The 57671-nt window shown below is 58.1% G+C and carries 50 protein-coding genes and 3 tRNA genes; 24 read left to right on the forward strand and 29 right to left on the reverse strand.

Features of this window, described 5'->3' with window-relative positions:
- Positions 1 to 541 precede the first annotated feature (541 nt).
- Positions 542 to 937, reverse strand: a complete 396-nt coding sequence (locus tag ACESMK_RS16560) for a hypothetical protein (RefSeq protein WP_213512529.1) — start codon at positions 935 to 937, stop codon at positions 542 to 544.
- Between the two features lie 361 nt (positions 938 to 1298).
- On the opposite strand from ACESMK_RS16560, the gene ACESMK_RS16565 reads away from it, so the two are divergent.
- Positions 1299 to 2291, forward strand: coding sequence for an integron integrase (locus tag ACESMK_RS16565; protein ID WP_373001152.1), 993 nt, complete (start codon positions 1299 to 1301; stop codon positions 2289 to 2291).
- A 47-nt stretch (positions 2292 to 2338) separates the two neighbouring features.
- On the opposite strand, the gene ACESMK_RS16570 is transcribed toward ACESMK_RS16565, so the two are convergent.
- A complete protein-coding gene (locus ACESMK_RS16570; protein WP_373001154.1) occupies positions 2339 to 2686 on the reverse strand; it encodes a 4a-hydroxytetrahydrobiopterin dehydratase in 348 nt (115 codons plus the stop codon).
- 128 nt (positions 2687 to 2814) lie between these two features.
- Between ACESMK_RS16570 and imuA the strand changes: the two genes are divergently transcribed.
- From imuA to ACESMK_RS16585, 3 genes are read left to right on the forward strand one after another with little or no spacing between them, the layout of a single operon-like run.
- A complete protein-coding gene (gene imuA, locus ACESMK_RS16575; RefSeq protein WP_373001156.1) occupies positions 2815 to 3504 on the forward strand; it encodes a translesion DNA synthesis-associated protein ImuA in 690 nt (229 codons plus the stop codon).
- A 9-nt stretch (positions 3505 to 3513) separates the two neighbouring features.
- Positions 3514 to 4932, forward strand: coding sequence for a Y-family DNA polymerase (locus ACESMK_RS16580; RefSeq protein WP_373001158.1), 1419 nt, complete (start codon positions 3514 to 3516; stop codon positions 4930 to 4932).
- On the forward strand, positions 4932 to 8051 hold the full coding sequence (locus ACESMK_RS16585; protein WP_373001160.1) for an error-prone DNA polymerase: 3120 nt from the start codon (positions 4932 to 4934) through the stop codon (positions 8049 to 8051). The genes ACESMK_RS16580 and ACESMK_RS16585 overlap by 1 nt, the downstream gene beginning before the upstream one ends.
- Before the next feature lie 282 nt (positions 8052 to 8333).
- Here the strand turns inward: ACESMK_RS16585 and ACESMK_RS16590 are convergent, their stop codons facing one another.
- The 4 genes from ACESMK_RS16590 to dbpA all read right to left on the reverse strand — a co-directional run bounded on the left by ACESMK_RS16590 (position 8334) and on the right by dbpA (position 13358).
- Positions 8334 to 9668, reverse strand: a complete 1335-nt coding sequence (locus ACESMK_RS16590; RefSeq protein ID WP_373001162.1) for a sodium ion-translocating decarboxylase subunit beta — start codon at positions 9666 to 9668, stop codon at positions 8334 to 8336.
- A gap of 13 nt (positions 9669 to 9681) precedes the next feature.
- On the reverse strand, positions 9682 to 11469 hold the full coding sequence (oadA, locus tag ACESMK_RS16595) for a sodium-extruding oxaloacetate decarboxylase subunit alpha (protein ID WP_373001164.1): 1788 nt from the start codon (positions 11467 to 11469) through the stop codon (positions 9682 to 9684).
- 40 nt (positions 11470 to 11509) lie between these two features.
- Positions 11510 to 11761 (reverse strand): OadG family protein, encoded by a 252-nt coding sequence (locus ACESMK_RS16600; RefSeq protein ID WP_008172126.1) that lies wholly within the window; start codon positions 11759 to 11761, stop codon positions 11510 to 11512.
- Positions 11762 to 11984: 223 nt separating this feature from the next.
- A complete protein-coding gene (gene dbpA / locus ACESMK_RS16605) occupies positions 11985 to 13358 on the reverse strand; it encodes an ATP-dependent RNA helicase DbpA (protein ID WP_373001166.1) in 1374 nt (457 codons plus the stop codon).
- A gap of 106 nt (positions 13359 to 13464) precedes the next feature.
- On the opposite strand from dbpA, the gene ACESMK_RS16610 reads away from it, so the two are divergent.
- Both ACESMK_RS16610 and ACESMK_RS16615 read left to right on the forward strand, forming a co-directional pair.
- The gene (locus ACESMK_RS16610; protein WP_373001168.1) at positions 13465 to 14001 is read left to right on the forward strand and encodes a DUF2058 domain-containing protein; all 537 of its coding nucleotides are present in this window, start codon (positions 13465 to 13467) and stop codon (positions 13999 to 14001) included.
- 251 nt (positions 14002 to 14252) lie between these two features.
- Positions 14253 to 16109 carry a methyl-accepting chemotaxis protein gene (locus ACESMK_RS16615; RefSeq protein ID WP_373001170.1) on the forward strand — a complete coding sequence of 619 codons (1857 nt, stop codon included), beginning with the start codon at positions 14253 to 14255 and terminating at the stop codon, positions 16107 to 16109.
- Positions 16110 to 16174: 65 nt separating this feature from the next.
- Here ACESMK_RS16615 and ACESMK_RS16620 read toward each other — a convergent pair whose 3' ends face one another.
- The 7 genes from ACESMK_RS16620 to alaS all read right to left on the reverse strand — a co-directional run bounded on the left by ACESMK_RS16620 (position 16175) and on the right by alaS (position 21344).
- A complete protein-coding gene (locus ACESMK_RS16620; RefSeq protein ID WP_373001172.1) occupies positions 16175 to 16366 on the reverse strand; it encodes a hypothetical protein in 192 nt (63 codons plus the stop codon).
- A 158-nt stretch (positions 16367 to 16524) separates the two neighbouring features.
- A tRNA-Arg gene (locus ACESMK_RS16625) sits at positions 16525 to 16601 on the reverse strand.
- A gap of 25 nt (positions 16602 to 16626) precedes the next feature.
- A tRNA-Arg gene (locus ACESMK_RS16630) sits at positions 16627 to 16703 on the reverse strand.
- Positions 16704 to 16766: 63 nt separating this feature from the next.
- A tRNA-Ser gene (locus ACESMK_RS16635) sits at positions 16767 to 16856 on the reverse strand.
- Positions 16857 to 16982: 126 nt separating this feature from the next.
- On the reverse strand, positions 16983 to 17180 hold the full coding sequence (gene csrA / locus ACESMK_RS16640; protein WP_008172808.1) for a carbon storage regulator CsrA: 198 nt from the start codon (positions 17178 to 17180) through the stop codon (positions 16983 to 16985).
- A gap of 189 nt (positions 17181 to 17369) precedes the next feature.
- Positions 17370 to 18608: an aspartate kinase gene (locus ACESMK_RS16645; protein WP_373001174.1), complete on the reverse strand. Its 1239-nt coding sequence runs from the start codon at positions 18606 to 18608 to the stop codon at positions 17370 to 17372.
- Positions 18609 to 18713: 105 nt separating this feature from the next.
- Positions 18714 to 21344 carry an alanine--tRNA ligase gene (alaS, locus tag ACESMK_RS16650; protein WP_373001176.1) on the reverse strand — a complete coding sequence of 877 codons (2631 nt, stop codon included), beginning with the start codon at positions 21342 to 21344 and terminating at the stop codon, positions 18714 to 18716.
- A 141-nt stretch (positions 21345 to 21485) separates the two neighbouring features.
- On the opposite strand from alaS, the gene ACESMK_RS16655 reads away from it, so the two are divergent.
- On the forward strand, positions 21486 to 22040 hold the full coding sequence (locus ACESMK_RS16655) for an RDD family protein (protein ID WP_373001178.1): 555 nt from the start codon (positions 21486 to 21488) through the stop codon (positions 22038 to 22040).
- Between the two features lie 24 nt (positions 22041 to 22064).
- Here ACESMK_RS16655 and lptG read toward each other — a convergent pair whose 3' ends face one another.
- Complete coding sequence (lptG, locus tag ACESMK_RS16660) at positions 22065 to 23126, reverse strand: LPS export ABC transporter permease LptG (protein WP_373001180.1); 1062 nt, start codon at positions 23124 to 23126, stop codon at positions 22065 to 22067.
- A complete protein-coding gene (gene lptF, locus ACESMK_RS16665) occupies positions 23113 to 24222 on the reverse strand; it encodes an LPS export ABC transporter permease LptF (RefSeq protein WP_373001182.1) in 1110 nt (369 codons plus the stop codon). Before lptF ends, lptG begins: the two co-directional genes overlap by 14 nt.
- A gap of 242 nt (positions 24223 to 24464) precedes the next feature.
- Between lptF and ACESMK_RS16670 the strand changes: the two genes are divergently transcribed.
- From ACESMK_RS16670 to ACESMK_RS16690, 5 genes are all read left to right on the forward strand, one after another.
- On the forward strand, positions 24465 to 25958 hold the full coding sequence (locus tag ACESMK_RS16670; RefSeq protein ID WP_373001184.1) for a leucyl aminopeptidase: 1494 nt from the start codon (positions 24465 to 24467) through the stop codon (positions 25956 to 25958).
- Positions 25945 to 26460: a DNA polymerase III subunit chi gene (locus ACESMK_RS16675; RefSeq protein WP_373001186.1), complete on the forward strand. Its 516-nt coding sequence runs from the start codon at positions 25945 to 25947 to the stop codon at positions 26458 to 26460. The genes ACESMK_RS16670 and ACESMK_RS16675 overlap by 14 nt, the downstream gene beginning before the upstream one ends.
- A gap of 283 nt (positions 26461 to 26743) precedes the next feature.
- Positions 26744 to 29596: a valine--tRNA ligase gene (locus ACESMK_RS16680; protein ID WP_373001188.1), complete on the forward strand. Its 2853-nt coding sequence runs from the start codon at positions 26744 to 26746 to the stop codon at positions 29594 to 29596.
- A gap of 5 nt (positions 29597 to 29601) precedes the next feature.
- On the forward strand, positions 29602 to 30495 hold the full coding sequence (locus ACESMK_RS16685; RefSeq protein WP_373001190.1) for a ketopantoate reductase family protein: 894 nt from the start codon (positions 29602 to 29604) through the stop codon (positions 30493 to 30495).
- Positions 30496 to 30508: 13 nt separating this feature from the next.
- The gene (locus tag ACESMK_RS16690) at positions 30509 to 31066 is read left to right on the forward strand and encodes a cob(I)yrinic acid a,c-diamide adenosyltransferase (RefSeq protein WP_014576743.1); all 558 of its coding nucleotides are present in this window, start codon (positions 30509 to 30511) and stop codon (positions 31064 to 31066) included.
- Between the two features lie 36 nt (positions 31067 to 31102).
- On the opposite strand, the gene ACESMK_RS16695 is transcribed toward ACESMK_RS16690, so the two are convergent.
- From ACESMK_RS16695 to ACESMK_RS16710, 4 genes are all read right to left on the reverse strand, one after another.
- Complete coding sequence (locus ACESMK_RS16695; RefSeq protein WP_373001192.1) at positions 31103 to 33133, reverse strand: methyl-accepting chemotaxis protein; 2031 nt, start codon at positions 33131 to 33133, stop codon at positions 31103 to 31105.
- A gap of 119 nt (positions 33134 to 33252) precedes the next feature.
- Entirely contained in the window at positions 33253 to 34140 is an 888-nt protein-coding gene (locus ACESMK_RS16700; protein ID WP_373001194.1) for a histidine kinase, read from the reverse strand.
- The gene (gene ampD, locus ACESMK_RS16705; protein WP_373001196.1) at positions 34141 to 34767 is read right to left on the reverse strand and encodes a 1,6-anhydro-N-acetylmuramyl-L-alanine amidase AmpD; all 627 of its coding nucleotides are present in this window, start codon (positions 34765 to 34767) and stop codon (positions 34141 to 34143) included.
- A 69-nt stretch (positions 34768 to 34836) separates the two neighbouring features.
- Positions 34837 to 37155: a DUF1631 domain-containing protein gene (locus tag ACESMK_RS16710; protein WP_373001197.1), complete on the reverse strand. Its 2319-nt coding sequence runs from the start codon at positions 37153 to 37155 to the stop codon at positions 34837 to 34839.
- A 231-nt stretch (positions 37156 to 37386) separates the two neighbouring features.
- On the opposite strand from ACESMK_RS16710, the gene nadC reads away from it, so the two are divergent.
- The gene (nadC, locus tag ACESMK_RS16715; RefSeq protein ID WP_373001199.1) at positions 37387 to 38226 is read left to right on the forward strand and encodes a carboxylating nicotinate-nucleotide diphosphorylase; all 840 of its coding nucleotides are present in this window, start codon (positions 37387 to 37389) and stop codon (positions 38224 to 38226) included.
- On the opposite strand, the gene ACESMK_RS16720 is transcribed toward nadC, so the two are convergent.
- From ACESMK_RS16720 to ACESMK_RS16740, 5 genes are all read right to left on the reverse strand, one after another.
- Positions 38227 to 38562 carry a YqcC family protein gene (locus ACESMK_RS16720; protein WP_373001201.1) on the reverse strand — a complete coding sequence of 112 codons (336 nt, stop codon included), beginning with the start codon at positions 38560 to 38562 and terminating at the stop codon, positions 38227 to 38229.
- Positions 38563 to 38574: 12 nt separating this feature from the next.
- On the reverse strand, positions 38575 to 39372 hold the full coding sequence (locus tag ACESMK_RS16725; protein WP_373001203.1) for a ParA family protein: 798 nt from the start codon (positions 39370 to 39372) through the stop codon (positions 38575 to 38577).
- A gap of 61 nt (positions 39373 to 39433) precedes the next feature.
- On the reverse strand, positions 39434 to 40132 hold the full coding sequence (hda, locus tag ACESMK_RS16730) for a DnaA regulatory inactivator Hda (RefSeq protein WP_373001205.1): 699 nt from the start codon (positions 40130 to 40132) through the stop codon (positions 39434 to 39436).
- Positions 40129 to 40689: a CDP-alcohol phosphatidyltransferase family protein gene (locus ACESMK_RS16735; RefSeq protein ID WP_373001207.1), complete on the reverse strand. Its 561-nt coding sequence runs from the start codon at positions 40687 to 40689 to the stop codon at positions 40129 to 40131. Before ACESMK_RS16735 ends, hda begins: the two co-directional genes overlap by 4 nt.
- Positions 40690 to 40710: 21 nt before the next feature.
- Positions 40711 to 42060, reverse strand: coding sequence for a DUF2066 domain-containing protein (locus tag ACESMK_RS16740; protein ID WP_373001209.1), 1350 nt, complete (start codon positions 42058 to 42060; stop codon positions 40711 to 40713).
- A gap of 159 nt (positions 42061 to 42219) precedes the next feature.
- On the opposite strand from ACESMK_RS16740, the gene purM reads away from it, so the two are divergent.
- The 3 genes from purM to ACESMK_RS16755 all read left to right on the forward strand — a co-directional run bounded on the left by purM (position 42220) and on the right by ACESMK_RS16755 (position 44768).
- On the forward strand, positions 42220 to 43284 hold the full coding sequence (gene purM / locus ACESMK_RS16745) for a phosphoribosylformylglycinamidine cyclo-ligase (protein ID WP_373001211.1): 1065 nt from the start codon (positions 42220 to 42222) through the stop codon (positions 43282 to 43284).
- Entirely contained in the window at positions 43281 to 43943 is a 663-nt protein-coding gene (gene purN, locus ACESMK_RS16750) for a phosphoribosylglycinamide formyltransferase (RefSeq protein WP_373001213.1), read from the forward strand. The genes purM and purN overlap by 4 nt, the downstream gene beginning before the upstream one ends.
- Before the next feature lie 90 nt (positions 43944 to 44033).
- Positions 44034 to 44768 (forward strand): DUF3108 domain-containing protein, encoded by a 735-nt coding sequence (locus ACESMK_RS16755; RefSeq protein WP_373001215.1) that lies wholly within the window; start codon positions 44034 to 44036, stop codon positions 44766 to 44768.
- Here the strand turns inward: ACESMK_RS16755 and ACESMK_RS16760 are convergent.
- From ACESMK_RS16760 to apbC, 4 genes are all read right to left on the reverse strand, one after another.
- On the reverse strand, positions 44765 to 46042 hold the full coding sequence (locus ACESMK_RS16760; RefSeq protein WP_373001217.1) for a valine--pyruvate transaminase: 1278 nt from the start codon (positions 46040 to 46042) through the stop codon (positions 44765 to 44767). The two genes, ACESMK_RS16755 and ACESMK_RS16760, sit on opposite strands and share 4 nt — an antisense overlap.
- Positions 46043 to 46116: 74 nt before the next feature.
- Entirely contained in the window at positions 46117 to 46716 is a 600-nt protein-coding gene (locus tag ACESMK_RS16765; RefSeq protein ID WP_373001219.1) for a YjaG family protein, read from the reverse strand.
- Positions 46713 to 47279 (reverse strand): dCTP deaminase, encoded by a 567-nt coding sequence (gene dcd / locus ACESMK_RS16770; protein ID WP_064230566.1) that lies wholly within the window; start codon positions 47277 to 47279, stop codon positions 46713 to 46715. Before dcd ends, ACESMK_RS16765 begins: the two co-directional genes overlap by 4 nt.
- A 62-nt stretch (positions 47280 to 47341) precedes the next feature.
- Positions 47342 to 48442, reverse strand: coding sequence for an iron-sulfur cluster carrier protein ApbC (apbC, locus tag ACESMK_RS16775; RefSeq protein WP_373001221.1), 1101 nt, complete (start codon positions 48440 to 48442; stop codon positions 47342 to 47344).
- A 197-nt stretch (positions 48443 to 48639) separates the two neighbouring features.
- Here apbC and metG point away from each other — a divergent pair, with 197 nt between their 5' ends.
- The 8 genes from metG to nth are packed head-to-tail and all read left to right on the forward strand — an operon-like array spanning position 48640 to position 56894.
- Positions 48640 to 50670 carry a methionine--tRNA ligase gene (metG, locus tag ACESMK_RS16780; protein ID WP_373001223.1) on the forward strand — a complete coding sequence of 677 codons (2031 nt, stop codon included), beginning with the start codon at positions 48640 to 48642 and terminating at the stop codon, positions 50668 to 50670.
- Positions 50671 to 50714: 44 nt separating this feature from the next.
- Positions 50715 to 51296, forward strand: coding sequence for an electron transport complex subunit RsxA (gene rsxA, locus ACESMK_RS16785; RefSeq protein ID WP_008172856.1), 582 nt, complete (start codon positions 50715 to 50717; stop codon positions 51294 to 51296).
- A gap of 29 nt (positions 51297 to 51325) precedes the next feature.
- Positions 51326 to 51904 carry an electron transport complex subunit RsxB gene (rsxB, locus tag ACESMK_RS16790; RefSeq protein ID WP_373001225.1) on the forward strand — a complete coding sequence of 193 codons (579 nt, stop codon included), beginning with the start codon at positions 51326 to 51328 and terminating at the stop codon, positions 51902 to 51904.
- Positions 51904 to 53733: an electron transport complex subunit RsxC gene (rsxC, locus tag ACESMK_RS16795; protein WP_373001227.1), complete on the forward strand. Its 1830-nt coding sequence runs from the start codon at positions 51904 to 51906 to the stop codon at positions 53731 to 53733. The genes rsxB and rsxC overlap by 1 nt, the downstream gene beginning before the upstream one ends.
- Positions 53734 to 53754: 21 nt before the next feature.
- Complete coding sequence (gene rsxD, locus ACESMK_RS16800) at positions 53755 to 54804, forward strand: electron transport complex subunit RsxD (RefSeq protein ID WP_373001229.1); 1050 nt, start codon at positions 53755 to 53757, stop codon at positions 54802 to 54804.
- A 2-nt stretch (positions 54805 to 54806) separates the two neighbouring features.
- Entirely contained in the window at positions 54807 to 55508 is a 702-nt protein-coding gene (gene rsxG, locus ACESMK_RS16805; protein ID WP_373001231.1) for an electron transport complex subunit RsxG, read from the forward strand.
- A gap of 2 nt (positions 55509 to 55510) precedes the next feature.
- A complete protein-coding gene (locus tag ACESMK_RS16810; RefSeq protein WP_373001233.1) occupies positions 55511 to 56227 on the forward strand; it encodes an electron transport complex subunit E in 717 nt (238 codons plus the stop codon).
- Between the two features lie 28 nt (positions 56228 to 56255).
- Positions 56256 to 56894, forward strand: a complete 639-nt coding sequence (nth, locus tag ACESMK_RS16815) for an endonuclease III (RefSeq protein WP_373001235.1) — start codon at positions 56256 to 56258, stop codon at positions 56892 to 56894.
- A gap of 59 nt (positions 56895 to 56953) precedes the next feature.
- On the opposite strand, the gene ACESMK_RS16820 is transcribed toward nth, so the two are convergent.
- Positions 56954 to 57529 (reverse strand): chalcone isomerase family protein, encoded by a 576-nt coding sequence (locus tag ACESMK_RS16820; RefSeq protein WP_373001237.1) that lies wholly within the window; start codon positions 57527 to 57529, stop codon positions 56954 to 56956.
- Positions 57530 to 57671: the final 142 nt, after the last annotated feature.

The following is a 57671-nucleotide window of genomic DNA, read 5'->3' on the forward strand; positions in this document are numbered from 1 at the left end:
GCGATGACGCCCTTGCCCTTCTCCTAGCCTTCGGCTCTGCGAACACCTGGCAGGAGGACTTTCACCTCCCTAGTTCTGTGCCATGCCCGGCACACACGCCAGCCATAAGGGGCGCCCTGACAAGGGCGTCCCGTGGAGGGCCATCGGCCCGGAACAGACTTAATGGCTTTGTTAATTTGCAGCTCCACGCCGACTACGTCCATGTATTATTTCCTGCGGCGTGTACGCCATAAACCCCACCCGCCAACAATGAGAAGAAAAAGGTTTGCCAGCAGTGACGCTCCCCAAAACTGAATGCTAGCGGATTGCTGCTCCAACATTTCTGGCGTTGCATCCTGATAAGGAAGGGAGGCTCCAGAAAATTCCAAGAAGCTGAAAAAAGCTCCTAAAAGCCCAACCACAACGAAAATGAAGCTCCCTACTCGCATGCTATTCCTGCAATTTAACGCAGCTCAGCACGCGCTGCTGCGGAATGGAGGCGAAGCCGCAATGCAGTAGCCGTCGCCGTGACTGGCCTGGTTAGAAACTTTTTGCACGGTCTCTAGCTTTCCGATTTGTACACGATCCAGTTCCGATAGGATTCTGGCTTGATTTCCTCAGTTTCCACCGGCTTAACGGGAACCCTGGATAACCACTGCTCTGAATCAATTTGCTCAAAAGTTTCGGACCTGACCTTGTACACATATCCCACCTGGTCCCAATCAACATCGGTATCCTTTAGCATGATACGAGGTGGGCGCTCCGAGGTTTCAACAGAGAAAACTGCCCCGTCGCCGAGAGGGCGGTATGAAATTGCAAAAGGGATTGCCAACTCCCGCTCTGAAACAGCATAAACGCCGTGCTCGTTATCCGCCATGCCATACCCAACACCCTGCGTCGGATTCAGCAGATCAAGCTTTTTTCGAGTACCGTGGTACAGATATTCGGGTTTATCCATCGCTCGACCAGTTTCTAACAGCTAATTCAACGACAAATGACATCTATCCAAAATGCGTCTATCTCCCAACGCTTTTCATGCCACCATCAAATTTTCTTTTTTTATCAGTAAACTACTGAGCTCTAAAAAGTAGTTGCCCGCAAGATAGGCGTCAATTATTGAATTTCTCCAAAAGCATCCGGCCGCTTATTTTCCGCCAATCCTTATTGACTATTCCATAATTTTCATGGGGTTGTAAGCCACTTAAAGAGAAAATGATGGAATTTTGCGACAGTTGTCGTATATCTCCGGTTTTCTGCGTGAATTTACGCAATGCCAGCCCTACAGTACTGTATAAATAAACAGCATGGAGGCTGAGCGAATGATCCTGGACATCCCACCCAAACTGCCGGATAACCCTACCCGCTTCATGGATCGGCTTCGTGCGTTGATCCGTAGCCGGAACATGGCCTACAAAACTGAACAAACTTACTGTCACTGGATCAAACGCTTCATTCGTTTTCATGGCATGCAACACCCTTCTGCCTGCTCGGCAAAGGAAGTGGAGCAGTTCCTGTCACATCTGGCGGTTCAACGTAATAGCAGTGTCAGCACCCAGCGAACAGCTCTGAATGCCATTGTTTTTCTGTTTCGAGAGTTTCTGGAGCAGCCACTGGAAGAACTATCATTTGAACTTGCACGAAAGCCCCAGCGCTTACCCACGGTTTTCACCCATGACGAAGCCCGGGCTGTAATTGGCCACTTGCAGGGCGAGTCTCAATTGGTGGCGCGTTTAATGTACGGCTCGGGCCTTCGAATCAACGAAGCCTTGAGGCTTCGGGTAAAGGATATAGATTTCGGGATGCAACAGATCATCGTACGCGGCGGCAAAGGCAACAAAGACAGAACAACACTGCTCCCGGACTCCCTTTGCAAACCACTCACTCTGCAAATGAAAATCTGCCTGGCGCAGCACATGCAAGATCTTGCTCAAGGCCATGGGGAGGTCTACATGCCCGCTGCTCTGAACCGGAAATATCCCAGCGCAGGCCGGGAACCGACATGGCAATACTTGTTTCCGGCCTCAAAATTATCAGTAGACCCCCGTAGCGGCGTTCTGCGCCGACACCATCTCATGGATCGCAGCGTCCAGCGGGCCATAGGTTCCGCCATTCGAAAAGCGGGAATTTATAAACAGGCAAATAGCCACGCCCTGCGCCATAGCTTTGCGACTCGTCTACTTGAAGCGGGATACGATATTCGCACCATTCAGAAGTTGTTGGGCCATGCCGACGTTCGCACTACAGAAATCTACACCCACGTTGTTCGTAAGGGCGGTTTTGGTGTGCGCAGTCCGGTTGATGAAGGCTTCTAGCCTCAGGGAAGGACAGCGGCGGAAATCGGGTTCCGCCGCGATGGGGATTACTGCATATCGTTGAACGCAGCGTCGGTTCTCGCTGCCAGGATAAAGTCGTTCTTGTGCAGGCCACCAATCTCGTGGCTCCACCAGCTCACTGCAACTTTGCCGTACTCCAGAACAATCACGGGGTGATGGTCCTCGGCTTCCGCGAGGTCACCGATCTTGTTGGTGAATTCCAGAGCCTTCACAAAGTTTTTAAGCTTGTAGACCTTGTGAAGCTGTTCTTCACCGTCAATGTCCAGAATTTCCCAGTCTGGAACCTCTTTGTGTAGCTGTTGCTTTTCTTCCTCGGTCGCCTTGGGTGCGTTCGGGCTGCATGCTTCACAGCTGTGTGCTTTCAGGTCACTCATTTCAACCTCCATGGTTGATGGCTGTACTACAAGCGTGGGTCGTGCCCTTCGCTTTATCAACCCGTCTCTTGAAATCCAGCCGTTTTCGGAATACTGTATATTTAAACAGTATTCCGAGAGTTTTCATCATGAGCGAGCTTCTGAACACGCTGATGCAGGATGCCCGTGTCTGGCAGGGGCACCGCCACACCCAGACCACACAGCCTGCAGAGTCAACCGGTTACCAGGTGCTGGATAACCAGCTCGGTGGCCTGGGCTGGCCCTGCGGTGCCCTGAGCGAATGTCTGCTGGATGCACCGGGAATTGGCGAGCTGCATTTGCTTCTGCCGCTTATTCAACGGGTATGCGAAGAGGGCAAAAGCGTGTTCTGGCTGAACCCGCCGCACACGCCCTATGCCCCTGCCCTGGCCCGGGAAGGCGTGAATCTGGACCAGGTGGTTCTGATCCATACCGAGGATGAGGGCGACTTTCTGTGGACCCTTGAGAACTGCCTGCGTTCACCGGTCACCGGGCTGGTGATGGCCTGGCCGGGCAAGCTGGCCTCACGGGAAGTCCGCCGCCTGCAACTGGCCGCCGAAGCTGGCAGCAATGTGTGTGTGCTGTTCCGGGAACGGCGCTACGCCGAGCAGAACTCTCCGGCGGCCCTGCGCCTGGAACTGGAACCCGGCGAGCAGCAGGCTCTCAAGGTGAATGTACTCAAACGCCGGGGCAGCTGGCCCGGGCAGCGCTGTTCACTGGCCATGGCCCAGCGGGCCGATCTCTCATTTCGTGAAACCACCCGGGTTGTCCGGGGCCCCTGGTCGGGTTCAACCGGGTAATAACGCTCCATGCTCTGGCTGTATCTGCATTTCCCGCACCTGGTGCTGGACCATATCCGCCGCACCCGTGAAGATCAGGGCGCCCTGGTGGTGGTTGAAGGCTCTGGCCAGAAGGTAATCCAGGCCTGCCCCGAAGCCAGGAGTCAGGGTATTCGTAGCGGCATGCGCCTGAAAACCGCTATCAGCCTGGCGCCGGACCTGGGCATGGTGCGTGCCGATGAAACCCGGGAAGCCAGGATTCTGGAAGATCAGGCCCGCTGGCTGTACCGCTACGCCGCCCATATTGTGCTGGTGCCGCCCGATGGCCTGCTGGCCGAGATTGGCAGCCTGCAGAAGCTCTATGGCGGGCTGCCGGCCGTTTGGCAAACGGTGGAACAGGGGTTGAATGAGCGCCAGCTGAATGCCTGGATCGGTATTGGCTATACGCCTCTGGCGGCCCGGCTGATTGCCCGCGCCGGCAAGGGGGAATGCACAGCAGATAAGGGCCACATTCTTCGAAGCCTGAGCCAGATGCCCCTGCTGGCAGCGGAATTCAACGAGAAAGCCTGTACCCGGCTACAGCGCCTGGGGCTGAACACGTTGGGGGAGGTGTTTGATTTACCGCCCGGGGAACTGGCTCGGCGCCTGTCTCCGGAACTGCTGGCTTACATCCAGAAAATCCAGGGCACCCGGCCGGATCCCCGCACACCCTGGCAACCGCCCCACTCGTTCCGCCAACAGGCGGATTTTGTGCAGGAAATAGAGAACACCCAGGGGCTGGTGTTTCCGCTCCAGCGCATGCTCGCCGAACTGGAAGAAGATCTGTGCTGGCGCCAACAGGATACCGACAGCCTGCGGCTGGTTCTCCGGCACCGCCATGCAGAGCCAACCCGGCTGCAGATTCGCACGTCCGGGCCCGAGCACCGGGCCGATAATTTTCTGAACCTGATTCGCCTGCGGTTGGAACAACATTCCCTGAGCGCCCCGGTTATCTCTATTGTTTTACTGGTGAAGCGTTTCCTCTCCCGGGAAGCACCCACCGGGCAAGATCTGCTGGGCGAAACCCAGGATCTCAATGAAGCCTGGCATACCCTGATCAGCCGGTTGCAGGCGCGTCTTGGCAATCAGGCACTCAGACAACTCTCCCCCCAGGCTGATCATCGTCCCGAGCGGGCCTGGTCGGCCTCGGAAGTTCTGCGTAAAACCGGAACGCCGCTGATACCGGCGGCAGACCTGCCCAGGCGGCCACTCTGGTTGCTGAAAGGCCCGCAACCGCTGACCGAGGCGCCAATTGCCTGGTTTTCCGGGCCAGAGCGCATTAGCGGCGGCTGGTGGGATGGCCAGCGGGTGCACCGGGATTACTACATTGCCCAGTTGAACAGCGGCCAACTGGCCTGGGTCTTCCGGGATGCCCGGGAAGGCTGGTTTGTGCATGGGTGGTTTGGCTGATGCCTGGGCAACAGTATGCGGAGCTGTTCTGCTTCAGCAATTTCACCTTCCTGACCGGCGCATCTCATCCTCACGAGCTGGCCGAGCGGGCACACGAGCTGAGTTACACCGCCCTGGCCATCACCGATGCCTGCTCCGTTGCCGGTATTCCCCGGGCCTGGGCGGCGCTGGCAGACAGCCCGGTCAAACTCATTACCGGCAGCTGGTTTGAGCTCTCAGATGCGCCAGCCGGCACAACCCCGCCCCGTTTTATCCTTCTGGCCCGCACCCGCAAGGGCTATGGCCAGCTTTGCCAGCTGATCACCACTGGTCGCCGCCGTGCGGAAAAAGGCCAGTACCAACTGTTCTATCGGGACATTGAAACTCATGCCCTCGATGACTGCCTGTGCCTGTGGCTGCCGCCCTCGCCTACCGAGGCTGATTCCGATCAGGCCCTGGCCTGCGGCGAGTGGCTGGCCCGGCTGTTTGACCCCCGGATCTGGATTGCCGCCGCCCGCACCCTGGAATCCGGTGAGGAACAGCGGCTTGCCCGAATACACTGGCTGGCCGATCAGCTACGCATTCCCGTTGCTGCCGTAGGCGAGGTGCACATGCACAGCCGGGAGCGCCAACCCCTGCAGGATGTGCTCACCGCTCTGCGCAACCACACTAATCTGGAGAATGCCGGCCACTGCCTGTTCCAGAATGGCGAGCGATACCTGCGCCCCCTGCCCGTTCTGCAACGGCTGTTTCCGGAAGCCTGGCTGCATGAAACCCTGGCCATTGCCAACCAGTGCACCTTCGAGCCCGGCAGCCTGCGCTATGAATACCCCCCAGATCTGGTGCCGGAGGGTGAGACTCCAGCCGGCTACCTGAAACGGCTGACCCGCGAAGGCGAGCGCCGGCGTTATCCGGAAGGCACGCCGTTGCAGGTACAGAGCCTGATCCGCAAGGAGCTGGGCCTGATCTCGGAGATGGAGTACGAGCACTACTTCCTCACCATCCACGATATTGTGGACTTTGCCCGCAGCCGTGGGATCCTCTGCCAGGGCCGCGGTTCGGCGGCCAATTCTGCCGTGTGTTACTGCCTGGGCATCACCGAGGTGAACCCGACCCGGGTGGAGCTTCTGTTCGAGCGGTTTATTTCCAAAGACCGGAACGAGCCCCCCGATATTGATGTGGATTTTGAACACGAACGGCGGGAAGAGGTCATCCAGTATATATACCGCCGCTACAGCCGCGAACGGGCTGCCCTGGCCGCCACGGTGATCCGTTATCGTCCCCGGAGTGCCATTCGCGATGTTGGCAAGGCCCTGGGGTTTGATCCGGCTCTGGTGGAGCAGTTACTGGAAGGCATCGACTGGCGGGACAAAGCCACCAACTGGCGACAGCAGATTCTGGACAAGAAAATCACCCGCAACCCCCAAGTGGCAGACCAGTTCTTTACTCTGGTCAATACACTGCTGGGCTTCCCCCGGCACCTGTCCCAGCACGTGGGCGGTTTCGTGATCAGCGCCGGGCCACTGGCCGAACTGGTGCCGGTGGAAAACGCCGCCATGGCCGACCGAACCGTGATCCAGTGGGACAAGGACGATCTCGAGAGCCTTGGGCTGATGAAGGTGGATGTACTGGCCCTGGGCATGCTCTCTGCCATTCGAAAGGCGCTGGAACTGATCAGCGATGAAAAAGGCCAGCCTTTCCGGATGCAGGACATTCCCCAGGAAGACCGGGCCACCTACGCCATGCTTCAAACAGGCGACAGCATCGGCGTGTTCCAGGTGGAATCCCGGGCCCAGATCAACATGCTGCCCCGCCTGAAACCGGAAACCTACTATGATCTAGTGATCGAAGTGGCCATCGTGCGGCCCGGACCCATCCAGGGCGACATGGTGCACCCGTATCTGCGCCGCAAGCACGGCCTGGAGCCGGTGGATTACCCCAACGATGCCGTGCGCAAGGTACTGGAACGCACCCTGGGCGTGCCCATCTTCCAGGAACAGGTGATCAAACTGGCCATGGTGGCGGCCGGTTTCTCCGCCGGCGAAGCCGATCAGTTGCGCCGGGCCATGGCCGCCTGGAAATCCCACGGCGACCTGACCCCGTTCCGGGAAAAGCTGGTCACCGGCATGTTGGAGCGCGGGCACGATGCCGATTTTGCCGAACGGCTGTACCAGCAGATCTGCGGCTTTGGCGGCTATGGTTTCCCCGAATCCCACGCCGCCAGCTTTGCCCTGCTTGTCTACGTCTCCGCCTGGATCAAACGGCACTATCCGGCGGCCTTTTACTGTGCTCTGCTCAACAGCCAGCCCATGGGGTTTTACTCGCCGTCTCAACTGGTTCAGGATGCCCGACGCCACAACGTCACCGTACTGCCGCCGGATGTGAACGCCAGCCAGTGGGACCACACCCTGGAAGGCCCCAATCGCCAACTCCGGCTGGGCTTGAGAATCATTCAGGGCTTTTCCGTTAATGGTGCCGAACGCATCCACCAGAACCGCCCGGCCGCAGGCTATCGCTCCGCCAGCGAACTTCGCCGCCTGGCCGCCCTGAATCAGCGGGATATGGAGCTGCTCGCGGGCGCCAACGCCATGCCTGCATTCACCGCCAATCGCCACCAGGCCTATTGGCAGCTGCTCGACCACGAGCAGCCCACGGAACTGTTCGCTGAAGAAGTCGCTGTCGATTACCAGCCGGACTATTGCCAGCAGCTACCGGAGCCCTCAGAAGGCCAGAACGTCCTTGCCGACTACGCCAGCCAGGGGCTCACCCTCCAGCGCCACCCGCTGGCCCTGCTCCGTGAACAGGGGCACCTGAAGTTCTGCCTCAGCGCCGAACAGCTCAAATCCACCAAAGCTGGCATCCCTGTACAGGTTGCCGGCCTTGTTACCGGCCGCCAACGTCCCGGCTCCGCCTCCGGCGTTACCTTCGTTACCCTGGAAGACGAGACCGGCAATGTGAACGTGGTGGTCTGGCTGGAAACGGCACGGCGGCAGCGCAAGCCGTTACTGACCGCCCGGTTGTTGCATGTAAAAGGAGTGCTGGAACGCCAAGGGGATATTGTGCATGTGATGGCGGGGCGGCTTTCGGATCTTAGCCATCTGATTCAGTCCCTGCCGGTTCATTCCCGGAATTTTCATTAAGTCTGCGACTTGCCGATTAAATCTGTCGGATTACGGCTTCGCCTAATCCGACCTACATGATGTAGGTCTTCGATGCGATGACTCCAGAGATCATGGAGCGGGTGTGGAACCTCCTTTCAGGAATGTCTCCGGCCAGGGAAGGCCGGAGTCAAGCGCACATGGATGTGCTCGTAGCGGTTCCTGAAAGGAGGTTCCACACCTGCTCAAACTCCAGAATTATCAGTCTTATAAAGCAAGAAAACCCCGCACAAAGGCGGGGTTTTCGGTACTGCGGCAAACGAATCAGCCCAGAAGCTTGATCATCACACCGGCAGCAACCGCAGAGCCGATAACGCCGGCCACGTTCGGGCCCATGGCGTGCATCAGCAGGAAGTTCTGCGGGTTGGCTTCCAGACCAACCTTGTTGGAGACCCGCGCCGCCATCGGCACCGCAGATACACCGGCAGAACCGATCAACGGGTTAATGGGTTCACTGGTGAACTTGTTCATCAGCTTCGCCATCAGAACACCGGTCGCCGTGCCAACACCAAAGGCCACAATGCCCAGGCCCAGGATGCCCAGGGTCTGGCCATCCAGGAACTTGTCTGCCATCAGCTTGGAACCGACAGACAAGCCCAGGAAGATGGTTACGATGTTGATCAGAGCATTCTGGGCGGTGTCGCTCAGACGCTCAACCACGCCACATTCACGCATCAGGTTACCGAAGGTGAACATGCCCAGCAGGGGGGCTGCATCCGGCAGGAACAGCACCACGGCAATCAGTACCACCAGCGGGAAGATGATCTTCTCTTTCTTGCTCACCGGGCGGAGCTGGGACATCTTGATAGCCCGCTCTTTCTGGCTGGTCAGCGCCTTCATGATCGGCGGCTGAATCATCGGTACCAGAGCCATGTAGGCGTAGGCCGAGACTGCAATGGCACCCAGCAGGTGCGGTGCCAGAACGCTGGACACATAGATGGACGTCGGACCATCCGCACCACCGATGATACCAATGGCAGCCGCTTCAAGAATGGTGAAATCGAGGATCCCGGTCCAGTCCAGCAGCGCGGCACCGATGACCGTACCGAAAATACCGAACTGTGCAGCGGCACCCAGCAGCAGGGTCTTGGGATTGGCAAGCAGCGGACCGAAATCCGTCATCGCCCCTACACCCATGAAAATCAGCAGCGGGCCAACGGTGCTGCCGATAATCACGGAGTAGAAGTTGTACAGCATGCCATTGCCGTAACCGAAGTCCTGAGCAAGGGAGTTCGCCATCGCCATTTCAGAGTAACTTGCTTCTTTAACGGCCTGTTTGAAGGCTTCCTTCAGCTCGGGCGTTACCGCCTGCCCGGCCTGATAGGCCACATCCAATGGCGCAGCCAATGCGGCCAGAATCTGCGTTGCCTCGCTCTTCAGCGCGAAGTGGATGGCATTTTCCGCCGCAGTCAGGGCAAGCCCTGCCTCCGGAATATTCGCCAGAATGCCACCGAACCCGATGGGTACCAGAAGCAACGGCTCAAATTTCTTGTTGATCGCAAGATAGAGAAGACCGAGGCCGATGGCGATCATGATCACCTGGCCGATCTCGATGTTGAACAGGCCACTGCCTGTCCAGAGTGTCATTAACTTTTCCATGGAATGCTGGCCCTTATGCGATTGTCAGCATTTCGTCATCAGGGGAGACGGCATCACCGACCTTGATGAAGACTTCACCGATTGTGCCGGCTTTCGGCGCGCGAACCTCGGTTTCCATTTTCATGGCCTCGAGGATAATCATCACATCGCCCTCTTCCACGGTGTCACCCGGTGAAACCAGGACCTTGAAGATGTTACCGCCCAGGGGCGCAACCACAGGCTCACCTTCACCTGCAGCAGGTGCCGGAGCCGAGGAAGCAGCTGGTGCTGAGGCAGCACCGCCCTCGCCCTGGATCTGGGTGATCTCACCACCCTCGGAAACGGCAACCACGAATTTCTTGCCATTCACTTCCACGGTATAGGTCTCGGGGCCTTCAGACTTCTTGGTCGGAGCAGCGCTTTCGGCGGTCGGAACCGGCTCGAACGCATCCGGGTTGTCACGGTTTTCAAGGAACTTCAGGCCGATCTGCGGGAACAGGGCGTAGGTCAGCACATCATCGACCAGGTTATCCGCCAGTCTGATGCCCTTCTCGTCAGCCAACTTTTTCAGTTCGTCGGTCAGCTTGTCCATTTCCGGCTCAAGCACATCTGCCGGACGACAGGTCATCACTTCCTTGCCATCCAGAACACGCTCCTGCAGTTCCTTGTTCATCGGCGCCGGAGCTGCTCCGTACTCGCCTTTCAGGATGGCTGAGGTCTCCTTGGAGATGGACTTGTAGCGCTCACCGGTCAGAACGTTCAGTACCGCCTGGGTACCGACAATCTGGGAGGTCGGGGTTACCAGCGGGATGAAGCCCAGGTCTTCACGAACCTTGGGGATCTCCTCCAGAACCTGATCGAACTTGTCGCTGGCATTCTGCTCACGCAACTGGTTTTCCATGTTGGTCAGCATACCGCCCGGCACCTGGGCAATCAGGATGCGGGAATCGGTACCACGGAGGCTGCCCTCGAACTTCGCGTACTTCTTCCGTACTTCGCGGAAATAAGCGGCAATCTCTTCGAGCAGGTTCAGATCCAGGCCGGTATCACGGTCAGTACCCTCAAGAATCGCAACCACCGCTTCGGTGGGCGAATGACCGTAGGTCATGCTCATTGAGGAAATGGCGGTGTCCACGTTATCGATACCGGCTTCCGCAGCCTTGATGGCGGTGGCGGTCGACATGCCGGTGGTGGCGTGACACTGCATGTGGATCGGGATATCCAGCTCTTTCTTCAGACGGCTGACCAGATCGAAAGCCACGTACGGCTTGAGAATACCGGCCATGTCCTTGATCGCGATGGAGTCCGCACCCATGTCGGCCACTTCCTTCGCCAGCTCCACCCACATTTCGATGGTGTGAACCGGGCTGGTGGTATAGGCAATGGTGCCCTGAGCATGTTTGCCGGTCTTGCGAACGGCCTTGATGGCACGATCCAGGTTACGGGGGTCGTTCATCGCATCAAAAATACGGAACACGTCGACGCCGTTCTCGGCGGCACGCTCACAGAAACGGTCCACCACATCATCCGCATAATGACGGTAACCCAACAGGTTCTGCCCGCGCAGAAGCATCTGCTGCTGGGTGTTGGGCATGGCTTTTTTCAGCTCGCGGATGCGCTCCCACGGGTCTTCGCCCAGGTAGCGGATGCAGGAATCAAAGGTCGCTCCGCCCCAGGATTCCAGTGACCAGAAACCGACCTTGTCGAGTTTCTCGGCAATAGGCAGCATGTCATCCAGCCGCATACGGGTGGCAAGCAGGGACTGGTGGGCGTCACGCAGGATAACGTCCGTAATCCCCAGCGGTTTCTTTGTGTCAGTCATCGTGTCAGCCTTCTGTTTAAAGGTTCTATCTTTTACCGGGTCACTTCTTGTGGCGCGACCGGAATTGTGCAATCGCCTTCTTGATGGCCTCGGCTGTGTCAGGGTCAACCGACGCGGGCGCCTTCGGCTTGGCACGTGGCGTTTTGGCCGGGGTTGCCGGCTCTGGCGGCGCAAACCGTCCTATAAGCTTGGACATGAGGAGTGTTGCGAATACCAGAATAATCAGGAAAACGAACACAAACCCCATTCCGGCAATCATCAGATCGACGGCTTGTGACATCAGGTCATTCATATCGAACAGCTACCTGTATTGATTTATGTTTCTCCCGAACTTTGCCCGGACTGACCAGTTAGACTAAGGTCTAAGGGACTTCCGCGACAATTCGGGTGGCAAAATCCTGCGTAATTTACCGTTTTCAGTGCCCCCGGGCAACCTGAATGCAAAAATCTATACGGGGTTTCCGAGCGTCGCGGCCCGGAAAGACATGCATCACAGCACCCGAAGCAATTCTCATTCAGGCATATCGGACGCGTATTTTCCGGCCTTTCACCTTACCGCCCTCAAGCCTGGCCAAAGCCTTCCCTGCCAGCGACTTTTCAACAGCCACAAAACACTGATGATCGAACAAGTCGATTTTTCCCACCGCTTTCCCGGGCAGGCCCGCTTCGCCGGTTAAGGCACCCAGCACGTCCCCGGGACGGATCTTGTCCTTGCGGCCGCCGGCGATACAGAGCGTTTTCATGGAAGGAATCACCGGCTTTAGCGGAGTCGCCAGAAGGGACTCAGTATCACCCCACTCCACGCTCCGCCCCCTTTCGGATTCGATACGGGTGATCTTGTGGCCCTGGGCCGGCGTGCAGAAGGTAACGGCATGGCCCTGCTCTCCTGCCCGGCCGGTACGACCAATGCGATGGGTATGAACTTCCGGGTCCCTCGCTGGCTCGGCATTGATAACCAACGGCAGGGACTTGATATCCAGGCCTCGGGCGGCCACATCGGTGGCAACCAGAATTGAGCAACTCTGATTACCAAAGCGCACCAGCACACTGTCACGCTCTCTCTGCTCAAGGTCTCCATGCAACGGCAGTGCGGAAAACCCCCGGTCGACCAGTTCCTGCGCCATGTCGTCACACTGCTGCTTGGTTGTGCAGAAGACGATACAGGACTCAGGCTGTCGCTCGGAGAGCAGAGCCACAATGGCGTCTGATTTCGACTGGGGAGCCACTTCGTAGAACAGCTCTTCAATATCCGGATTGTCACCGGTTTGCTCGGCGCGAACGTCTACCGGGTTGCTCTGATACTGTTTGCTGAGCTCGCGAATGGGCGCGGGCCAGGTGGCGGAGAACATCATGGTCTGGCGGGATGGCGGTGTCTGCGAGAGGATATCCTCCATTGCTTCCTGGAACCCCATATCGAGCATCCGGTCAGCCTCATCAAGCACCACAGTTTTGAGTCGCGCCAGAGAAAGGGTCTGCTTACGCAGGTGATCCTGGATCCTGCCGGGAGTGCCAACCACGATATGGGCCCCATGGCTGAGCGAACCAATCTGGGGCCCGATCGCCACACCGCCGCACAGGGTCAGCACCTTGATATTCTCGCGAGCCCGCGCAAGCTCTCTGAGCGCCTTGGCCACCTGGTCTGCCAGCTCCCGGGTCGGGCACAACACCAATGCCTGAACCGCAAACAACCTGGGATTCAGCCGCTCTACCAGGCTGATGCCAAAAGCGGCCGTTTTTCCGCTGCCGGTTTTCGCCATGGCGATGATGTCTTTACCGGCCAACCCGGGCTCAATGGCCTTTGCCTGAATCTCAGTGGGTTGTGCAAAACCCAGCTGCTCAAGATTCGAACGCATGGCGGAGGACAAGCCGAAGTCACTAAAAGAAGACATAGAAGAAAATCCCGGAATCAGCGGAAGCTGGTTATGAAGGCAATAATGAGGGCGTATACTAGGCCCAAATCATACCAGAATCCGCAACAAAAGAACGGAGTGACTGATGGCATCCCTGCAGGATCAATTGCTGAAAGCCGGCCTTGCCGACGAGAAAAAAGCCAAGGCCATTCGCAGTGAAAAGCGCAAAAAACGAAAGCAGCAACCCAAGGGCGCTGTCGAGGTAAACGAGGCCGAGATCCGCGCACGCCAGGCGCGGGAAGAAAAAGCCGAACGCGATCGGCAGTTAAACCTTGAACGTCAGCGGGCGGCAGAAAAGAAGGCCATCCTGGCCCAAATTCGCCAACTGGTGGAGACCAATCGCCTTGATCGCAGCCGTGGCGAAACCTCCTATCAGTTTGTCCACGACAAGAAGATCAAAAAGCTGTTTGTGGACGAAACCATGGTTGATCAACTTTCCCGCGGCCGGCTTGCGATCGTCTTCGTGAATGATAATTACGAGATTGTGGCGGAGGGCGTTGCCCGGAAAATCATGGAACGGGATGAAAGCGCCGTTGTCGTTCTGCACGATCGCAAGAAGGATGATGTGGGAGATGACGATCCCTACGCTGGCTATGAGATCCCCGATGATCTGATGTGGTAATCAACCGAGCTGGTTCTGATAGATTTCAGGATCAGCAAATCCGCTTTCTGTATCACGTTAAAAAACACCCGGTAATCATCTGTAACTGTAAAGTTCTGGAATACCCCGCCGTAAACCGCCTTAATATAAGTCAAATAAGAGCCACCTTTACTCTTCAAGGCGTATCAGAAATGCCTGCCGGCCCGCACCGGAACGAGGAGCTGTCGAGGCTGGGTCGGCAAATCTCACATCCTCCAGGGACACAGAAAAAAATGGGTTTCTCAGAACTCTTCAGCAACATGACCATCCGGACCAGACTGGCCGGCGGGTTTGCCATCCTGCTTGTGCTGACCATCCTGGTCGGCCTGGTTGGCGACCGCGCACTCGATAGCTACAGCCAGCGGTCAAATATCGTTGCCATGCTCGGGCAGGTGAACACGAACCTCACCGAGGCCCGGGTCGAGGAGAAAAACTTTCTCCTGACCGGTGACACAGGTGCCGTCACCAAAACCCGGGCCCAGGGCGACCGGGTCCTGGAACTGACCAGCGAAATCAAACCGTTGCTTGCAGCGCCTGAAAACATCAATACGCTGAGCCAGATTCAGGCTGATGTAGAAAACTACCAGCGGCTGATGGGAGAAGTTGAATCGAACATCGCGGCGCGGGATGAAGCACTTGCGCGCCTTGAAACCAGCGCACGGATCTTCGGGTCCTCGCTCAAGGCTCACAGCTCCCTGTTTTTTGCCTCGGCCATTTTCGAGGATATGCGCCGATCGGAACGGAAGTTTCTTATCGAACACGACGACGCGAGCGTAAAGGCCTTTCTCGATGACGCGAAAAGGGTACAGGGCCCGCTCAAGTCCGCGGCAATTACCGCCGAGGAAAAGGAACAGATCAACGCGGCGCTCGACACCTATGTCAGCGAATTTCGCACGGTTGTAGACCTCACCAACGGGGGCAGCCAGTTGTCGGACGACATGGTCAATGCGGCCAGGAATGCCATCGACGCCGCAGACAGCCTCCGGGCGCTTCAGGCTGAAAAGATGGAAGCAGACCGCCAGCAGGCATCCTGGCTGATTTTCGGTGCCACCGGCATTGCTCTGGTGCTCGGCATCCTCATGGCTTATCTCATTACCCGCGCTATCGTTTCCCCTCTCAACCAGGCCGTAAACGTCGCATCGGAAGTAGCCTCCGGCAACCTGACCGTGGACATCAACGCCAGCGGAACCAATGAAATCGGCCGGTTGATGGCGGCCCTGGCAACCATGGTGACCAGCCTCAGGGAGCTGGTCAGAAGCATCGAATCCGGGGCGTCCAACATCGCCGCCTCTGCCGAGGAACTCTCAACAGTCACAAGCCAGACCAGCGACGGCATCAATCGCCAGAAACAGGAAACCGACCAGGTGGCGACGGCCATGAACGAAATGACTGCAACCGTTGGCGAGATCGCACGGAGCGCAGAGCAGGCATTTTCGGTTGCATCCGATGCCGCCAGCCAGGCAAGTGACGGTGAGCGGGAAGTCCAGGAAACCGTTAATCAGGTAAACAACCTGGCGCGGGAAGTCAGCCAGAGCATGGAAACCATCCAGGGGTTGCAGAAAGAGACCGCCAATATCGGTACGGTCCTTGATGTCATCAAATCCGTCGCGGAACAGACCAATCTGCTGGCCCTGAACGCCGCGATAGAAGCAGCGCGTGCAGGCGAGCAGGGTCGCGGCTTCGCCGTTGTTGCCGACGAGGTGCGCTCACTGGCCCAACGTACCCAATCATCCGCCCAGGAAATCGAGACCCTGGTAACGTCTCTTCAAAGCAGTGCCGGCAACTCGGTATCCGCCATGGAGTCAAGCACCACCATGGCTTCAAACACCCTTGAGCGCGCCACAGCAACCGGGGCAACCATTGAGCGCATTGCCCGGGCCGTTGAAGACATCAAGCAATACAACAGTCAGATTGCCACGGCATCCGAGCAGCAGACCTCGGTGGCTGAGGAGATCAATCAGAACATTACCAGCATCCGGGATGTAACCGATCAATCTGCAGCCTCATCGAACCAGACCGCAAGCTCCAGCAGCGAACTGGCCCGGCTTGGCAGCGACCTGCAAAATCTGGTTTCCCGCTTCCGGCTTTAAGCCGTTAAAACCAGAAGAGGCAGGCAACCTGGTTGCCTGCCTCCGCATACTGGCATCGGCTCATGTCAGTGAAGCTGGTGCCGCTCGAATATTTCAAGAATCTCCCTTTCGGTCTCAGCGGGCACGCTGACTTTTACCACCTTGGCTTCTTCGTCGATAAAAATGTTATCGCGCGGAATGCCGCTTGCAATAAGATCATCCCAGGTGTTCTTGGCCTGGTCGTGATCTTTGTAGGCGCCGTTCAGTGTCTTGTTCATGGGTGGACCTCCTTCCTGGTATAAGATTTCCCTACACCCTGAAGATTAGGCTCGAAAGAGGAGGTTGCGCAAATATTGATCAACCCGGAATTGACTGAGGACAAAACAAAACGCCTCAGCCTGTGGGGTGCACAAACTGAGGCGTTTTGATCTTAATATGGCGCGGCTGGGAGGATTCGAACCTCCGACCGCCTGGTTCGTAGCCAGGTACTCTATCCAGCTGAGCTACAGCCGCTTAAAACGTGTGGCAGGTTGATCGATGGCGCGGCTGGGAGGATTCGAACCTCCGACCGCCTGGTTCGTAGCCAGGTACTCTATCCAGCTGAGCTACAGCCGCACATTGATCACTTGCTCTGGTTGAATGCTACTTCAACCTGTCTCGCTTTCCCTGGAAAGGAAATGGCGGAGAGGGAGGGATTCGAACCCTCGGTACGATTGCTCGTACGGTTCCTTAGCAGGGAACTGGTTTCAGCCACTCACCCACCTCTCCTTGAGAACGGGGCGTATACTACCATAATTTTTCTGTTTTCATAGGGTTGACACGAGATTTTTCAGACTCGATGTTTCCCCGGATCAAAAAAGCCGTTCAGGTCTCCCTTGAACGGCTTTCTGTCTCTCAGCTGTTGCCGGGTTCCGGCTCTTCAGAGCCTTTTTCCGACTGGATCCGCTGGTAGATTTCTTCGCGGTGTACCGCGACTTCTTTCGGGGCATTAACGCCAATGCGTACCTGATTGCCCTTCACTCCCAGAACGGTGACGGTAATATCGTCGCCGACCATCAGAGTTTCGCCCACGCGGCGAGTCAAAATCAACATATCCCTTACTCCCTATCCAGAGCTACCTGTTCCGACAAATGGTTTTTAATCTACTTATTGCTTTTATAGTGGGATCACTTACTGATCTGTAGACGCACATTCACTTATACGGTTCACGTTTGTCATAGGCTCAGTATATGATGCCCTTTTTCCGGAGGCCCCGCAGACCGACCTTTTTATCTGCGGATTTCAGGCCTCGTCCGATACCGCGGGCTTGTCCAGTTCAAATGCACTGTGCAGTGCCCGAACCGCAAGCTCAAGGTATTTTTCATCGATCACCACGGAAATCTTGATTTCTGATGTGGAGATCATCTGGATATTGATGCCTTCATTGGACAGCGCCTCAAACATCTGGGTTGCCACGCCCGCGTGGGAGCGCATACCCACACCCACAATGCTGACCTTGGCAATTTTGCTGTCACCGGCAACTTCCCGGGCGCCCAGCTCATCCGCAACCCGCTGAAGCACCTCTTTCGCCCGCTTGAAATCATTCCGATGAACGGTGAACGTGAAGGCAGTGCGGTTATCCTCACCCACGTTCTGCACGATCATATCCACTTCAATATTGGCATCGCTCACCGGTTTCAGAATACGCAGGGCGCTGCCCGGAGTATCCGGTACGCCGGCAATGGTCAGTTTGGCTTCATCACGGTTAAAAGCGATGCCGGAAACAACCGGTTGTTCCATGGCGTTTTCATCCTCAAGAGTAATCAGGGTGCCCTCACCTTCCTGGAAGCTGGAAAGAACCCTTAATGGAACGTTGTATTTACCTGCAAATTCTACCGAGCGGATCTGGAGCACCTTGGAGCCCAGGCTGGCCATCTCGAGCATTTCCTCGAATGTAATCCGATCCAGCCTGCGCGCGGTGTCAACAACTCTGGGATCGGTGGTGTAGACACCGTCTACATCGGTATAGATCTGGCATTCGTCCGCCCTGAGGGCCGCCGCCAGAGCCACGGCCGTCGTATCCGACCCACCCCGTCCCAGGGTGGTGATGTTGCCACTTTCGTCGATTCCCTGGAATCCGGCAACAACCACTACCCGGCCGGCATCCAGATCTTCGCGCATACGCTGCTCGTCGATCTGTTTGATCCGTGCCTTGGTGTGACTGCTGTCTGTGAGGATGCGTACTTGGGACCCAGTGTAGGACCGCGCTTCGCAGCCGCGCTTCTGCAATGCCATGGACAACAGAGCGATTGTTACCTGCTCACCCGTGGAGACAAGCACATCCATCTCACGGGGAGTCGGCTCCTCCATGATGTCGTTGGCAAGGGCAATCAGCCGGTTGGTTTCACCACTCATGGCGGAAACCACGACAACCACATCATGGCCGTCCTTGCGAAAACGACATACCTTGTCGGCTACCGCTTCAATACGTTCGGTTGTGCCAACCGATGTGCCACCAAATTTCTGAACCAACAGAGCCATTGTTTTCCCAATATCCGAAACGGGGACTCACAGCGGAGCAACGCCCCGCCAATCAAAAGAAACGGGCGGGATTATAAACCCCTGCCCGCTCATAAAAACAGTTGCTTAAGCGATATTTTTTTCGACCCAGCCGGCAACACCGGCCAGGGCATCCTCAAGCTTCGACGGGTCGTTCCCGCCGCCCTGAGCCATGTCGGGACGCCCCCCGCCTTTACCATCCACCTGGGCCGCCAGATGCTTCATCAAGTCCCCGGCCTTGATCCGCCCGGTAGCGGACTTGGTGACCCCTGCAACCAGAGTAACCTTGCCATCTTCAACACTGGCGAGAACCACGACACCTTCACCCAGTTTGTTTTTGAGCTGATCGGCCGTTTCCATCAGGGCCTTGCGGTCAGCACCTTCCAGTTCGGAAGCCACTACCTTGAGACCCGCCACATCAACAGCCGTGCTGGCCAGATCAGTGCCTGCCGAAGAGGCAAGCTTTGCCTTCAGGGCATCCACTTCCTTCTCGAGCTGACGGTTGCGATCAATGGTCTGCTGAACCTTTTCGATCACAGACTCGCGGGAACCTTTCACCAGACGCGCCGCTTCCCGAAGGGTGCGCTCGGTACCGTCAATCCAATCCAGCGCGCCCATGCCAGTAACCGCTTCAATACGACGCACCCCGGATGAAATACCACTTTCTGAGGTAATACGGAAAAGGCCAATGTCACCGGTGCGGGAAACGTGAGTACCGCCGCAGAGTTCAACAGAGTAGTTGTCGGTACCCATGCTGAGCACCCGTACCACATCCCCGTATTTTTCACCGAACAGCGCCATGGCGCCCTTTTCCTGGGCCTTCTCCATGTCGGTAATTTCGGTCTGTACCGGGCTGTTTTCCAGGATCTGCTCGTTCACCTGGCGCTCGATCTCTCGCAACTGCTCGGGCGTGACGGCCTCGAAATGGGAGAAATCAAAACGCAGTTTGTCAGGATCCACCAGCGACCCCTTCTGGCTCACATGCTCACCCAGCACCTTGCGCAGGGCTGCATGCAGCAAGTGAGTGGCAGAGTGGTTGCGCTTGGTGCGCTCACGACGGGCATGATCAATCCGCGCATCTACTTCCAGCCCCGGGAACAGCTCGCCTTCGATCAGGGTGCCAAGGTGCAGGTGGTTATCCCCTTCCTTGCGTGTATCGGTTACCTTGAACCGGCCACCGCTCCAGGTCAGCAGCCCGGTATCACCGACCTGGCCGCCGGACTCGGCGTAAAAAGGTGTGCGCTCGAGCACGACAACCGCTTCATCGCCAGCTTCAGCCGTTCTTTCTTCACCGTTGACGATCACTGCACGGATTTTCTCGTGGCCGTCAATATGTTCGTAACCGGTAAATTCGGTCTTGCCCTCAAGCTGCAAACCAGCAGCGTTGTAGTCGATACCGAATTTGCTGGCTGCCCGGGCGCGCTCACGCTGACCTTCCATGGCTTTCTCATAGCCTTCATAATCAAGCGTAAGGCCCCGCTCGCGGGCGATGTCGTTGGTCAGGTCAACAGGGAAACCGTAGGTGTCGTACAGGGTGAAGATGGTCTCGCCCGGAATCTCGGTGCCCTTGAGCTCGGCAATGTCCTGCTCAAGCAGGCGCAGGCCTTTGTCCAGGGTCTTGGCAAACTGCTCCTCTTCCTGCAGCAATACCTTTTCAATCTGTTTACGGCTGCTGACCAGTTGCGGAAACGCATCGCCCATCAGCTCGCACAGGGCGCCGGTAAGCTTGTAGAAGAAAGGCCCACTTGCACCTAACTTGTTGCCATGGCGTGCCGCACGGCGAATGATCCGGCGCAGCACGAAACCCCGGCCTTCGTTGGACGGCATCACACCATCGGCAATCAGGAAAGCGCAGGAGCGAATGTGATCGGCAACGACACGCAGGGACGCTTCGGTAGTGGCAGCACCACCCAGAACCTGTGATGCCGCCGCCAGCAAATCCTGGAACAGATCAATCTCATAGTTGCTGTGAACGCCCTGCAGAACCGCCGTGATCCGCTCAAGTCCCATGCCGGTGTCGACAGACGGCTTGGGCAGCTTCAGCATCTCGCCATCGGCGGTGCGGTTGTACTGCATGAACACCACGTTCCAGATCTCGATATAGCGGTCGCCGTCCTCTTCCGGTGAGCCAGGAGGGCCACCAGCGACATCCGGGCCATGGTCGTAGAAGATTTCGGTACAGGGGCCACAGGGACCCGTATCGCCCATCTGCCAGAAGTTGTCCGAGGCATAGCGGCCACCCTTGTTATCGCCGATACGGACGATGCGGTCTGCCGGCACTCCGATTTCCTTGTTCCAGATATCGAAGGCCTCGTCATCTTCGGCGTAAACCGTTACCCAGAGCTTTTCCTGCGGCAGGTTCAACCAGTTCTCGCCGGTCAGGAATGTCCAGGCGTAATTGATCGCTTCGCGCTTGAAGTAGTCACCGAAGCTGAAGTTGCCCAGCATCTCGAAGAAGGTGTGATGACGGGCGGTGTAGCCGACGTTTTCAAGGTCGTTGTGCTTGCCACCGGCGCGGACGCATTTCTGGGAAGAGGTTGCCCGGGTATAGTCGCGCTCTTCGCGACCCAGGAAAAGGTCCTTGAACTGGTTCATTCCCGCATTCGTAAACAGCAATGTGGGGTCGTCCGCAGGTACCAGCGAACTACTTGGAACAATGGTGTGACCTTGCTGTTTGAAATAATCGAGGAACGCCTGTCGCAACTCTGCGGTTTTCATAGCCCTTTGATACCTTTCCAGAAACCCGCCGGGAATGCCGCCGGGTCCGCGATTGAATACGAATACTTACATGCTTGTGCAAATCCGCTACTCTAGCACACGCCGAGAACAGGAAAAACGTGAAACATCACAGGAGATTCCATGCCCCGACGCTTCCATGACGCCGAGGAACTATTCCCACCAGCCACCGCCCTCAAACGCGCCCTGGCCATTACCTACGACGGACTGATCAGCATTGCCGTGCTGCTTGTCGCCACCTGGGCTTATACCGTGGTAGCGGGATGGATCACCGGCTGGGACCGCTATGAGCAGATGGCCGAGGCAGGCCAACTTTCTGGTGACCCGGGCCTGACCTTTACCCTGTTCCTCGTGCTTTACCTGTTTTTCGGCTATTTCTGGACCCGCATTGGCCAGACCCTGGGGATGCAGGTATGGCGAATTCGCATCGAGAATCTGGATGGCACCTCGGTAAGCTGGAGCAAGGCGCTGCGGCGCTACGTAACAGCGGCTGCGGTGATTTTCCTGACGCTGCTGGCCAGTTACTACGTTGGAGCCGCGACTCTGTTTCTGGGCATCCCTGCTATTATTGCGCTTTTCTATCCTATCAACGGCCTGTCAGTGACGGATCGCCTGTCAGACAGCGTGGTTGTGTCCGTTCCCAAGGAAGCTGCAACGAAAACGCGCGCAACAAAATAATGGCACAAGACATGGCCGGGCCTTTTAACCAGCCCGGCGCATCAAAATAGCCCCGACAACCGCATTCACAGCGATCGGCACCAGTACCGCCAGCATCGGATTGAAGCCGTACACAAGACTCATGGGCCCCAGCAAATCCTGCATGTATTTGAAGAGGAGCCCCACCAGAAGGCCGGTAAACACCCGGAATCCCATGGTGACCGAGCGCAAGGGCCCGAAAATAAAGGAGATGGCGACCAGCACCATCACAGCCGTGCCTAATGGCATCAGGGCTTTCTTCCAGAAGGCCAGCCAGTATCGCGAAGCATTGAGGTTCTGCTCCCCAAGGTACCGGGCGTAGGTGAACAAACCGGTCATGGAGAGATTTTCCGGTTTTACAATCAGGACACTCAGAACGCTTGGGGACAGCCCCGTTTCCCATCTCTGTGTCTGGTTTTCAGAGCGGGTGGTTCTGTCGTCAGAGAATTCGGTGGTGCGAACCTTCTCCAGAAGCCAGTAATCACCCTGATAAATCGCCCGTTCAGCAAAGCTTGCCGCCAGCAGCTGCCTGTCCTCATCAAACCGGAAGCGCGAGACACCATGAAGCACGCCATTGGGCTGCACCGCATTCAGGTGGATATAGACATTTCCCTCTTTGTGCCAGACCCCGGAGGCCGAGGCCACATTGGTGCCGGCCCCCAGTGCCATAGCCTTGTCGCTCTGGGCTACCCGCTCCGCTGGCGGCGCCACGTATTCCCCGATCAACACGCCGAGGATCACGACAACCAGAGCCGGCTTCATGGCCGACCAGACAATACGCTTGAGCGACACGCCGGCGGCCCGGATAACGGTCAGCTCCGATGAACTGGCCATGGAGCCCAACCCCACCAAACACCCCATAAAAGCGCCCAGCGGAAGATAATCGTAGATGCGACGCGGCAGGGTAAGAAAGACGTACCAGAGCGCCTCAAGGGTCTGATAGTCATTCCGGGTATCTTCCAGCTCTGCAATAAAGCCAAAGATGAGATCCAGCGACAGCACAACCACCATCACCAGGAACATGGCACCGCCGACGGTTCGCATCACATAGCCATCAATCCTGCGCATGGCCACCCCCCTCACGTATCAGGCGCCTGCGATATAGCCAGGCAGGGCCGAACTGGAGCCACAAACCAAAACCGAGGAACAGGGCGTGAACCCAGAGCATGCCAACCCACTCGGGAACCTTGCCATCGGCCAGCCAGTCCCGGGCAACAATCAACAGCCCCAGATAGGTGATGTAGACAAGCATTGCCGGAAGCAGGTGGAAGAATCTGCCCTGTCGCGGATTAACCCGGCTCAATCGCACGGCCAGAAGGGTCACCACTGGAACAATCAAAGGCAACGAGAACCGCCAGTGCAGCAAAGCGCGATCTTCCAGCCGGTCCGATTGCATCAGGCTCCAGGTACTGGCGCCCTCCTCCAGCTCACGGGTGCCGGCTTGTCCACTTTCAATCTTCAGACCATAGGCCTCAAAATCAATGATGTTGAAATCCAGCTCACCGGCCGCCCCCTGAAAACGGCCACCCTCTTCCAGAATCAGAAACCGGCTGCCGGTCTCCGGATCCACCAGCTGGGAGCCGGAGTCTGCGGTAATAATGGTCAGCCCCTGCCCGTCTGAGGAATACTCCGCAATAAAGACCCCTTGTAGCCTCCGCTTGTCTTCACTCAGACCTTCGGTGTAGGTAACCCGCCCGCCTGAAGAGAAATCCTGGAACCGGCCAGGAGCGAGCATCTCGAATTCCGTGGCTTTACGCTGCTCATTGAAAATCTCTTCAACCTGATTCATACCCCAGGGCGACACATAGAGGCTCATGGCACCAACGATAAACATCACCGGCAGGCTTCCCAGCAGGGTTTTCCCCAGCAACGCCTTGTCACTGACGCCGCAGGCAAACAGAACGGTCATTTCGCTCTCGAGGTACATGCGCCCGTAGGCAAGCAGGATGCCGATAAACAGACCCAGAGGCAGTATCAGCTCCAGGAACCCCGGAAAACGGTAGGCCATGATCTCAAACAGCACACCGGCCGAAATGCTTCCCTGGGCGGCGCTGTCGAGGTATTTCAGGAAACGGCCACTCATAAATACCATTAGCAGGATGCCGGAAACGGCAACCATGCTGACCATGATCTGGCGTATGAGGTAACGGAAAATGATGCTCAAATCGGTCTCTCTGGCCGTATGTGCTGGAACGTGGAGGAAGCCGGGAACTGCGCGTATTCTATGTAACCTTGATGCCGAATGACAGAGCACCGGTATTACAGGCGTATGAAGCCACGGACAGACACACAAGCCGCACCCATCGCTTGATAATTTACCGGCCAGCCCCAATGCTAGACTAGATCACAATCAAGAACGATTCCCGCCGTCGGCGGATGTCTCGTGAACCATCAACAGGAGTTGCCATGAATTTCAGCCTGAGCAGTAAAGCCATCGCCAGCACTAAAGCGGACTGCCTAGTAATCGGCTTGCCTGAGAAGGGTGCCTGGCCGGATTCAACAAATCAGGCCGATGAGGCACTCGGAGGGCTGATCAAGACACTCCAGAAAGCCGGCGACCTTTCTGGCAAGAATGCCACCACCTTGACAATTCCGCTGACAGACCAGCCCTGGAATCGCCTGCTGGTGGTTGGCACCGGCAAGGATACCGATCGCAGCCCGGCCAACTACCGCAAAGCGCTCATCGCGATGATGACCGCTCTGAAAGACGGCCCGTCAAAAAGCGTTGCCGTCGCTCTGGCAGACACCAGCGTAACCGGCGAAGAGGCCGTCAGTTCCGAAGCGGCCCGGTTAAGCCTGATCGGTCGGACGCTTGAAGACCAGCTTTATACGTTCAATGACTTCAAAAGCGACAAACCCGCTGCCCGCAAGCTGAATAAAGTCCTGGTGTTTGCGTCCAGCGCCGGCAAGGCTCTCAAGGATGCCTTCAACCTCGGCCTTGCCACCGGTCGTGGCATGAACCTCACCCGGGATCTCGGCAACACTCCACCGAACATCTGCCACCCGGAGTGGCTGGCCCAGCAAGCGAAGAAGCTGGCCAAGGACTACGACTGCATCAAGACCGAAGTACTTGATGAAAAGCAGATGGAAAAAATGGGCATGAACACCATCCTGGCCGTGGGCAAAGGCAGCACGCAGCCGCCGCGCCTGATCGTGATGGAATACCGTGGCGGCAAGGCCAAGGACAAGCCCCATGTCCTGGTGGGCAAAGGCATCACCTTCGACACTGGCGGTATCAGCCTCAAGCCCGGAGAGGGCATGGACGAAATGAAATACGACATGGGCGGTTCGGCCAGTGTCTTTGGCGCCATGAAAGTCCTGGCTGAAACCCAGCCCAAGATCAACGTGGTAGCGGTGATTGCCGCCGCTGAAAACATGCCGGACGGTGGCGCTTCGCGCCCCGGCGATATCGTTACTACCCTCTCCGGCATGACCGTCGAAATCCTCAACACCGACGCCGAGGGCCGCCTGGTACTGTGTGACGCCCTCACCTACGTGAAGAAATTCGACCCTGCTGCTGTCATTGACCTGGCCACCCTGACCGGTGCCTGCATCATTGCCCTTGGCAATCACGCCACCGGCCTGCTCGCCAATAACGACGAACTGGCCAACGAACTGCTGGCCGCCGGCGAGCGCGCCGGTGACCGGGCCTGGCGCCTGCCGCTCTGGGAGGAATACCAGAGCCAGCTGGACAGCAACTTCGCCGACATGGCCAACATCGGCGGCCGCCCGGCGGGTACGATCACCGCGGCCTGCTTCCTGTCCCGGTTCGCCAAGGACTATCGCTGGGCGCACCTGGACATCGCCGGCACCGCCTGGCACTCCGGCAAGGCCAAGGGTTCCTCCGGCCGCCCGGTGCCCCTGCTGGTCGACTATCTGATGTCCCATGCCGGAAAATAACCCGGCACCTTCTCCGGAACCCGGCAGCCCTGCTGCCGGAGCTTCCGGACAGGAGGACCGGAACCAACGTTACTGGTTCCATATCCTCACCCAGAACACTTCCGCCGCCCGCAACCTCCACGCCGCCAAACTCGTGGACAAAGCCTGGCAGCAGGGCGACCGCGTGTGCATCGTTTGCGATACCATGCAACATGCAGAAGAACTGGACGACCTGCTCTGGAACTTCAGCCCCGACGCGTTCATCCCCCACAGCATTGTCCCCGACTCTGCTACCAGCTGCTCCGATCCCGTCGGCATCCTGCTGTGCCCGCCGGTTGCCGAAGACTGGGATACCGTGATCATTCTTTCAGCAACGCTGCCGGCGGATGCGGACCGTTTTAAGCGGCTTGCGCTGGTTGCCCATAACGATCCGAGTGTACTGAATCAGGCCCGGTCGCATTTCAAGCAATTGCGGGCTCTCGGAATTGAACCCAGGGTTCATGATCAGCGGAAGCGGGGGTAGATTTTGTCGGGTTACGCTGCGCTAACCCGACCTACGGTTCTCTCCAGCGTCAGATCTGCGGAGTTGGGACAGGCTTTCCAAAAATCTCGAAGGCCAGGGACGGCCTGAGAGAAGCGCACATGGATGTGCTTGTAGCGGTTTTTGGAAAGCCTGTCCCAACTCTGCAAGTCACCCAACTTGCAGGCTCGGTATTCACAGAGGTTCGCCGCAAACAAGGCGACCATGTATAATCGGGCGTCTCAATTTTCCCTTGTGAATCAACCAACGGTCACTGCAGAACCCCATGGAAAAAACCTACCAGCCAGAAAACATCGAGCGCCAGTGGTACGAAAACTGGGAATCCAAAGGGTACTTCCGCCCCAGCGGCGAAGGCGATTCCTACAGCATCGCCATCCCACCCCCCAATGTCACCGGCAGCCTGCACATGGGCCATGCGTTCCAGCACACCATCATGGACACCCTCACCCGCTTCAAGCGCATGCAGGGCCGCAACGCACTGTGGACCGTCGGTACCGACCATGCCGGCATCGCCACCCAGATGGTGGTTGAACGCAAGCTGGCCGCGGAAGAAGACAAAACCCGCCACGACCTGGGCCGGGAAGAGTTCATCAAGCGTATCTGGGACTGGAAAGAGCACTCCGGCGGTACCATCACCCGCCAGATCCGCCGCCTCGGCAACTCCGTGGACTGGGACAACGAGCGCTTCACCATGGACGACGGCTTCTACAAAGCCGTTCAGGAAGTGTTCATCCGCCTGTACGACGAAGGCCTGGTTTACCGCGGCAAGCGTCTTGTGAACTGGGACCCGAAACTGCACACCGCCATCTCGGATCTGGAGGTGGAGAACAAAGAAGAAAAGGGTTTCTTCTGGCACCTCCGCTACCCGCTGGCTGACGGCGCGCAAACCCAGGATGGCAAGGATTACCTGGTGGTCGCCACCACCCGCCCGGAAACCATGCTGGGCGACACCGCCGTCGCCGTGCATCCGGACGACGAGCGCTACCAGCACCTGATTGGCAAGCACGTGATGCTGCCGCTGGTGAACCGCCGGATTCCCATCGTCGCCGATCACCACGCCGACCCGGAGAAAGGCTCCGGCTGCGTAAAGATCACCCCGGCACACGATTTTAACGACTACGCCGTCGGCAAACGCAACAACCTGCCGATGGTCAATGTCATGACCCAGGATGCCAACATCCGGGACGTGGCCGAAGTGTTCAACGCCGACGGTACCGAAAACACCGAACTCGACGGCACCATGCCGAGCGCCTATGCCGGTCTAACCCGCGAAGCGGCTCGCAAGCAGATCGTTGCCGACATGGAAACCGAAGGACTGGTCGAGAACATCGAGGATCACGTGCTCAGCGTCCCCCGTGGCGACCGCTCCGGCCTGATCATCGAGCCGATGCTCACCGACCAGTGGTTTGCAGACGCCAAGACCCTGGCCAAGCCGGCCATCGAAGCGGTGGAAGATGGCCGTATCCAGTTCGTACCCAAGCAGTACGAGAACATGTATTTCTCCTGGATGCGGGACATCCAGGACTGGTGTATTTCCCGCCAGCTCTGGTGGGGCCACCGTATTCCGGCCTGGTACGACGCCGAAGGCAACATCTACGTGGGCCGCAGCGAAGACGAAGTTCGCCAGAAACACAACCTGGCCGCCGATGTGGCGCTGAATCAGGACGAAGACGTACTCGATACCTGGTTCAGCTCTGCGCTCTGGACCTTCGGCACCCTGGGCTGGCCGGAGATCAGCGAGCGCCTGAAAACCTTCCATCCCACCGACGTGCTGGTCACCGGTTTCGACATCATCTTCTTCTGGGTTGCCCGGATGATTATGATGACCATGCACTTCATGAAGAACGAAGACGGCACACCGCAGGTTCCCTTCCACACCGTGTATGTCACCGGTCTGATCCGGGATGAGCATGGGGACAAGATGTCCAAGTCCAAGGGCAACGTTATCGACCCGCTGGACATGATCGACGGCATCAGCCTGGATGACCTGCTGGAGAAACGCACCGGCAACCTGATGCAGCCCAAACTGGCCGAGAAAATCGGCAAGCGCACCCAGAAGGAATTTCCGGACGGCATCGCCGCCCACGGCACCGACGCCCTGCGCTTCACCCTGGCAGCCATGGCCACTACCGGTCGCGACATCAACTGGGACATGAAACGCCTGGAAGGCTACCGCAACTTCTGCAACAAGCTGTGGAACGCCGCACGTTACGTGCTGATGAACACCGAGGGCGAAGACTGCGGCGTTAACGACGAGCCGGTGGAACTGTCCCTGGCGGACCGCTGGATCATCAGTGAGCTGCAGAGCTGCGAACAGGAGGTCATCCGCCACCTGGACCAGTATCGCTTTGATCTGGCCGCCTACGCACTTTACGAGTTCATCTGGAACGAATACTGCGACTGGTACCTGGAACTGTCCAAACCGGTGCTGAATGATGAGAATGCCAGTGCCGAAGCCAAGCGCGGCACCCGCCGCACCCTGGTGCGGGTACTGGAAGCGGTCCTGCGCCTGGCCCATCCGATGATGCCGTTCATCACCGAGGAAATCTGGCAGCGTATTGCTCCGCTGGCCGGCAAGACCGGCGACAGCATCATGCTGCAACCCTTCCCACAGCCGGATGCCACCAAGCAGGATGCGGCGGTGACCGCCGATATCGAATGGCTGAAAGGGGTCATTGTAGCCGTGCGGAACATCCGTGGTGAGATGAACATTTCCCCGGCGAAAAAGATTCCGGTATTGCTGCGAGGCAAAGACGCCGATGACCAGCGGCGCATGAACGACAACCGCCAGTTCCTGAGCTCTCTGGCCAAGCTGGAGAGCCTGGACTGGTTCGAGGGCGACAAAGCGCCGATGTCCGCCACCCAACTGGTCGGGGAAATGGAGGTGCTGGTCCCCATGGCCGGCCTGATCGACAAGGATGCGGAACTGAAGCGTCTCGATAAAGAGCTGGAGCGCCTGCAGAAGGAGATTGGACGCCTCGAGGGAAAACTTGGGAACGAGAAGTTCACCGCCAAGGCCCCGGCCGATGTGGTTGAAAAGGAGCAGGAGAAACTCCGGGACGCCCAGAGCAGCCAGGCTCGCCTGAGCCAGCAAAGAGCCGACATCGAGGCCATGTAACCAGGATGATCGGGATTCTCGGGGCAGGGTCGCTGGGCAGGCTCTGGGCAGCGTCAATGCCGCCTGGCAGTGCTGCTTTCATTGCCAGGCCTGACGAGTCTCCCGGGTCGGATCTGGGCTACCGCTTCCGGCCTTTTAACGGCCCGGAGTCCATCGCCCGGGTTCCCTGGCTTCGGGCCTATGACAGGCCGGAGTTGATACTGGTTACCACCAAGGCCGGCGATACCCTTGACGCCGTCGCCGGCTTGGTCGACCGGTGTTCCGGGGATACCCCGATCATTCTTTTCCAGAACGGCCTCGGCAGTCAGCAAGCCGTGGCTGACCAATGGCAGGACCGCCCTATCCTGGCGGCCAGCACCACCGAGGGCGCCAACCGGCCGGAGCCAGACCTTTTGGTCCACGCCGGAACCGGCGACACCTGGGTTGGCCCACTGACCGAGCCCGCCCGGCGCAGTGTCGAAAAAGCCGTCGCCCTGTTGAGGCGCACTGGCCTGGCCATTCATCCCGAGCCGGACATCCTGCAACGTCTGTGGCAAAAGCTCATCATCAATGCCGGCATCAATCCCTATACCGCCATCCTGGACTGCCCCAACGGTGACATCCTGGCGGCTTGCCTCTATCAGGACACCATCGACGACCTGTGCCGGGAGTTATCGGCATTGATAGCTGCTGCCGGTCAGGGTGAGGAAACGCCTGCGGCACTGCGCGGGCGCATCGAGAGGGTCGCCCGCAACACAGCCAAAAACACCTCGTCCATGCGCGCCGATATTCTCCACGGCCGCCGAACCGAGATAGACTTTATAAACGGCTACCTGGTGCGGCTGGGAAAAGAGCTTGGTATCGAAACACCGGTGAACCAAATGCTGACCGAACGGGTACAACAACTGTCGTCACATTAACAGGAGCAGACTGATGGGCAACCGCCTTTCCAAGATTTACACCCGCACCGGAGATGATGGCTCCACGGGCCTGGCCGACGGCAATCGTATTGCCAAAAATGCCCAGCGAGTTGAAGCCATGGGCACCGCCGACGAGCTCAACTGCCACATCGGGCTGCTGATCGAGACCCTGGACAGCGACGACGAGCTGGTCGAAAGCCTCCGCCGTATCCAGCACCATCTGTTTGATCTGGGAGGCGAGTTTGCCATTCCCGGCAGCCGCGTCATCGGTGACGAACACATCGAATGGCTGGAGGGCACCCTGGACCGGCACAACGAGGGCCTGCCACCACTGAAAAACTTTGTTCTGCCCGGCGGTAGCCCCGGAGCTGCCCAATGTCATCTCGCCCGGGCGGTATGCCGCCGCGCGGAACGGGTTGTAGTCGCCCTCGGCCACGAAGACTCCATCAACACTGCCTCCAGGCACTATCTGAATCGGCTGTCCGACCTGTTGTTCGTGATCGCCCGGGTGCTCGCCCGCCGCGAAGGAGGCGAGGAAATTCTCTGGGAGCAAAAAAAATCCGGCCTCTAACGGCCGGATTCCTGATGACAGGTAGGGTCGCCCAGGTCAGACCTTGAAGGCCTCGACCAACCGCTGCAGCGACGCCGTGAGCTCTGACATCTCCCTGGATGAGCCGAGCGTCTCCTCGGCGTTGGCGGCGGTGCGCTGACCGAGTTCGCCAATCTGTGCGACGTTCGAATTGACGTTCTTCGCAACGGCGGATTGCTCTTCAGCGGCCTGGGCAATCTGGTGACTCATATCGACGATCACCGAGATGCCCTTGGCAATCCTGTCCAGCGCTTCCGTTACCTCACCCGACTTCTGAACCGTCGCCTCGGTAACATCCCGGCTGTTGGTCATGGCGGAAACGGCATCTTTCACGCCGCTCTGAAGCCGCGAAATCATGCCCTCGATCTCTTCCGTCGACTTGTGAGTACGCTGTGAAAGCGAGCGGACTTCATCGGCCACCACAGCAAATCCACGCCCCTGCTCTCCGGCTCTGGCAGCCTCGATAGCGGCGTTCAGGGCCAGCAGATTGGTCTGTTCGGCAATGGCTTTGATCTCGATCAGTACCTGGCTGATGTTATCGCTGTCCTTACTGACCCGATTGATCACTTCCACGGCACCGGATATCTCCGTTGCCAGCTTATTGATGGTTTCAACAGTGTCGGCAACCACACCTCGCCCGGTCTCGGTATCCTGTTCGGCGTTGCTGGCGCTGTCTGCAACCCTGTGCGCACTCTCTGTGACTTCGTGGACCGCCTCGACCATCTGATTCATGGCTTCGTTGATCTGGCCGCTCTCTTCCATCTGGCGCGCCACCGCCTCGCTATTGGCGGCGGCGGTATCATTGACCCGGGTCGCCTGCTGGTCAACATCGGCCGTTGTCCGGCTGACCGAGCGGATCAGCTCGGCAATCCGGTCGGTCATGTTGTTGAACTCGGTGGTCAGTTCGCCCAGCTCATCGCGGTTACGCAGCATGATATGGGTGGTCATATCGCCGGCAGCAACGTTTCTTGCCGCCGCGCTGAAGCGATTGATGGCGGTGCGCACGGACATGAAGAACCCGATGTAGAGATAGACGACCACCAGAAGGACAGCGACCAGCGCAATCACAATCAGGCGCCGCTGATTGATCTCGCTTTCAAGCCGCTCACCAAGACTCGTCTCGACAACTTTGAATGCCGCCGTTTTTACCTGGTCGTAGTGGACCAACTGGTCTGACATCAGCTCGTCGTATTCTGACCATGGCATTTCCAGGCGCATTGGCGTAATCACGTTCAGATCCAGCTGGTCCCGAACAACCATAAGACTCTCATCAACCCGCTGGATGGCATTGTCGGCCTCTTCAGCAAAGTTCGGCGATGCCTCCGAGGCCAGGGCCAACGCAGGTGAGAGCAGTGAGCTACGATTGGTCAGCTGGTCATAGATTTCATTCAGGGTCTCGCTCAGTGCGTACCCCACCTGCCCCTCAACCAGAGCGAAAATACCGTAGGATTTTGCCCGCCCGATCACGGTACGTGCTGCAGGGAGCGCATCTCGGACCAGGCCCAGAATAAGCTGGTTTTCTCTGGAAGCACCCTGCCCCAGGCCCGAAATCTCAATGGTCGCAGACAACAGGGCCTGGGACTTCTGTACAAATTCCTGATAGTACTTGAACTGGGGATCAAAATTGCCCTGATAGTTGTCATCGGCCCGAAGCGCTTCCCAATCCTGGCGGAGCGCCTCAACCTGCTCAACCCATGAACCGGACGTATCAAAGGAACGTTCCTCGGCGGTCAGGGACGAAAAGGTCGCGTCTATTTTACTGGCGGCTTCTTCTGAAACCGCCGTAATAGCGCTTTCATCCTTGATAATCGCCGGCGAACGATAATCGCGATAATCCATGGCCGCATTTACCAGCCGGTCGACCAGCTGAAGCTGCTCGAGCCCCTCAACCCCTCGGGTCATAGTCTGTACCGAGCGATTGAGCTCGGAAATGGTAAGCCACGAAAGTCCGCCGATCGGTAACAGGAACAGAATGCTGATGAGACTGAACTTGTAGACCATCGGCAGCCGGTTCATCAGGGCAATGGCAGGATTAATGAGTTGCTTCACAGTGACCCTCGTGCTGGCAAGTAACAACTGAACGGTTTTTCTTTTCTTCTATTGTCGCCTAAAGTCTTAAAAACTTAAGCATTATTTGTTGTTAAACTGTAATGTTTTATAAAATCCGGTCAGACAACCCCGGAAATGACCAGCAGAGCGAGCGTACATATCCATACCAGCATGCTTCTGTTCAGCAAATCCCTTACCGCTCTCAGGCTTCGTCCTCCGAACGCCGTCCACTCGTCCGGGTGAATCCGGGAAAAGCGGGCTGGATCCAACGCATATCCGGTTAACGACCCGTTGGCCGAAATCATGAGCACTTCACCGGCTTTTCTGGTTACACCGGTCAGGGTTCGGCGGGTTTCCCGAAGCCAGCCGGCGAGGTCTCCGGCGATCCCGAACGTCAAAGACAACAGCCTTGCGGGAATCCACCCCGCCAGTTCCGACATTCTTGCAAACCGCGGCCTGGCTGGCGCCTGGGGCCATTGATCAGCGAGCGCGACCAGGCCGCGGACCAGAACCGCCAGGCCGATACCGCCAACCACGTACCAGAAAGCCACCAGAAAGAAACGCTGGAACACCGAAACCATGAGCGCCCTGGACAAGGAGAGGTGCATCGCTTCCGGAGACACAGCCGCACCCCGCTCATCGGCCGGCAAACGGTCTTTCACGTGGTGCCAGGCCGACTGCATGTCGCCCCGCTGCCAGGCTTCTGCGTAGGCACGCAGCACCTGCCGCCAGCCCGGCGTGCCCATGAGGGCAACCAGGACCAGAAACTCCAGTGGATAAGCCGCCATCCTCCAACCGGAGGACACCAGTAGATACTCGGCCAACCCAAGCAGGAAAGCCGGGAGCAAAACCAGCGCCAGCCCGGTGGTTATTCCCGATTCGTGGCCAGCACGAACCCGACTGCCATTACGGAACCACTTGCGCCAGAGCTCATCGCCGGACAGCATATCCAGGGAATCCAGGCGTCGGCGCACCATATACGCCAGGAGAAACACGACCAGTACCATTCAGGTTTTCCCTCCGGAGGATCGGGTTGCGTGCAGGGCTGCGTGAAAAGTGCGCCAGTTGAAGGCGGGCCCAGGGTCGCTCTTCCTGCCGGGCGCGATATCGCAATGCCCGGTAATGCGATCGGTGGTGATATCTGGCCAGGCCAACATGATCAGCTCACTCACCTCCGCCAGCCTGCGATACTGCTCCGGTGTGTATGGAATCTCGTCGGTACCTTCAAGCTCGATCCCGATGGAGAAATCGTTACATTCCTCCTGCCCCTCAAAACACGAGCGTCCGGCATGCCAGGCACGATCGAGCAGGCTGACAAACTGGACAAGGGTTCCGTTCCGGCGGATCAGCAGATGGGCCGACACCTGCATGCCCGCAATGGTCTGGAAATAGGGATGGGCAGTGTGATCGAGACGGTTGCAGAAGAAATCTTCTATTTCCGGACCGCCGAACTCGCCGGGAGGAAGACTGATGTTGTGAACAACCAGCAAAGAGATGTCCGTGCCCTCGGGGCGGGGCCCGAAGTTGGGCGAGGGACACCAGCGGGCGAAAGGGATACGACCGGTGTCCCGAAGTGATTTTACATCGGTATCAGGCTCATTGAGGCGTTCGGAAAAAACGTCTGAATCAGGCAAAGTAATTCCAAAAGTTTCAGAGGATTACATTACCTGATTGAATCACAAAGTTGCCACGGTTGCTACGAATCAGTCCTTACGGCTACTGCGGAGGTTGTCGATAATCGACTCCAGTGCCCGGTCGAAAATCAGGCCATCATCCAGCATGCTGATTTTCCCCGCTTCCATGTCTGCGGCCAGTTCCTGGCGATGGTATTCGGCCACCTTGGCACCACTGCGGTTAACGAAAATGTACTTGCCGGTGGCCTTGATAAACGCCGCTAGCTTGCACCGAACTTTGGTTTCGTCACGGGTTAGTTCAATCCAGGATCCAACCCGTAGACTCTCGGCTTTTTGCAGCCACTGTGGAGACACGAGGTCCGCTGTCTCGGCACTCTCAGATTCAAGTGCACTCTCAGGTTCAAGGGAGGATGGCTCGCTCACCCCGGCAACAGGCTGCTTGCCCGGCGCCGCCGGGGCCTGGGTTTCCTTCAAGACCTCTTCAGCCTCAACAGGCGTCGCAGGCGCCCCCGCCGGGCGCTCAGACTGAGGCAGGTCCTCCGGCGTCGCTGAGGGAGATTCCTGCCGGGACGGTGCAGTCACGAGACGCTGAAAAACGTCGACGTGCGCGAGCTCCAGATCACGGATCGCGGCATCAGTGGCAAATGGATCCCAGGAGATTTCCTGCAGCGCCTTGCGAAGATCATCCACAATGGCCGGAATGGCACGCAACAAATCGCCGCGGGTCGATTCACTGACCGGGCGTGGGTCGACGCTCCACACCAGCTGTTCAGTCAGGTTCCGGGCATGCTGCCAGCGATCACTATCCTCGCCTTCCCGCAAAACGACCCACTGCAGGTACTTGGTCCAGGCTTCGTTGAGCAGGCCAGCGACCGATTCGGGAATGTCGCGCTGTTCAGTCAGCTCTTTCACCAGACTCTCGGCTGCCTGGGAGGCGCGCTCCTGGCGGGCCCGACCTTCCTCCGCATCCCGGAGTCGCTGCTCCACGAGCTCCCGACGCCGGCGATCCAGATCCATGAAGTGACTGAAATCCTTAAGCAATTCCTCAAACAGCGTGACGTTGGTGGTGAATTCGCTGAGCACCCGATCCACCACCCACTCAATTTTGTCCCGCAGCGGATCCCTTTGACCGGCCTTTTTCTCCGTCCAGCCAATGGCCGACAACGCCAGCTCGTTGAGCAGTTTGCGGACCGGATGACCGCCTCGGTTAAAAAAGTTCTTGTCGCTGAGGGCCACTTTCAAGACCGGAATCTGCAGCCGCCCGATCAACGCCTTCATGACCGGGTGCAACTGCCGGTCTTCCAGAATGAAGTCAAACAGCATGGACACCAGGTTAATAACATCGCTGTCCACCTGCCCCACACTCAGACTCTTGCCATCACCGGAGCGCAGAAGGGGCTGTAGCTGCTCGCTCAGCGGAACAACAGCGCCATCGCCCCATTGCCGGCTGCTGGACTGGGCCTCGGTCAGGCGCGCCATCAGCCGATCAGTATCAATGTAGCCTCCCCCGCCCGGCGCTACTGAGCCAGAAGACGAGGAATCACCACGGTGCAATAACGCACTGAGCTCGGAAAACGTGGCCTGGGACATGGACGAATCGTGGCTGTCACCGGCGGAGCTACCCTGGTCTCCGGTAGCCGATGGCGCCGCGCCGGCGTTTGGTGAGGGTTGACCAGAGCGTGCTGGCACCTTGCCTGCGGGCGGCCGCTTCATATCGGGCATAACCCCCTCATTGATCAAGGTGCGGTTCGCTTCCTTGTAGAAATCGCCAAGAGTATCGGCAAGCAGGCGATCAAACAGCTTCAGAACCACCAGCTTTGCCCGGATATCAATGTCGAGATCGGCACAGGCCTCCGCTACGCCACCGCAGATAATCTCCGGGCTCAACGGCATCTGGGCATCTTTCAGATCAATACCCGGAACCAGGTGCCCTACCCGCACCGTCAGCAGCCGGATCTGTTCCGTGTACCGGTTCCGGAGCTTGTTGATCAGGTTGTCGATAGCCACCTGCTGCTCCAGCTGCGAATGATCAACGAGGCTGAGCGAATCCTGGTCAACGTCATCCAGTGACCGGGCTGCCTGCTGCGGCTGGAATTTGCCGATCTCGTTGAAAGCCTGGCTGACATACTGGAGGATCGAAACCACCATGGCCTTGCGGCGCAACCTGAGTTCGCGCATGGCATCGAAATAGGCGGTCTGGTCGAGGTTTGAACCGGCCCTGTCGGCGAGTTCGAAAAGGGCGTCATCGGCACGATCAAAAAAACTGGCAAGAACGGACTTCAGGGACTGACCCGATGCGTCACGCAGGCGAACAAGCGCAGCCGGCAACGAAAACCGGGCGGGCGGTTTCTGGCCTGAAAAGCTGACAACCTTGTTATCGTGCACCATGTCACTGCTCCGCCTTGTATTGCACTAATGCTTGTCTGTGCCTGTGTGTTTCTCCACTTCATATGATACGAGCTGCCAACGTCAGGTTGTGTCAGATTTTGTCACCTTTTGTGTAGACCTGACCTGCATCACAGTTTAGCAGTCTGAACTCAAGAGTTTGGTGATTCACCGGCGGCCCTTTAGAATTGCAGCCTACGAATCTCCACCCAAAACCACCGGACGCTTTGCACTATGATTACGCCAGAACTCCTCCGCCAGGCCAGAATCGAGAATGTTGCCCAGAGCCTGCGGGAAGACATTGGTGATGGCGACGTCACAGCCAGACTGATTCCCGCCGACAGGCAGGCCAGCGGCCGCGTGATTACCCGGGAAGCCGCAACAATTGCCGGCACGGAGTGGGTGGACGAGGTTTTCCGGCAGGTCGATCCGTCCGTCAGACTGAACTGGCAGGTCTCCGATGGTGAAACGGTATCACCAGACCAGATACTGTTCACCATGGAAGGCCCCGCGAGAAGCCTGCTCAGTGCGGAGCGTGCCGCTCTGAACTGGCTCCAGACCCTCTCCGGTGTCGCCACCGTCTGCGCCGGCTATGCAGCCCGGGTGGCACACACCAGGGTCCGTTTGCTGGATACCCGGAAAACACTGCCCGGCCTGCGCCTCGCCCAGAAATACGCCGTTACCTGCGGCGGCTGCTTCAACCATCGCATCGGCCTGTGGGATGCGTTTCTGATCAAGGAAAATCACATCGCTGCCTGCGGCTCCATTGCCGAAGCCGTACAGGCGGCCCACCGGATCGCTCCCGGGAAACCCGTTGAGGTGGAGACTGAAAACCTCAACGAGCTTGAACAGGCCCTGGAGGCCGGCGCCGATATTGTCATGCTGGACGAATTCTCTCTGGAGGACATGCGAACGGCGGTTGCAACCGCCGGGGGGCGGGCAAAACTTGAGGCCTCCGGAGGCATCAACGCCACTACCCTGGTGCCCATTGCGGAGACCGGCGTGGATTTCATTTCGATTGGTGCCCTGACCAAGGACGTAAAGGCGATTGATCTGTCCATGAGGCTGGACTGATCAATCTCCGGACAGCAACCGGTCGATTTCCTCCAACGCCCGGACCAGCGCGCTGCCGGACTCTGGCCGGCCCCGGAAATGTTCTTCGGCCATTGGCGCTATGCCGGACGCCGCCGGCAGCGGATGATCGTTCTCTATAATCACCTTCATCCTGGCCACGAACACAAACTGCAGCCACTGGGTGAACTCCAGAGTATCAATACAGAACGGCTGAACACTCCGGAACGCCTCTTCCGGGGGAGGCTCCGACTCCCAGAGCCCGAGTTGCCGCAACTCCATCTCAATGTTCAGCAGGCAGTCCGCAACCTGCCCGATCGGGTTACCGGATCCGGTCATAGCAATCTCGCTTCAGTCGGTGAGCGGCTCAAGCTCCACGGTTTCGCCATGCAGGACCCGAAAGAGGTCTTCGTACTGCCGCGTCAGCGGGTGCTTGGGCGCCATATGAATCAGCGGCTGCCGGCTCTGATGGGACTCCTTCATTTTCACGGAACTTGAGAGCCGCACAGGCAAGACCGGCAAGCCTTCTTCGATAAGCTCCCTGACCAGTTGCTTCGGCAGACTGGCACGGGGCTGGAACTGGTTGGCAACAATCCCCTCAACCACCAGATCTTCGTTGTGATCTTCCTGCAGATCACGGATTTCATTGAGAATGTTGTACAACGCCTGACGGGAAAAGTCGTCACAATCAAACGGTATCAGGCAACGCTGGGCCGCGATCAGTGCAGAGCGGGTGTAGAAATTGAGCGCCGGGGCCGTGTCGATGTATATCGCGTCGAAGGATTCACCCAGCTTTTTCAGGGCCTCACGCAGTTTGTATATTTTGTGCTTGGCCTCAAGCTTGCGTTCCAGGAAGTCCAGCTCCGGACTGGAAGGCATCACGAAAAGATTCTTGAAGGGTGAGGCGTGGACGAACTCGTCCGGGCGGCGATTGAACACGGTAAAGGCAACCGTCTGCTCGAGCAGATCGGCGACAGTGTCCTTCAGTTCGCTGGCCGGCTTCCCCAGCAGGTAGTGGGTTGAGTTCCCCTGCGGATCGAGATCCACGACCAGGGTTCGCTTTCCGCGGGCGGCACTGATAGCTGCAAGATTGCACGTGATACTGGACTTACCGACACCGCCTTTCTGGTTGAATACCACCCGTCTCATTTCGTCTCTCCCTTGATAAACCCGTTATCGTTCTTTTGTATCACAAAGAATCCGGCGCCACTCACCAGCCCATCACCGTTTTCACAAACGGGATCGTGAGTCTTCTCTGCGCCTGAAGTGAATTCTCATCCAGTATATCCAGAATCCCCAGCAAATCACCGAGCCTTCGTGGCGCCCGACGCATGATATAGCCAGCCACATCATCTGCCATCACGAGACCGCGTTTCTCGGCTCGCGCCATAAGGATTTTCAGGCGATCCCCGTCCCGGTAGATACCGAGCTGGATGATGAGCCCGTGACTGAATCGCGAGACCAGATCCGGCAGCGTGAAGGAGAGACTGGCCGGCAAATCGGACAGACTTACCAGCAACAACCCGCCACGATCCTGTATCCGGTTATAAAGATGAAATATGGCCTCTTCCCACATCTGCTGGCCAGCGATGCGGTCGGCATCATCCAGACACACGATATCGTGGGACTCAAGGCCCGATAACGCCTCGGGGCCAAAGGGTTCAAGCTCGGCAATGCTGATACAGACCGCTGTCTTGCCCTGGTTTTCTCCGAGGTGGCAGGCGGCCTGGAGAAGATGGCTCTTGCCGGTATCGGAATCGCCACAGAGGACAACCACCGGCACACCATCGGGTCGTTGGCAGACAGTTTCAAGACGCCTGGCGGCGTTCGTGTTCCGGTCGCCATGGAAATTATCGAATCGGGCATCGTCACGCAGCTTGACTCCGAGCACCAACTGGGAAGCACTCATGACCGGGTCGCCCTCCAGGCCCGTAATCCCCACACGAACAGGTAATGCCCTCCGCTGAACACGGCGGAAACCGCCACCAGGAGAATACCGGCATCCACCACCCAGGGCTGCATCGGCAGATCTGCCAGAAACACGATAATGGCCAGGGCCACAAGAATCTGTATGAAGGTATTGATCTTGCCAGGGATGCTGGGCTCCATATCGTAGCGACCAACGGTGTAATGGAAAGCCAGCGCCCCGATTACAATCAGCAGATCCCGTCCCAGAACCAGCAAAAACAGCCAGACCGGCAGCACAGAGGTCAGCGTGAGCATCAGGTACGCCGTAATCAGCAACGCTTTGTCGGCCAGAGGATCCGCGATTGCCCCAAGCCTGGAGCGCCAGTTGAAATGTCGGGCCAGGAACCCGTCAACCGCATCCGTGCCAGCCGCGAGGAAGAAAATCAGCAGCGCCCGGCGATAGTCTCCGGCCAGTAGCGCTGCCGCGAAGGGTGCTATCAGAAGAATACGCAGAAACGTCAGGGCATTGGGAATCCAGCGCCAGCGGTGCAAATTCAAAAGACTCCCTCCGGTTACACCTTACTCGCCGCCATCGCTCCCGATGACAGAAGACGGTTGCCAACGATAATACAGAACCTGGTACAGGGATTCGAATGCTTCCCTGGCCTCTTCTTCATCAACGGCTACCGGCTGATAGGTAAACAGGGACGTATCCACGGGCTCTTCGGCAGGCGATTGCTGGTCCGGGACCGCTGCTTCGGCGTTGGCGCTTTCCTTGGCGCCGTCAGCATTTGTAACAGGAGAAGGCAACTGGTCTGTCGAACCCCCAGGGCCACCCTCGGAGCCGGCCGGACGATCAGATTCCATGGGAACAAACCGGGGATCCAGGGCAATGTATTCCCGAAGCTGGTCCAGCTCACCGGAAAATGCCACTCGCAGGGTAAGCTGGTTATCCCGCACACGGTGTGCTCCGACACTGACAACCGGTGTCAGCCCCTCGAGCACCTTATTGGCCCTGGCATAGTCCTCAAGCGAGGATACGCCACGCAGGACAATATCCACTTGCGGGGAATCGCCCACCTCCGACGCAGCCACCGCGTATCGGCTGGCGTATAGCTCGGCCCAGCGGTTAATCATGGCCTCCGCGAGTGCCTCAGGGGTATCGGCGCTTACCGACTCCTCGCCCCCTTCCATGGCCATACCGTCGAATACCCATCCAGCACGCCACTGCCCTCCCGAGCGACTGACCCGCACCAATGCCAGGACATCATGGTCCAGATCTTCGGACGCTGACTTCACCCGACCCACGAACTGACCCCAGATATCCGAGAGCAATTCCCTATCCGTTGTGAAGTCCGATGGTGGCAACGCCACCGGCAGCCCTCTCTTCCTGGCAGCTTCATCGAAGGCGGCCTGCCAGGTTTTCCCGTCTTCTTTCTCGTCCCCTGAAGCGGCCTCTCCTTCAGGCCGGGTAACGAGGGTACGTGAGCCCCGATCCTCAGCGGCGATCCAGGCCAGAGTGAGCGGCCGGTTGGCACCCCAGACCGGCGCATCAATGGATGCAAGGGCACGGTTAACCCCCACCGCTCCGAAGGACATGCTCAGAATACTCCGGCCGGAGTCGTCCCGGGCAACCTGATAGGACAGCAGTAACGACTCGGCGTCGGACAACAGTCCTTCCACGCCGTCCATCGCCAACACATCGCGGGTACCGGAGACCCGGACAAACACCTGACTCAGCCCGTCCGAATACCCCTTTGCCAACTGATCCGGCGAAGACCCCTCCACCGGAACCCTTGCCGAATACAGGCCAGACACAGTTACTGCGTTTGCCTGGGCGGAGAATCCCACCAGCAAATAGGTAAACAACGCAATGATCCACGCCGTGGATACAGACCCGTGTGCCGGCTTTTGTCCTGATACTGACATGAAACACCCTGCAGTTCGCATGAATGGCGCATAGGATACACCATGCCCCATGGCCTGAGTAGCGGCCCCGGATGTCAGAAAAGCAATATACATTTGGAGCACCACACCGCACCTGTTAAAATCCGCCGCCTGACCCACTGGCCAACGGTTAAGTACACCATGAGCGAACAGAAGCCCTCCCTGACCTACCGCGATGCCGGCGTTGATATCGACGCCGGTAATGAACTCGTCAGCCGTATCAAGGACACCGCAGCGCGCACCCGCCGCCCGGAGGTTCTGGGCGGTCTCGGAGGTTTCGGCGCCATGGTCTCTATTCCCGCCGGATACAACGAACCGGTTCTGGTTTCCGGCACCGATGGGGTGGGCACCAAGCTCAGACTGGCCATGCAGCTGGACAAGCACGACAGCATTGGCATTGATCTGGTCGCCATGTGCGTGAACGATCTGGTCGTTGGTGGCGCTGAGCCGCTCTTTTTCCTGGATTATTATGCAACCGGCAAGTTGAATGTGGATGTTGCCGCCCAGGTTGTGGCCGGAATCGGCGAAGGGTGCGAGCAGGCGGGTTGTGCGCTGGTGGGCGGCGAAACCGCCGAGATGCCGGGCATGTATGAAGGCGATGACTACGATCTGGCGGGCTTCTGCGTGGGCGTTGCCGAGCGCAGCGAAATCATCGATGGCAGCCGGGTCCAGTCCGGCGATGTGCTGATCGCCTTGGGCTCCTCTGGCCCCCACTCCAACGGTTACTCCCTGATCCGGAAAATCCTGGAGGTGAGCAACGCCGATCTCAACCAGCCGATGGGTGAGACCACCCTGGCCAATGCCCTTATGGCACCGACGCGGATCTACGTAAAAAACCTTCTTCAGCTGATTCGCGAAGTGGATGTACGGGCGCTTTCCCACATCACTGGCGGCGGCCTGCCGGAAAACATTCCCAGGGTGCTGCCGAACGGCGCCATTGCGGCCATTGATACCGACAGCTGGTCACTGCCCCCGGTATTCCAGTGGCTGAAGGACCATGGCGGCGTTGCCAGTGAAGAAATGTACCGCACGTTCAACTGCGGTATTGGAATGATTGTCTGTGTGCCCGCCAACCAGAAAGAGCTGGCTCTGGATACCCTGAAAGCACTGGGCGAGCACGCCTGGCAGGTAGGGCTGATCGAGCGTGCCGAGAGCGAAGAGGCTGACGCCTGCGTTCGCTACGCACCGGGGCTTCTGTCGGCATGAAGGCAGATCAGACTCCGTTACCGAAAATCCTGGTGCTTGCTTCCGGAAGCGGCACCAACCTGCAAGCGTTGATCGATGCCAGCCGTGAACGGGATTTTCCCGGACAGATTGTCGCCGTCGGCTGCAACCAACCCGGTGCCTTTGCCCTGGAACGTGCGGCCCAGGCCAACATCGAAACCTTTGTGGTTAACCATAAGAATTTCGAATCCCGCGAAGAGTTTGACGCCTCCCTGATGGCGGAAATCCTCCGCCACAACCCCGACCTGATCGTTCTTGCAGGATTCATGCGGATTCTGACCACTGATTTTGTCCGGGCTTTTCGGGGCAAGATGCTGAACATACACCCTTCCCTGTTGCCGAAATACACCGGTCTGAACACCCACCGCCGGGCGCTGGAAGCAGGTGACACCCTCCACGGTGTCTCCATTCACTTCGTAACCGAAGAACTGGATGGCGGGCCGGTTATTGCCCAGGCCGAAGTCTCCATAGCCCCGGACGACACGCCCGAAAGCCTTGCGGAAAAGGTCCAGGCGAAAGAACACGTTCTGTACCCCATTGTCGTTCGCTGGTTCTGTGAGGGCCGAATTCAACTGGGCAGCGATTTCGTGATGTTTGACGGTGAGGCCCTGAACGCGCCGATGTGCCTTCCGGACAACTGAGTATACGCCTGAACGAATTGTCATCCCCGCATCTTGCCCAAGCAGCTACACTGTCGCCATTGATGACGGTAATTACTCGGGTATAACACGATGCTCTCACGACGACTCACCAGAGCTGGTTGCACTGTCTTGCTGGCCTGCCTCGGCATGTTCGCCGGGCCGAGCGCTCTGCACGCACAGACCGAAGCAGAGCTTGTCCCATTCGAGGCCAGTTACACCGCAGCCATGGAAAAGGGCCTGTCCCTCAATGGCACGGCAAAGCGAACACTCACCTCCCAGGGAAACGACATCTGGCTGTACCGCACAGATGTTGACTCCTTCATTGCCGATATCGACGAATCGCTCGTCTTCCGCTGGGAAGAGGGGCGGGTCATACCAATGAGATACCGGTACCGCCTGTCCGGCTTTCTGGTAAGTGACCGAAAGAACTCCATCGACTTTGACTGGTCTGAAGGCATCGCAACCGGCAAATACAAGGGCAAGCCCTTTGAGCTGGAGCTGGAAGAAGGCTTGCTGGATCCACTGGGCTATCAGCTTCAACTTCACCAGGACATCAAGAACGGAAAGCGTGAGATGACTTACCGGGTTCTCGACGGTAAATCAATTGACACTGATCGCTTTGCGGTAATCAATGGCGAGGCCATGAGCACCGGCAACGAACAAAAGGCCACACTCAAGGCTGAGAAGGTTCGCGAGGATTCCAAGCGCCAGACCCTGATGTGGTTTGCCCCGGAGCAGAACTTCCTGCTGGTCCGACTCAAGCAGGTGGAACCGGATGGCAGCACCTATGAGATCAAGCTCAAGGAAGCCGAGTTTGAGCGCTAGAGGTTGCCTCCGGCCTCACTCCAGACGGCCTTGACTTCATCGGCGATGATTCGGAGGCCGTCGGCAACCCGGTCATCGTCCTGCGAATAAGTCACTCGCAGACATTCGTGCCGGTGTTTCCAGCCATCTTCCGGCAAGCCCGGGAAGAAGTAATGCCCCGAAACCACCAGAACACCCCGGTTTTTCAGTCGCTGATACAGCTCCAGGCTGGTAATTGGCAAGTCCGGAAACCAGAGCCAGAGAAACATCGCGCCTTCGGGCTTGTGGATATACCAGCGACAACTGTCCTCGCCCATGGCATCTCTGAAAACGGCCACCGCCTTCTGCATTTTTGCCTTATAGAACGGGCATACCACATCCCGGCTAAGGGACAGGATTTCGCCGGAACGAACCATCGGCTCCGCCAGCATGGCGCCGAAACTGCCCGTGGCCAGGTTCATGATGGCGTTGATGCCAGAGAGCGCCTTTATGATCGGCTCGGCGGCAATCACAATGCCCGTTCTCGCTGCTGGCAGGCCCAGTTTCGAGAGACTCAGACAGAGGATGATCTGCTCGTTCCAGGTGGGCGTTGCATCGACGAACAACAGGCTGGGGAACGGCGTGCCATAAGCACCATCCACAATCAGGGGAACGTCGTGTTGTCGCGCAAGCTCTTCAAGCCGCGCAAGCTCCTCGTCAGTGACGACGTTACCGGTGGGATTGGTGGGCCGCGACACACAGATGGCCCCGGTCTCGCCGGTCACTTCCACGGCGTCGAAGTCCACCCGGTACTTGAATTCATGGGCGTCGGTAAAGGAGATGTCCGGCTGAACCGCGTGGAACAACCCAGGCTCAATGCCCGCGTCGGCATAGCCTATGTACTCTGGCGCCAGGGGCAACAGGATGTGCTTGCGATGCCCTCCACCATAGTCACCGCCGAACATGTTGAAAAGCATGAAGAAAGCCGCCTGACTACCGTTGGTCAGTGCGATGTTCTCGGGCTTGAGACCCCAGCCATACTCCCGGTTCAGCAGGTCGGCGAGCGAGGCGATAAACTGCTTTTCGCCCTGGGGCGGATCGTAGATGCCGACCAGCCGTCGAACGTCGCCCTCGCTGCGGCTCATATCGGCCAGAATTTCCTGAACTCTCTGCTGTATCTCGGGAATATGCCCCGGATTACCGCCACCCATCATGATCATGTCGTCGCCGGATGCCATGGCATTACCCAGGTCATCCATGAGAGACGTGATGCCGGCATCGGCGGTGAACTTTCGACCAAAAGCAGAGAGTTTCATGGGGTAAAATCCATCTGACCTAATCTGAAAATAACGAGTAGTACCGGAAGTGTAGCTTGCTCCGGCACTGGCGTTTATTCGTTGAGCGAGATACCCAGGTTACTGACGCCCTCGTTGGCTGCGTCCTCCCGAAGCCGGGCCACAAACTGGTCGGTGGGCGTTCGCTGGCGTTTCAGGGCCAGGATCAGGTCCCGTTGAAAGGTTTTGTCTTCCTTCATCAACGGATGGTGATCGAGCAGACGAACCAGCTCGTCTTCCTCCAGGTCTTCCCCTTCGGACAGCTCGATGAAATTCATCACTGTCCCGGTGGCCATTTGCGAGGCATCGGTAGCGCGGTGTTTGGCTGGGTTCAGGCGGTTGAGCAAAGCCTGCTCGAGAAGCTGGCAAAAATCGAACGCGGGATAGACGCCATAGGCGTCGTAGGCTTCCACATCCGGCGACAGGGCTTCCAGTTTCGCGAGCAACTGGGGGATGGCAGATTCCGAGACGTCCTTCTGGAGCATGTCCCAGCCGAGATCGAGAAGCTGGCGCATCTTGGCGCCGGTCTTCAGGCCCACGGCATCAGCAAACAGCGCGTAATTCGGAAATGAGCGCTCGGCCAGAGCGAGCAGGAAGGCGCACTCGCGCCAGCCCTGCAACTGTGAAACGGCTTTCAGAAACTGGTTGGCGTTCATGTCCTGGGCAGGGTCACGCCGGTCTGGCCGAGGTATTTTCCGCCCCGATCTTTGTAGCTGGTCTCGCAGATCTCGTCGGATTCGAAGAACAGCATCTGGGCCACGCCTTCGTTGGCGTAGATTTTGGCCGGCAGGTTGGTGGTATTGGAAAATTCCAGAGTGACCTGGCCTTCCCACTCCGGCTCCAGCGGGGTAACGTTGACGATGATGCCGCAACGGGCATAGGTGGACTTGCCCAGGCAGATGGTCAATACGCTTCTCGGGATGCGGAAGTATTCAACGGTGCGGGCCAGTGCAAAGGAGTTCGGCGGGATGATGCAGACGTCGCCGGTGTAGTTGACGAAGCTGTTTTCGTCGAAGTTCTTCGGGTCCACGGTGGCCGAGTGGACGTTGGTGAAGATTTTGAATTCGTTGCTGCAGCGTACGTCGTAGCCGTAGCTGGAGGTGCCGTAGGAGATCACGCGGCCTTTTTCGGTTTCACGAACCTGTCCGCTTTCATACGGTTCGATCATGCCGTGTTGTTCGGACATCCGGCGAATCCACTTGTCGGATTTGATGCTCATTGGCGAAGTCTCGTATCCACTGGGAAAATTGGGGCGTAGTTTACCTGTTCGCTTCGGGTCTGTCAGTGCTCGGTCACTGAAACGCTTGAGATTGAACCAGAGAGGTTCCGCTCGCGGGTCGAGAGCTCAGCCCCTACCCTTCTTGCGATATCCCGGTAACGACGGGCCACTTCGGAATCCGGTTCGGCGATCACCGAGGGGGTGCCGCCATCGGTCTGTTCGCGGATGGTCATGTGCAGTGGCAGCTGGCCGAGGAGTGTGGTGTCGTATTCCTGGGCAATGCGTTCGCCGCCGCCGTGGCCGAAGAGGGGTTCTTCGTGGCCGCAGTTGCTGCAGATGTGGACGCTCATGTTTTCGACAACGCCCAACACCGGAATGTCGACTTTGCGGAACATTTCGATGCCTTTTTTGCCGTCCAGCAGGGCGATGTCCTGGGGTGTGGTGACGATGACGGCGCCGGTTACCGGGACTTTCTGGGCCAGGGTGAGCTGGATGTCGCCGGTGCCGGGGGGCATGTCGACGATGAGGTAGTCGAGTTCGTTCCAGAGGGTCTGCTGGAGCAGCTGCATCACGGCACCGCTGACCATGGGGCCGCGCCAGACCATGGGGGTTTTCTCGGTGACGACGAAGGCCATGGAGTTGGCCTGGAGGCCGTGGGCGTCCATGGGCACGAAGTATTTGTTTTCGCGGGTGTCCGGGCGCTTGCCTTCGGGCACGCCGAGCATCATGCCGATGCTGGGGCCGTAGATGTCGGCGTCGAGGATGCCCACTCGCGCACCTTCGGCCTGAAGGGCCAGGGCGAGGTTGACGGCGGTGGTGGATTTACCGACGCCACCCTTGCCCGACGCGACAGCGATGATGTTTTTCACGCCGGGGACCGACGGCAGGTCTTTCTGGACTTTGTAGGAGTGGATTTTCTGGCCCACATGGACGTCCACATTCTCTACGCCGTCAACATCTTCCAGGGCGTTACCGACCAGCTGCTTCAGGGCACCTGCGATACCTTTCGAAGGATAGGGAAGCTCGACCATGAGGGTGACGTTTCCGCTGTCGTCGGCATTCAGGGACTTTACGGCACCCAGTTCGTAGAGGTCCTTGTTCAGGTACGGGTCACGGTATTGGCGAACCGCTGTTTGCAGGGCCTGCTCTGAAATCTGTGTCATCGGGTTCTCCGGAATAAGCTCATGCTCGATTTTAAGCACGGAAACAGGTGATTCGGGTGAAAATTATCTGCTCGGAAGGTATCATCTGTGCCCGTTTCTGACCATATGGGGTCTTTACCTGAGGCAATCAATTGCAACTGCCGCCAGACCCCGTTTTGTCTTTCCAACCCGTGTCAACATAAGGTTCGGACATCACCATGACGCAAGCGAACAAGCAACAGCGCGATATTCTGGTTACCAGCGCCCTGCCGTACGCCAACGGCCCTATCCATCTCGGGCACCTGCTGGAATACATTCAGACTGACATCTGGGTGCGCTACCAGAACATGCGAGGCCACAATTGCTACTACGTTTGCGCCGACGATGCCCACGGCACCGCGATCATGCTGCGGGCCGAGCGGGAGGGTATTACCCCGGAGCAGCTGATTGACCGGATTCGTCAGGAGCACCAGGAAGACTTTGCCGGCTTCCATATCCGTTTTAACAACTATTACTCCACACACTCGGAGGAGAACCGTTACTTCTCGGAGTACATCTACCGCCAACTGCAGGAAAACGGGCATATCGCCACCCGGAAGATCACCCAGTTCTTCGATCCGGAGAAGGAGATGTTCCTGGCCGACCGTTTCATCAAGGGCACCTGCCCCAAGTGCAAGGCGGAAGACCAGTATGGGGATAACTGTGAGGTCTGTGGTGCCACCTACACGCCGGCCGAGTTGATCAATCCGCGCTCCGCGGTCTCCGGTGCCACGCCGGTGGAAAAGGAATCCGAGCACTATTTCTTCAAGCTGCCGGATTTCCACGATTTTCTTGCCAGGTGGACCCGAAGCGGAACTCTGCAACCCCAGGTGGCCAACAAACTGGCCGAGTGGCTGGATGCCGGACTGCAGGAGTGGGACATCAGTCGAGATGCCCCCTACTTCGGTTTCGAGATTCCGGATGCACCGGGCAAGTTCTTCTATGTCTGGCTGGATGCTCCCATTGGCTACCTGGCCAGCTTCAAGAATCTGTGCAACCGCGAAGGCATCGACTTCGAGCACTTCTGGAAGGCGGATTCCACCGCCGAGGTCTACCACTTCATCGGCAAGGACATCATCAACTTCCATGCCCTGTTCTGGCCATCCATGCTCCACGATGCGGGATTCCGCACGCCCACGGCGGTCTGGGCTCATGGTTTTGTGACTGTGAACGGCAAGAAAATGTCCAAGTCCCGGGGTACCTTTATCATGGCCCGGACCTACCTGGACCACCTTAACCCGGAATACCTCCGCTACTACTTCGCCGCCAAGCTGACCGGCAGCGTGGATGACATGGACCTGAACCTGGAAGACTTTGCGGCCCGGGTAAATTCCGATCTGGTCGGCAAGGTGGTGAACATCGCCAGTCGCAGTGCCGGCTTTATTACCAAGCGCTTTGACGGCCAGCTTGGCAAGATCACCGAACAAGACAAGCTGAAAGAGTTTATCGATGCCGGCCAGCAGATCGAGGAATTCTACGAAGCCCGTGAATTCGGCCGCGCCATGCGCCGTATCATGGAACTGGCAGACATCGCCAACCAGTACGTCAACGACGAACAGCCCTGGGTCATCGCCAAACAGGAAGGCCAGGACGAGAATCTTCAGGCTATCTGCACCAACGCCATCAACATGTTCCATCTGCTGATGACCTACCTGGCACCGGTGCTTCCGGAGACGGCGAAGGCGTCCGAAGGGTTCCTGAACGCGATGTTGGACTGGAACAATCGCAGCCAGCGCCTGGAGAACCACGCCATCAACAAGTTCAAGCCACTGATGAACCGGGTGGACATGGCCCAGATCGAGAAGATGCTGGATGCCTCGAAAGAGGAATTGCCTGCAGCGACCGGAAAGCCGGCGCCTGCTGCCAATCTTGAGCCCATCGCTGATGAAATAGAATTTGGCGATTTCGCGAAAGTGGATCTTCGCGTCGTTAAAATTGTCAAAGCCGAGCACGTGGAAGGCGCCGACAAACTTCTTCGCCTTACCCTTGACGTAGGGCATGGCGAGCGCAACGTGTTTGCTGGTATCAAGTCAGCCTATAAGCCGGAAGATCTCGAGGGGCGCCTGACGGTCATGGTGGCCAACCTCAAACCGCGGAAAATGAAGTTCGGGATGTCTGAGGGCATGGTTCTGGCAGCAGGCCCCGGTGGCAAGGATATCTTTATCCTGTCCCCGGATTCCGGCGCCACCCCCGGCATGCGGATTATGTAAGGGCGGCCGGGCAACGCTGGCAGGGGTCCAAGGGAGCAAGGTAAATGACCGAATATCTGCTGATTCTGGTCAGCACCATTCTGGTGAACAATTTTGTACTGGTTCAGTTCCTGGGCCTGTGCCCGTTCATGGGCGTATCCGGCAAGCTGGAAACCGCCATGGGCATGTCCCTGGCCACCACCTTCGTGCTCACTCTGGCCTCGGTCTGCAGCTACCTTGCCTACACCTACCTGCTTGAGCCGCTGGACCTGGCATTTCTCAGGACCATCACGTTCATCCTTGTGATAGCGGTGGTGGTCCAGTTCACAGAGATGGTGGTGCGAAAAACCAGCCCCTTGCTGTACCGGGTGCTGGGCATCTTCCTTCCGCTGATTACCACAAACTGTGCGGTACTTGGCGTGGCACTGCTTAACATCAACAAGAACAACAACTTCGTTGAGTCGGTTCTTTACGGATTTGGCGCAGCCGCAGGCTTCTCCATGGTTCTGGTGCTGTTCGCTGCCATGCGTGAACGGATCGCCGTCGCCGACGTGCCGGTGGCCTTTCGCGGTGCCGCCATCGGGCTGGTCACCGCCGGGTTGATGGCGCTGGCTTTCCTGGGATTTGGCGGCCTGGTCAGCGTTTGATCGGCTGGCAGGATTAGGAGTAACAGGTTATGTGGACAAGCGTTCTTGTTGCCGTTGTGGTTCTTCTGGCCCTTGCCGTTGTCTTTGGGGGCCTGCTCGGCTTTGCGGCCGAACGATTCCGGGTGGAAGGCAACCCTCTGGTCGATCAGATTGACGCCCTTCTTCCTCAGACCCAGTGCGGCCAGTGCGGCTATCCTGGCTGTCGACCCTACGCCGAATCCATCGCAGAGGGGGGGCCCATCAACAAATGCCCACCCGGTGGCGAGTCCACCATCAAGGCACTGGCGGACCTGCTGGATGTGGAACCGGAACCGCTGGACGCGGAGCACGGAGTTGAGCAGGTCAAGCGTGTTGCAGTCATTCGCGAAGACGAATGCATCGGCTGCACCAAATGCATCCAGGCCTGCCCCGTGGATGCCATTCTTGGCGCCGCAAAACACATGCACACAGTGATCGAAAGTGAATGCACCGGCTGCGACCTGTGCGTTGATCCCTGCCCGGTGGATTGCATTGACATGGTGACGGTGGAACCAGACATCCGCACCTGGACCTGGACACCGCCCAAATCGGGACTCATTGCCACCGATCGCCAGGGAGCCAACGCCTGATGACTCAATTATGGGACTTCTCCGGCGGCGTTCACCCCCCGGAACACAAAGATATTTCCACAGGGCGCCCGATCCGCACCGCAGGTGTGCCTGACTACCTGATTCTGCCGCTTCAGCAGCACATCGGTGAGCCCGCCGAAGCCATTGTTGACGTCGGCGAGCGGGTCTTGAAGGGCCAGAAAATTGCCGATGTGAAAACGGGCATGGGCGTTCCCGTTCATGCGCCAACATCCGGCGTGATCGAGAGCATTGCCGACTTCCCGGTTCCCCACCCTTCAGGCATGGCAGACCGGTGCATAACCCTGAAACCGGATGGCGAAGACCAGTGGTGCCCGCGAAACCCGGTGAAGGATTATCGTTCGCTGGAGCGGGATCAGGTTCTGCAGATCATCCGTGACGCAGGTATCTCCGGCATGGGTGGTGCCGGCTTTCCCACCAACATCAAACTCAGACCGCCCCGCGATCGCAAGGTAAATACCCTCATTCTCAACGGGGCCGAATGCGAACCCTATATCACTGCCGATGACATGACCATGCGGGAAAAGGCCAGTGAAGTGGTTGCGGGCCTGAAAATCATGGCCTGGATTCTGCGGCCAGACCGGTGTGTGATCGGCATTGAGGATAATAAACCGGAAGCCATTGCCGCTCTTGAAAAGGCAACCGAAGGCACCCAGACCGAAATTGCCGTTATTCCGACCAAATACCCTTCGGGTGGCGAAAAACAGCTGATCCAGATACTGACGGGCATGGAAGTCCCCAGCGGCGGTATTCCGGCCGATATCGGCGTGATGTGCCAGAACATTGGGACCGCTGTCGCCGTGGCGCAGGCAGTGCTTGAGGGCACGCCGTTGATTTCCCGGGTTGTCACCATCACCGGAGAGGCGGTCCGTGAACCCGGCAACGTTGAGACGCTGATAGGCACGCCGATCGAGTACCTGCTGGAACTGGCCGGCGTTCGGCAAGACCAAGTCAGCCGCCTGGTACTCGGTGGTCCCATGATGGGTTATACCCTCACGACAGAAGCAGTCCCGGTGATCAAAACCACTAACTGCGTCATTGCCGCAACGGCCAGTGAATTACCGACACCGCCTCCGGAGCAGCCGTGTATCCGGTGTGGCCAGTGCGCAGAGGCGTGCCCCATGGAACTGCTGCCACAACAACTGTTCTGGCATGCCAAGGCGACCGAATTTGAAAAAGCCGAGCACCTGAATCTGTTTGACTGCATCGAATGTGGCGCCTGTTCCTATGTCTGCCCGAGCTCCATCCCGCTGGTTCAGTACTATCGATTTGCCAAAGGCGAGATCCGCGCACAACAGGCGGAACAGCTAAAAGCAGATCGAGCCCGGGAGCGTTTCGAAGCCCGCCAGGCGCGCCTTGAACGCGAACAGCAAGAGAAAGAGCTGAGACGTCAGGAGCGGGCGAAGGCCGCGGCCGAAGCCCAGGCAAAAAAGAAGGCCGAAGCTGAGAAAGCAGCGTCGGAGGGTGAGGCCATTGATGAACGCTCCGCCAAAGCGGCATTGGTTCAGGAGGCCCTGGCCCGAAAGAAGGCCAAAGCCGACGCTTCCCGGTCCTCCGCCCCAGCGGAGCCGGCGGCGGAAACCAAACCGGATATCGATGCGCTCGAGAAGCAACTGACCCAGGCGCAATCCAAACTGGAAACCATGCAGGGCATGCTCGAAGACGCCAAGGCCCAGCAGGCAGACAACGTCGAAAAGCTGGAGCGTGCTGTGGCCAAGAATCATGACAGGGTAAAAAGGGCTGAAGAGGCACTGGCCGAAGCCAAAGACAAGCTGGCCGCTCAGCCGGCCGAAACCCAGTCCACCCACTAAACGAGATCAGGCACAACACCCATGGCATTCGTTCAGCAGTCATCACCCCACGCCCACAATGCCCGACCAACATCCCGAGTTATGTTGTGGGTGTTGATTGCTGCATTGCCCGGACTGCTGGCCCAGACGCTGTTCTTCGGCTGGGGCAACCTGATCAACGTGGTCTTCTGCATCGCTGTTGCAATCGGCTCCGAAGCCTTGCTGCTCAAGCTGAGAAAGAAGCCAGTGGCGTTCTTCATCAGGGACAACACCGCTGCCGTTACCGGACTGCTTCTGGGCCTATCCTTGCCGCAATTCGCGCCCTGGTGGGTGTCCGCGGTCGCAGTCATTTCGGCCATCGTTATCGCCAAGCAGCTATACGGCGGGCTGGGTTCAAACCCGTTCAACCCTGCCATGGTGGGCTATGCCCTGGTGTTGGTGTCGTTTCCGGTTGCCATGACAACCAACTGGGCAGAACCCGCCATGCTCTGGGATGGAGCACCAGGCTTCGGCGAGACCCTGGCGACCATCGCCTCCGGCCAGCAAACAGCGGTTGATGGCTGGACCATGGCCACCCCGCTCGACGAATACAAACACAAGATCACGACCCACACCGCAGCCGAAGTTCTCAACCACCCGACCTTTGGTGACGGTATTGCCAGGGGCTGGGAATGGGTAAACGCGGCATTCCTGGCCGGAGGACTGCTGCTTATTGGCCTGCGCATTATCAGCTGGCATATTCCGGCAGGTTTTCTCGGCGGTCTGATCCTGATGAGCCTTGCTTTTGGCAGCAATGCCGACCTCTACACGCCGTTATCGCTGCACCTGCTGGCCGGTGGAACCATGCTTGGCGCCTTCTTTATTGCCACCGATCCGGTCTCGGCCGCTACAAGCCACCAGGGCAAGCTGATCTACGGCGCCGGGATTGGCATCCTGATCTACCTGATCCGCACCTGGGGCAATTATCCCGATGCCGTGGCGTTCAGCGTACTGCTGATGAACTTTGCCGTTCCATTCATCGACCACTACACACCGCCGCGGACCTACGGACATCACAAAGCCCGCCGGGGTGTACCGGGGAGTCAGGGGTAATCATGGCCGCAGTTGCACAGTCTATCCGTCGCAGCGCCATCGGGCTCGGCTTGTTCGCGGTCATCACCGGTGGCACCATTGCCGTGACCCAGGTCGCTACCGAGGAGCGCATTCGTGAGCAGGCCGCCCGTGCAGAGGCGCAGGCCCTGTACGAGATCATCCCGGAGAGCCGGCACGACAACGATCTGCTCAGGGACACCGTAGAACTGCCCGCCAGCGAGCGGCTTACCCAGCCCGGCCCCCTGACCGTCTGGGTGGCCCGGCAGGATGAACAGCCGGTCGGCATGATCATGCCGATTGTGGCGCCGGACGGTTACTCCGGCAAGATACACCTGCTGGTGGGTGTAAACATGCAAGGCACCATTCTTGGCGTGCGGGTAACCAGCCATAAAGAAACACCCGGGCTGGGAGATCAGATCGAAACCCGGAAATCCGACTGGATCCTGAGCTTTGACGGCCGTTCTCTGGGTAAGCCCCCGCACCGGGAATGGAACGTCAAGAAAAATGGCGGAGAATTCGATCAGTTCACCGGGGCCACCATTACGCCAAGGGCTGTGGTGAAAGCTGTTCAGAAAGCACTGATCTACTTCCGGGAAAATCGTGGAATTATCCGGGAGCGGCTCAATGAAGCCCCCTCACCGAGGGACAGCATCCTGAATCCTGAAGCGATTGCCGGCGAATCGTCCAATACGGAGCATTCCTGATCATGGCAACCAAACCATCCAGTGAAATCATCCGGGACGGGCTCTGGGATAACAACCCGGCGCTGGTCCAGGTCCTGGGGCTCTGCCCTCTTCTGGCCGTAACCAGCACCGTTGTAAACGCCATCGGGCTGGGCCTGGCCACATTGATGGTACTCATGGGCTCCAACCTTGCCGTGTCGCTGATTCGTAATTTCGTCAGCGAATCCGTGCGCCTCCCCGCGTTCGTGATGATCATCGCCTCATTCGTGACCTGTGCGGAGCTGCTCATGCAGGCGTTTACCTACGAGCTCTACCAGATCCTCGGCATTTTCATTCCGCTGATTGTCACCAACTGTGCCATCCTGGGCCGGGCCGATGCCTTCGCGTCACGGAATCCGCCCCTGCCGGCATTGCTGGACGGTGCCATGATGGGGCTCGGTTTCCTGGCGGTTCTGGTGGTCCTGGGCGGCCTGCGGGAACTGATCGGGCAAGGCAGCCTCTTTGTCGACATGCATCTGCTAGTGGGCCCCGCTGCAGCCGACTGGGTGGTACGCCCGTTCGAGAACTACCCGGATATGCTGTTCATGATTCTTCCACCCGGCGCCTTTGTCGGTCTTGGGCTGCTGATTGCCCTCAAAAACGGGATCGACAACCACCTTGAAGAGCGCCGGAAAGCCAATGAACCGGCACCGGTGGTCGCGGGAAGCAAACGGGTCCGGGTTACCGGGAACGTTTCCTGATGCCCTGGCAGCAGATGACTGAGAGCCAATGAACAAACAGAAACGTATTGAAATTTTTACCCGGCTGAGAGACGCCAACCCAAATCCGACCACCGAGCTGAACTATTCCAGCCCGTTCGAGTTGCTGATTGCGGTTATTCTGTCGGCCCAGGCCACGGATGTGGGCGTCAACAAGGCTACCGACAAGCTGTTTCCGGTGGCCAACACGCCAGAGGCCATACTTGCCCTGGGCGTTGATGGGCTCAAGGAGTACATCAAAACCATTGGCCTGTTTAACAGTAAGGCCGAGAACGTGATCAAGACCTGTCGGATTCTGATCGAGCAGCATGGAGGCCAGGTGCCGGAACGCCGGGAGGATCTGGAGGCATTGCCCGGAGTCGGTCGAAAAACCGCAAACGTGGTGCTGAATACGGCCTTCGGCCACATGGCGATGGCGGTGGATACCCATATCTTTCGGGTGTCAAACCGCACCGGTATTGCTCCGGGCAAGAATGTCCTGGAGGTGGAGAACCGTCTGATGCGCTTGGTGCCGAAAGAGTTCCTGCTGGACGCCCACCACTGGCTGATTCTCCACGGCCGCTATACCTGCACCGCCCGAAAACCCAAATGTGGCGCCTGCATCATTGAAGACCTGTGCGAATTCAAGCAGAAACGTGACTATCTCTGAAATCAGGGTGTAAAAAGCCGGCAATGAGCCGGCTTTTTCTTTCCCGTGGCAAGGACGGCTTATCGCTGCCCCAGCATTTTCTCCTTCAGATCCTTCTGGGCCGGCTTATCGGACAGCCAGATCCCGAACAGGGCCTTCTTGAACGCCAGATCACCCAGGGTGTCCTTGTGCTCACCGTTCTTCAGAACCCGAACGCCTTCGCCCGGCAGATAGACCAGATCAAATACATCACCCTCGGTGATCTCCTCCTGGAACACTGCCATGAACTGATCCACATCCTCCTGGATCGCGGCCATGTCACCGTCGGTAGATGCCTCAAATCCTTCCAGGGTGGCTTCCGTCATGCGCTCACTGGTAATCATGCCGGAGATGATGTGCAGAGTAATTGCCTGTGGCTCATCCGCATTGATGACCGCCTCGCCATCATCAATGGTCTCCGGCACATAGAGACCGCCAACATACAGATCCATGAACCACTTCGAACGGGTGCCTGCGCCGTTCAGTTTCAGTTCGGTATCCATGGCAGAGTAGGTATCCGGAACATCGACACCTTCCACGGTGAGTGCAGCGGCCGGTGCCGACAGCAGGGCCGTCATCACAACAGAGGCAAAGCCGGTTGTAAGAGCCTTCTTCATAGTCCTTTCCTTTTCGATCGTTATTATTGACGTGTTTCATTCGTGCACCGGGTTTCGACACCCTTATCCCCGCCCGGTCACGGCATTCTATCAACGAGGCCGGCAGGCAATGCGCAACCTGGTTCTCATTTGCGGGGATCCT

Source organism: Marinobacter sp. (assembly GCF_041687235.1).
GTDB lineage: Bacteria > Pseudomonadota > Gammaproteobacteria > Pseudomonadales > Oleiphilaceae > Marinobacter.

Bases quoted from the DNA above. Each gene is read 5' to 3' on its own strand.
- alaS (WP_373001176.1), bottom strand. From the start codon at position 21,344: ATGAAAACCGCAGAGTTGCGACAGGCGTTCCTCGATTATTTCAAACAG.
- ACESMK_RS16670 (WP_373001184.1), top strand. From the start codon at position 24,465: ATGAATTTCAGCCTGAGCAGTAAAGCCATCGCCAGCACTAAAGCGGAC.
- oadA (WP_373001164.1), bottom strand. From the start codon at position 11,469: ATGACTGACACAAAGAAACCGCTGGGGATTACGGACGTTATCCTGCGT.
- ACESMK_RS16570 (WP_373001154.1), bottom strand. From the start codon at position 2,686: ATGAGTGACCTGAAAGCACACAGCTGTGAAGCATGCAGCCCGAACGCA.
- metG (WP_373001223.1), top strand. From the start codon at position 48,640: ATGACGCAAGCGAACAAGCAACAGCGCGATATTCTGGTTACCAGCGCC.
- nadC (WP_373001199.1), top strand. From the start codon at position 37,387: ATGATTACGCCAGAACTCCTCCGCCAGGCCAGAATCGAGAATGTTGCC.
- ACESMK_RS16620 (WP_373001172.1), bottom strand. From the start codon at position 16,366: ATGAACAAGACACTGAACGGCGCCTACAAAGATCACGACCAGGCCAAG.
- ACESMK_RS16725 (WP_373001203.1), bottom strand. From the start codon at position 39,372: ATGAGACGGGTGGTATTCAACCAGAAAGGCGGTGTCGGTAAGTCCAGT.
- ACESMK_RS16610 (WP_373001168.1), top strand. From the start codon at position 13,465: ATGGCATCCCTGCAGGATCAATTGCTGAAAGCCGGCCTTGCCGACGAG.
- apbC (WP_373001221.1), bottom strand. From the start codon at position 48,442: ATGACACAGATTTCAGAGCAGGCCCTGCAAACAGCGGTTCGCCAATAC.
- ACESMK_RS16700 (WP_373001194.1), bottom strand. From the start codon at position 34,140: ATGGTACTGGTCGTGTTTCTCCTGGCGTATATGGTGCGCCGACGCCTG.
- ACESMK_RS16590 (WP_373001162.1), bottom strand. From the start codon at position 9,668: ATGGAAAAGTTAATGACACTCTGGACAGGCAGTGGCCTGTTCAACATC.
- ACESMK_RS16710 (WP_373001197.1), bottom strand. From the start codon at position 37,155: ATGGTGCACGATAACAAGGTTGTCAGCTTTTCAGGCCAGAAACCGCCC.
- ACESMK_RS16740 (WP_373001209.1), bottom strand. From the start codon at position 42,060: ATGTCAGTATCAGGACAAAAGCCGGCACACGGGTCTGTATCCACGGCG.
- ACESMK_RS16765 (WP_373001219.1), bottom strand. From the start codon at position 46,716: ATGAACGCCAACCAGTTTCTGAAAGCCGTTTCACAGTTGCAGGGCTGG.
- ACESMK_RS16680 (WP_373001188.1), top strand. From the start codon at position 26,744: ATGGAAAAAACCTACCAGCCAGAAAACATCGAGCGCCAGTGGTACGAA.
- ACESMK_RS16645 (WP_373001174.1), bottom strand. From the start codon at position 18,608: ATGGCTCTGTTGGTTCAGAAATTTGGTGGCACATCGGTTGGCACAACC.
- rsxC (WP_373001227.1), top strand. From the start codon at position 51,904: ATGACTCAATTATGGGACTTCTCCGGCGGCGTTCACCCCCCGGAACAC.
- ACESMK_RS16600 (WP_008172126.1), bottom strand. From the start codon at position 11,761: ATGAATGACCTGATGTCACAAGCCGTCGATCTGATGATTGCCGGAATG.
- ACESMK_RS16675 (WP_373001186.1), top strand. From the start codon at position 25,945: ATGCCGGAAAATAACCCGGCACCTTCTCCGGAACCCGGCAGCCCTGCT.
- purN (WP_373001213.1), top strand. From the start codon at position 43,281: ATGAAGGCAGATCAGACTCCGTTACCGAAAATCCTGGTGCTTGCTTCC.
- rsxA (WP_008172856.1), top strand. From the start codon at position 50,715: ATGACCGAATATCTGCTGATTCTGGTCAGCACCATTCTGGTGAACAAT.
- ACESMK_RS16810 (WP_373001233.1), top strand. From the start codon at position 55,511: ATGGCAACCAAACCATCCAGTGAAATCATCCGGGACGGGCTCTGGGAT.
- imuA (WP_373001156.1), top strand. From the start codon at position 2,815: ATGAGCGAGCTTCTGAACACGCTGATGCAGGATGCCCGTGTCTGGCAG.
- hda (WP_373001205.1), bottom strand. From the start codon at position 40,132: ATGAGTGCTTCCCAGTTGGTGCTCGGAGTCAAGCTGCGTGACGATGCC.
- rsxD (WP_373001229.1), top strand. From the start codon at position 53,755: ATGGCATTCGTTCAGCAGTCATCACCCCACGCCCACAATGCCCGACCA.
- ACESMK_RS16820 (WP_373001237.1), bottom strand. From the start codon at position 57,529: ATGAAGAAGGCTCTTACAACCGGCTTTGCCTCTGTTGTGATGACGGCC.
- nth (WP_373001235.1), top strand. From the start codon at position 56,256: ATGAACAAACAGAAACGTATTGAAATTTTTACCCGGCTGAGAGACGCC.
- ACESMK_RS16585 (WP_373001160.1), top strand. From the start codon at position 4,932: ATGCCTGGGCAACAGTATGCGGAGCTGTTCTGCTTCAGCAATTTCACC.
- ACESMK_RS16565 (WP_373001152.1), top strand. From the start codon at position 1,299: ATGATCCTGGACATCCCACCCAAACTGCCGGATAACCCTACCCGCTTC.
- ACESMK_RS16690 (WP_014576743.1), top strand. From the start codon at position 30,509: ATGGGCAACCGCCTTTCCAAGATTTACACCCGCACCGGAGATGATGGC.
- ACESMK_RS16685 (WP_373001190.1), top strand. From the start codon at position 29,602: ATGATCGGGATTCTCGGGGCAGGGTCGCTGGGCAGGCTCTGGGCAGCG.
- rsxG (WP_373001231.1), top strand. From the start codon at position 54,807: ATGGCCGCAGTTGCACAGTCTATCCGTCGCAGCGCCATCGGGCTCGGC.
- csrA (WP_008172808.1), bottom strand. From the start codon at position 17,180: ATGTTGATTTTGACTCGCCGCGTGGGCGAAACTCTGATGGTCGGCGAC.
- dcd (WP_064230566.1), bottom strand. From the start codon at position 47,279: ATGAGCATCAAATCCGACAAGTGGATTCGCCGGATGTCCGAACAACAC.
- ACESMK_RS16655 (WP_373001178.1), top strand. From the start codon at position 21,486: ATGCCCCGACGCTTCCATGACGCCGAGGAACTATTCCCACCAGCCACC.
- dbpA (WP_373001166.1), bottom strand. From the start codon at position 13,358: ATGTCTTCTTTTAGTGACTTCGGCTTGTCCTCCGCCATGCGTTCGAAT.
- purM (WP_373001211.1), top strand. From the start codon at position 42,220: ATGAGCGAACAGAAGCCCTCCCTGACCTACCGCGATGCCGGCGTTGAT.
- ACESMK_RS16560 (WP_213512529.1), bottom strand. From the start codon at position 937: ATGGATAAACCCGAATATCTGTACCACGGTACTCGAAAAAAGCTTGAT.
- ACESMK_RS16760 (WP_373001217.1), bottom strand. From the start codon at position 46,042: ATGAAACTCTCTGCTTTTGGTCGAAAGTTCACCGCCGATGCCGGCATC.
- ACESMK_RS16580 (WP_373001158.1), top strand. From the start codon at position 3,514: ATGCTCTGGCTGTATCTGCATTTCCCGCACCTGGTGCTGGACCATATC.
- ACESMK_RS16755 (WP_373001215.1), top strand. From the start codon at position 44,034: ATGCTCTCACGACGACTCACCAGAGCTGGTTGCACTGTCTTGCTGGCC.
- lptG (WP_373001180.1), bottom strand. From the start codon at position 23,126: ATGCGCAGGATTGATGGCTATGTGATGCGAACCGTCGGCGGTGCCATG.
- ACESMK_RS16720 (WP_373001201.1), bottom strand. From the start codon at position 38,562: ATGACCGGATCCGGTAACCCGATCGGGCAGGTTGCGGACTGCCTGCTG.
- rsxB (WP_373001225.1), top strand. From the start codon at position 51,326: ATGTGGACAAGCGTTCTTGTTGCCGTTGTGGTTCTTCTGGCCCTTGCC.
- ACESMK_RS16615 (WP_373001170.1), top strand. From the start codon at position 14,253: ATGGGTTTCTCAGAACTCTTCAGCAACATGACCATCCGGACCAGACTG.